Source organism: Streptomyces sp. NPDC026417 (genome assembly GCF_055567695.1).
Window position 1 is genome coordinate 1 of sequence record NZ_JBVHPY010000006.1, and the last position, 41,877, is coordinate 41,877.

Annotated in this window: 39 protein-coding genes, 1 rRNA gene, 1 pseudogene and 1 riboswitch; of the genes and pseudogenes, 28 read left to right on the top strand and 13 right to left on the bottom strand. The window is 71.3% G+C overall.

What is annotated here, in order from left to right; all coding sequences use genetic code 11:
* Positions 1-163 precede the first annotated feature (163 nt).
* From rrf to ACZ4NT_RS11370, 11 genes are all read left to right on the top strand, one after another.
* Positions 164-280 (top strand): 5S ribosomal RNA (rrf, locus tag ACZ4NT_RS11320).
* Positions 281-430: 150 nt separating this feature from the next.
* Entirely contained in the window at positions 431-1,039 is a 609-nt protein-coding gene (locus ACZ4NT_RS11325; RefSeq protein WP_121404514.1) for a CDP-alcohol phosphatidyltransferase family protein, read from the top strand.
* Between the two features lie 111 nt (positions 1,040-1,150).
* Positions 1,151-3,646: a mannose-1-phosphate guanyltransferase gene (locus ACZ4NT_RS11330; protein ID WP_121404515.1), complete on the top strand. Its 2,496-nt coding sequence runs from the start codon at positions 1,151-1,153 to the stop codon at positions 3,644-3,646.
* Between the two features lie 158 nt (positions 3,647-3,804).
* Positions 3,805-4,641 carry a DUF881 domain-containing protein gene (locus ACZ4NT_RS11335; protein ID WP_467724855.1) on the top strand — a complete coding sequence of 279 codons (837 nt, stop codon included), beginning with the start codon at positions 3,805-3,807 and terminating at the stop codon, positions 4,639-4,641.
* Positions 4,638-4,970: a small basic family protein gene (locus ACZ4NT_RS11340; RefSeq protein ID WP_003988855.1), complete on the top strand. Its 333-nt coding sequence runs from the start codon at positions 4,638-4,640 to the stop codon at positions 4,968-4,970. The genes ACZ4NT_RS11335 and ACZ4NT_RS11340 overlap by 4 nt, the downstream gene beginning before the upstream one ends.
* Positions 4,971-4,975: 5 nt before the next feature.
* On the top strand, positions 4,976-5,869 hold the full coding sequence (locus ACZ4NT_RS11345) for a DUF881 domain-containing protein (protein ID WP_467724857.1): 894 nt from the start codon (positions 4,976-4,978) through the stop codon (positions 5,867-5,869).
* A gap of 61 nt (positions 5,870-5,930) precedes the next feature.
* Positions 5,931-6,905, top strand: coding sequence for an FHA domain-containing protein (locus ACZ4NT_RS11350; protein ID WP_121404517.1), 975 nt, complete (start codon positions 5,931-5,933; stop codon positions 6,903-6,905).
* Positions 6,906-6,943: 38 nt separating this feature from the next.
* Entirely contained in the window at positions 6,944-7,699 is a 756-nt protein-coding gene (ftsR, locus tag ACZ4NT_RS11355) for a transcriptional regulator FtsR (protein WP_121404518.1), read from the top strand.
* A gap of 83 nt (positions 7,700-7,782) precedes the next feature.
* Complete coding sequence (locus tag ACZ4NT_RS11360; protein WP_006123076.1) at positions 7,783-8,256, top strand: bifunctional nuclease family protein; 474 nt, start codon at positions 7,783-7,785, stop codon at positions 8,254-8,256.
* A 217-nt stretch (positions 8,257-8,473) separates the two neighbouring features.
* Complete coding sequence (locus tag ACZ4NT_RS11365) at positions 8,474-9,103, top strand: MerR family transcriptional regulator (protein WP_121404519.1); 630 nt, start codon at positions 8,474-8,476, stop codon at positions 9,101-9,103.
* 105 nt (positions 9,104-9,208) lie between these two features.
* Positions 9,209-10,717 (top strand): DNA polymerase IV, encoded by a 1,509-nt coding sequence (locus tag ACZ4NT_RS11370; RefSeq protein ID WP_467724860.1) that lies wholly within the window; start codon positions 9,209-9,211, stop codon positions 10,715-10,717.
* On the opposite strand, the gene ACZ4NT_RS11375 is transcribed toward ACZ4NT_RS11370, so the two are convergent.
* Positions 10,642-11,010, bottom strand: a complete 369-nt coding sequence (locus ACZ4NT_RS11375) for a PRC-barrel domain-containing protein (protein ID WP_183116904.1) — start codon at positions 11,008-11,010, stop codon at positions 10,642-10,644. The genes ACZ4NT_RS11370 and ACZ4NT_RS11375 overlap by 76 nt on opposite strands.
* A 116-nt stretch (positions 11,011-11,126) precedes the next feature.
* Positions 11,127-11,221, top strand: a riboswitch (glycine riboswitch).
* Positions 11,222-11,401: 180 nt separating this feature from the next.
* Here ACZ4NT_RS11375 and gcvP point away from each other — a divergent pair.
* Positions 11,402-14,287 carry an aminomethyl-transferring glycine dehydrogenase gene (gene gcvP, locus ACZ4NT_RS11380; RefSeq protein ID WP_121404522.1) on the top strand — a complete coding sequence of 962 codons (2,886 nt, stop codon included), beginning with the start codon at positions 11,402-11,404 and terminating at the stop codon, positions 14,285-14,287.
* Positions 14,288-14,384: 97 nt separating this feature from the next.
* Here the strand turns inward: gcvP and ACZ4NT_RS11385 are convergent, their stop codons facing one another.
* Complete coding sequence (locus ACZ4NT_RS11385) at positions 14,385-14,591, bottom strand: DUF5999 family protein (protein ID WP_121404523.1); 207 nt, start codon at positions 14,589-14,591, stop codon at positions 14,385-14,387.
* A 378-nt stretch (positions 14,592-14,969) separates the two neighbouring features.
* A complete protein-coding gene (locus ACZ4NT_RS11390; protein WP_121404524.1) occupies positions 14,970-15,566 on the bottom strand; it encodes a hypothetical protein in 597 nt (198 codons plus the stop codon).
* A gap of 491 nt (positions 15,567-16,057) precedes the next feature.
* On the opposite strand from ACZ4NT_RS11390, the gene ACZ4NT_RS11395 reads away from it, so the two are divergent.
* Positions 16,058-17,575, top strand: coding sequence for a glutamate-cysteine ligase family protein (locus tag ACZ4NT_RS11395; protein ID WP_467724864.1), 1,518 nt, complete (start codon positions 16,058-16,060; stop codon positions 17,573-17,575).
* 71 nt (positions 17,576-17,646) lie between these two features.
* On the opposite strand, the gene ACZ4NT_RS11400 is transcribed toward ACZ4NT_RS11395, so the two are convergent.
* A complete protein-coding gene (locus tag ACZ4NT_RS11400; protein ID WP_467724866.1) occupies positions 17,647-19,410 on the bottom strand; it encodes a substrate-binding domain-containing protein in 1,764 nt (587 codons plus the stop codon).
* Between the two features lie 183 nt (positions 19,411-19,593).
* On the opposite strand from ACZ4NT_RS11400, the gene ACZ4NT_RS11405 reads away from it, so the two are divergent.
* A complete protein-coding gene (locus ACZ4NT_RS11405) occupies positions 19,594-20,394 on the top strand; it encodes a CPBP family intramembrane glutamic endopeptidase (RefSeq protein WP_121404527.1) in 801 nt (266 codons plus the stop codon).
* Between the two features lie 88 nt (positions 20,395-20,482).
* On the opposite strand, the gene ACZ4NT_RS11410 is transcribed toward ACZ4NT_RS11405, so the two are convergent.
* Both ACZ4NT_RS11410 and ACZ4NT_RS11415 read right to left on the bottom strand, forming a co-directional pair.
* Entirely contained in the window at positions 20,483-21,292 is an 810-nt protein-coding gene (locus ACZ4NT_RS11410) for a PhzF family phenazine biosynthesis protein (protein WP_467724869.1), read from the bottom strand.
* A 149-nt stretch (positions 21,293-21,441) separates the two neighbouring features.
* Complete coding sequence (locus tag ACZ4NT_RS11415; RefSeq protein ID WP_467724871.1) at positions 21,442-22,092, bottom strand: class I SAM-dependent methyltransferase; 651 nt, start codon at positions 22,090-22,092, stop codon at positions 21,442-21,444.
* Between the two features lie 156 nt (positions 22,093-22,248).
* Here ACZ4NT_RS11415 and ACZ4NT_RS11420 point away from each other — a divergent pair, with 156 nt between their 5' ends.
* Positions 22,249-22,887 carry a PadR family transcriptional regulator gene (locus ACZ4NT_RS11420; protein ID WP_121404530.1) on the top strand — a complete coding sequence of 213 codons (639 nt, stop codon included), beginning with the start codon at positions 22,249-22,251 and terminating at the stop codon, positions 22,885-22,887.
* 76 nt (positions 22,888-22,963) lie between these two features.
* On the opposite strand, the gene ACZ4NT_RS11425 is transcribed toward ACZ4NT_RS11420, so the two are convergent.
* The 3 genes from ACZ4NT_RS11425 to ACZ4NT_RS11435 form a co-directional block, all read right to left on the bottom strand.
* Positions 22,964-23,338 carry a hypothetical protein gene (locus ACZ4NT_RS11425; RefSeq protein WP_467724873.1) on the bottom strand — a complete coding sequence of 125 codons (375 nt, stop codon included), beginning with the start codon at positions 23,336-23,338 and terminating at the stop codon, positions 22,964-22,966.
* 948 nt (positions 23,339-24,286) lie between these two features.
* On the bottom strand, positions 24,287-24,715 hold the full coding sequence (locus ACZ4NT_RS11430) for a type II toxin-antitoxin system Rv0910 family toxin (RefSeq protein ID WP_121404531.1): 429 nt from the start codon (positions 24,713-24,715) through the stop codon (positions 24,287-24,289).
* A 98-nt stretch (positions 24,716-24,813) separates the two neighbouring features.
* Positions 24,814-25,026: a hypothetical protein gene (locus ACZ4NT_RS11435; protein WP_467724876.1), complete on the bottom strand. Its 213-nt coding sequence runs from the start codon at positions 25,024-25,026 to the stop codon at positions 24,814-24,816.
* Positions 25,027-25,223: 197 nt separating this feature from the next.
* Between ACZ4NT_RS11435 and ACZ4NT_RS11440 the strand changes: the two genes are divergently transcribed.
* The 3 genes from ACZ4NT_RS11440 (at position 25,224) to ACZ4NT_RS11450 (ending at position 28,337) form a co-directional block, all read left to right on the top strand.
* Entirely contained in the window at positions 25,224-25,787 is a 564-nt protein-coding gene (locus ACZ4NT_RS11440) for a peptidase (RefSeq protein ID WP_467724878.1), read from the top strand.
* 333 nt (positions 25,788-26,120) lie between these two features.
* Positions 26,121-27,128: an EamA family transporter gene (locus ACZ4NT_RS11445; protein ID WP_467724880.1), complete on the top strand. Its 1,008-nt coding sequence runs from the start codon at positions 26,121-26,123 to the stop codon at positions 27,126-27,128.
* A 243-nt stretch (positions 27,129-27,371) separates the two neighbouring features.
* Positions 27,372-28,337: a DMT family transporter gene (locus tag ACZ4NT_RS11450; protein WP_121404533.1), complete on the top strand. Its 966-nt coding sequence runs from the start codon at positions 27,372-27,374 to the stop codon at positions 28,335-28,337.
* 119 nt (positions 28,338-28,456) lie between these two features.
* Here the strand turns inward: ACZ4NT_RS11450 and ACZ4NT_RS11455 are convergent, their stop codons facing one another.
* Positions 28,457-29,158, bottom strand: coding sequence for a pyridoxamine 5'-phosphate oxidase family protein (locus tag ACZ4NT_RS11455; RefSeq protein WP_467724882.1), 702 nt, complete (start codon positions 29,156-29,158; stop codon positions 28,457-28,459).
* A gap of 23 nt (positions 29,159-29,181) precedes the next feature.
* Between ACZ4NT_RS11455 and ACZ4NT_RS11460 the strand changes: the two genes are divergently transcribed.
* Complete coding sequence (locus tag ACZ4NT_RS11460; protein ID WP_121404535.1) at positions 29,182-30,513, top strand: aminotransferase class I/II-fold pyridoxal phosphate-dependent enzyme; 1,332 nt, start codon at positions 29,182-29,184, stop codon at positions 30,511-30,513.
* A gap of 181 nt (positions 30,514-30,694) precedes the next feature.
* Here the strand turns inward: ACZ4NT_RS11460 and ACZ4NT_RS11465 are convergent, their stop codons facing one another.
* Entirely contained in the window at positions 30,695-31,627 is a 933-nt protein-coding gene (locus tag ACZ4NT_RS11465) for a DMT family transporter (protein ID WP_183116907.1), read from the bottom strand.
* Positions 31,628-31,701: 74 nt separating this feature from the next.
* On the opposite strand from ACZ4NT_RS11465, the gene ACZ4NT_RS11470 reads away from it, so the two are divergent.
* Positions 31,702-32,607, top strand: coding sequence for a LysR family transcriptional regulator (locus ACZ4NT_RS11470; RefSeq protein ID WP_121404537.1), 906 nt, complete (start codon positions 31,702-31,704; stop codon positions 32,605-32,607).
* A gap of 30 nt (positions 32,608-32,637) precedes the next feature.
* Here the strand turns inward: ACZ4NT_RS11470 and ACZ4NT_RS11475 are convergent, their stop codons facing one another.
* Positions 32,638-33,105, bottom strand: a complete 468-nt coding sequence (locus tag ACZ4NT_RS11475; protein ID WP_121404538.1) for a pyridoxamine 5'-phosphate oxidase family protein — start codon at positions 33,103-33,105, stop codon at positions 32,638-32,640.
* Between the two features lie 138 nt (positions 33,106-33,243).
* Here ACZ4NT_RS11475 and ACZ4NT_RS11480 point away from each other — a divergent pair, with 138 nt between their 5' ends.
* Positions 33,244-33,894 (top strand): cysteine hydrolase family protein, encoded by a 651-nt coding sequence (locus tag ACZ4NT_RS11480; protein WP_121404539.1) that lies wholly within the window; start codon positions 33,244-33,246, stop codon positions 33,892-33,894.
* Between the two features lie 174 nt (positions 33,895-34,068).
* Here the strand turns inward: ACZ4NT_RS11480 and ACZ4NT_RS11485 are convergent, their stop codons facing one another.
* The gene (locus tag ACZ4NT_RS11485) at positions 34,069-34,548 is read right to left on the bottom strand and encodes a Rieske (2Fe-2S) protein (RefSeq protein ID WP_467724886.1); all 480 of its coding nucleotides are present in this window, start codon (positions 34,546-34,548) and stop codon (positions 34,069-34,071) included.
* A gap of 173 nt (positions 34,549-34,721) precedes the next feature.
* On the opposite strand from ACZ4NT_RS11485, the gene ACZ4NT_RS11490 reads away from it, so the two are divergent.
* From ACZ4NT_RS11490 to ACZ4NT_RS11520, 7 genes and pseudogenes are all read left to right on the top strand, one after another.
* Positions 34,722-35,477, top strand: coding sequence for a HipA family kinase (locus tag ACZ4NT_RS11490; RefSeq protein WP_121404541.1), 756 nt, complete (start codon positions 34,722-34,724; stop codon positions 35,475-35,477).
* Complete coding sequence (locus tag ACZ4NT_RS11495) at positions 35,474-35,857, top strand: DUF3037 domain-containing protein (protein WP_121404542.1); 384 nt, start codon at positions 35,474-35,476, stop codon at positions 35,855-35,857. Before ACZ4NT_RS11490 ends, ACZ4NT_RS11495 begins: the two co-directional genes overlap by 4 nt.
* A gap of 206 nt (positions 35,858-36,063) precedes the next feature.
* Positions 36,064-36,825 carry a 3-oxoacyl-ACP reductase FabG gene (gene fabG, locus ACZ4NT_RS11500; RefSeq protein ID WP_121404543.1) on the top strand — a complete coding sequence of 254 codons (762 nt, stop codon included), beginning with the start codon at positions 36,064-36,066 and terminating at the stop codon, positions 36,823-36,825.
* Positions 36,826-36,842: 17 nt separating this feature from the next.
* On the top strand, positions 36,843-37,604 hold the full coding sequence (locus tag ACZ4NT_RS11505) for an SDR family oxidoreductase (RefSeq protein WP_121404544.1): 762 nt from the start codon (positions 36,843-36,845) through the stop codon (positions 37,602-37,604).
* Positions 37,605-37,793: 189 nt separating this feature from the next.
* Complete coding sequence (locus tag ACZ4NT_RS11510) at positions 37,794-39,377, top strand: ABC transporter substrate-binding protein (protein WP_183116908.1); 1,584 nt, start codon at positions 37,794-37,796, stop codon at positions 39,375-39,377.
* Positions 39,378-39,612: 235 nt separating this feature from the next.
* Positions 39,613-40,296 (top strand): uracil-DNA glycosylase, encoded by a 684-nt coding sequence (gene ung / locus ACZ4NT_RS11515; protein ID WP_121404546.1) that lies wholly within the window; start codon positions 39,613-39,615, stop codon positions 40,294-40,296.
* A 133-nt stretch (positions 40,297-40,429) separates the two neighbouring features.
* Positions 40,430-40,939 (top strand): annotated as a pseudogene (locus tag ACZ4NT_RS11520) (hypothetical protein); the annotation flags it as partial.
* Positions 40,940-41,877: the final 938 nt, after the last annotated feature.

Here is a 41,877-nt window from a genome sequence, read left to right on the forward strand (position 1 = left end):
GGTTGATAGGCCAGATCTGGAAGCACCGCAAGGTGTGGAGGTGACTGGTACTAATAGGCCGAGGGCTTGTCCTCAGTTGCTCGCGTCCACTGTGTTGGTTCTGAAACCACGAACAACCGTCGTAGCCTATTGGTCACGGCTCCGGTTGACAGTTTCATAGTGTTTCGGTGGTCATAGCGTGAGGGAAACGCCCGGTTACATTCCGAACCCGGAAGCTAAGCCTTACAGCGCCGATGGTACTGCAGGGGGGACCCTGTGGGAGAGTAGGACGCCGCCGAACAAATTTTAGAGCTCCGGCTCTCGGGCATTTGCCCGAGAGCCGGAGCTTTTTTTGTTTTCCGGCGGCGCCCGCACCCCTCCGGCTCGCAGCGTGAGGGCTGCGGGTAAGGTCAGGGGGCATCGTTGGCTCGTTCCCACAGGAGGCCCCCGGGTGGAGGTCCAGGAGACCCGCGTCCAGACAGACCGGGTGCTCACCATCCCGAACATCCTCAGCATGGCGCGCCTCGTCGGCGTACCCGTCTTCCTGTGGCTGATCCTGTGGCCCGAGTTCGGCGGCCCCAACAGCGACGTCTGGGCCCTTCTGATCCTCATGCTCAGCGGCATCAGCGACTACCTGGACGGAAAGCTCGCCAGGCGCTGGAACCAGATCAGCAGCCTAGGCCGGCTGCTCGATCCCGCGGCCGACCGTCTGTACATCCTGTCCACCCTCGTCGGTCTCACCTGGCGGGAGATCCTCCCGCTCTGGCTGACGGGTGTGCTGCTGGCGCGTGAGCTGGTCCTGCTGGTCATGGTGGGCATCCTCCGGCGTCACGGCTATCCGCCGCCGCAGGTGAACTTCCTGGGCAAGGCGGCGACCTTCAACCTGATGTACGCCTTCCCGTTGCTGCTGCTCAGCGACGCGAGCGGCTGGATCGCGTCAGTCGGAGCCATTTTCGGATGGGCGTTCGCCGGGTGGGGTACAACCCTGTACTGGTGGGCAGGAGTCCTCTACGTGGTTCAGGTCCGCCGTCTTGTCACGGCGGACACCATGGCCGATTGAGCTCGCCCATTGCGGGGCTGTAGTGGCTCGTTGGCCCGCCGGCGAAATGTGCGGGACAATTTGGACGGGTGAAGTCGGCTAGACCGTCTCTTCAAGGAGGACGCTTCCGACATGAAGGCCGTCGTGATGGCCGGAGGCGAAGGCACGCGCCTTCGCCCTATGACCTCGAGCATGCCCAAGCCGCTCCTGCCTGTGGCGAACCGCCCGATCATGGAGCACGTGCTTCGGCTGCTCAAAAGGCATGGGCTCAATGAGACCGTCGTTACCGTCCAGTTCCTGGCCTCGCTGGTCAAGAACTACTTCGGGGACGGCGAAGAGCTCGGGATGGAGCTCACCTATGCCAACGAGGAGAAGCCACTCGGTACCGCAGGGAGCGTCAAGAACGCCGAGGAAGCGCTGAAGGACGACACCTTCCTCGTCATCTCCGGCGATGCGCTGACCGACTTCGACCTCACCGACCTCATCAATTTCCACAAGGAAAAGGGTGGGCTGGTCACCGTCTGCCTCACGCGGGTGCCGAACCCCCTGGAATTCGGCATCACCATCGTGGACGAGGAGGGCAAGGTCGAGCGCTTCCTCGAGAAGCCGACCTGGGGCCAGGTCTTCTCCGACACGGTGAACACGGGCATCTACGTGATGGAGCCGGAGGTCTTCGACTACGTCGAGGCCGATGTCTCCGTCGACTGGTCCGGTGACGTCTTTCCTCAGCTCATGAAGGAAGGCAAGCCCATCTACGGCTACATCGCCGAGGGCTACTGGGAGGACGTCGGCACGCACGAGAGCTATGTGAAGGCGCAGGCCGACGTCCTGGAGCGCAAGGTCGACGTCGAGATCGACGGCTTCGAGATCTCCCCGGGTGTCTGGGTGGCCGAGGGTGCCGAGGTGCATCCCGATGCTGTGCTCCGCGGCCCGCTCTACATCGGCGACTACGCCAAGGTGGAAGCGGACGCCGAGATACGCGAACACACCGTCGTCGGCTCCAACGTCGTCGTCAAGAGCGGCGCGTTCCTGCACAAGGCCGTCGTGCACGACAACGTGTACATCGGGCAGCACAGCAATCTGCGCGGGTGCGTGGTCGGCAAGAACACCGACATCATGCGAGCGGCGCGGATCGAGGACGGCGCCGTCATCGGTGACGAGTGCCTGGTGGGTGAAGAATCGATCATCCAGGGGAACGTACGCGTCTACCCCTTCAAGACGATCGAGGCCGGCGCCTTCGTCAACACGTCCGTGATCTGGGAGTCGCGGGGGCAGGCGCATCTGTTCGGTGCGCGCGGTGTCTCCGGAATCCTGAACGTGGAGATCACCCCGGAGCTGGCGGTGCGTCTCGCGGGCGCATACGCGACGACGCTCAAGAAGGGCTCCACCGTCACGACGGCCCGTGACCACTCCCGTGGTGCCCGTGCCCTGAAGCGCGCGGTGATCTCGGCTCTGCAGGCCAGCGCCATCGACGTACGCGACCTGGAGAACGTGCCGCTGCCGGTGGCCCGGCAGCAGACCGCCCGAGGAAGCGCCGGCGGCATCATGATCCGGACGACCCCCGGTGTGCCGGACTCGGTCGACATCATGTTCTTCGACGGTGACGGCGCCGACCTGTCGCAGGCGAGCCAGCGCAAGCTGGACCGGGTGTTCGCGCGGCAGGAGTACCGGCGTGCGTTCCCGGGCGAGATCGGCGACCTGCACTTCCCGGCCAGCGTCTACGACTCGTACACCGGTTCGCTGCTGCGCAACGTCGACACCACCGGGATCGCGGAATCCGGGCTGAAGGTCGTCGTGGACGCCTCCAACGGCAGCGCCGGACTCGTGCTGCCCAGCCTGCTGGGCAAGCTCGGTGTCGACGCGCTCACCATCAACCCCGGTCTCGACGAGTCGAGGCCCACCGAGACGGTGGAGGCACGCCGGTCGGGGCTGGTGCGGCTCGGTGAGATCGTGGCGTCCGCTCGGGCCGCGTTCGGGGTGCGCTTCGACCCGGTCGGTGAGCGGCTCTCGCTCGTCGACGAGAAGGGGCGGATCGTCGAGGACGACCGGGCCCTGCTGGTGCTCCTCGACCTGGTGGCCGCGGAGCGGCGCAGCGGCCGGGTGGCGCTGCCGGTGACCACCACGCGTATCGCCGAGCAGGTGGCGGCGTACCACGGGACGCAGGTCGAATGGACGACGACGTCGCCCGACGACCTGACCCGGGTCGGACGCGACGAGTCGACGATCTTCGGCGGCGACGGCCGCGGCGGCTTCATCATCCCGGAGTTCAGCAGTGTCTTCGACGGCACGGCTGCCTTCGTACGGCTCATCGGGCTGGTGGCGCGGACGCAGCTCACGCTCAGCCAGATCGACGCGCGGATCCCGCGGGCGCACGTGCTCAAGCGCGACCTCGCCACTCCGTGGGCCGTGAAGGGCCTCGTCATGCGACGCGTCGTGGAGGCCGCCGGGGACCGCTCCGTCGACACGACCGATGGCGTACGGGTCGTGGAGGCCGACGGGCGCTGGGTGATGGTGCTGCCCGACCCCGCGGAGGCGGTGACGCATCTGTGGGCCGAGGGACCCGACGACGCGTCGGCCCAGGCCCTGCTCGACGAGTGGGCGGCGATCGTGGACAGCGCCGGGCGCTGAGCAAGCGGCGTGCCGGACAAGTGCCTCCAAGGGGGCCTGTCCGGCACGCCGGTGGGGCCATTCGGAGGTAGCAGTCGCGACGTGCGACGATGTGCGGCATGCCGCAGCAGCCCCCCGTTCGGAGCACCCCCACGCGAACCGCGCGCCCGGATGCCTCCATGTCGCTGCTCACCAACGTGATGGACCACAGCCTCGACGACGGTTATGCCGAGGCCGCCGCGCGGAAGGAGTCCGACGGCGCCGGCGGCATGCCGAAGACGCTGCGGGCCAAGCTGGGCCTCGCGGCCGGTCTGGTGCTGGCAGGGCTGGTGGTGACGGTCGGGGCGGCACAGGCGCGGGTGGCCGCCCCCACGGTCGCCAAGGAGCGCCAGGAGCTCATCGACCGCATCGAGAGCGAGACCGCCTCCGCGGACAAGCTGGAAGACACCGTCGACACCTTGCGTGACGATGTGAGTGCACAGCAGCGTGAGGCGTTGAAGAAGGACGGCGGCAGTGACCGGGCCGACCTGGTGGGCATCCTTTCGGGTGCCACGGCGGTGCACGGCCCCGGAGTGAAACTGGTCGTGAACGATGCCAAGGACGCCTCCTCGGGAGGCAACGGCGATCCGCGCGAGACCTCCGACTTCTCCGACACGGGCCGGGTGCGCGACCGCGACATGCAGCGTGTCGTCAACGGGCTGTGGCAGTCCGGCGCCGAGGCCGTCTCGATCAACGGACAGCGGCTGACGGCACTGTCCGCGATCCGCGCCGCGGGTGACGCGATACTGGTCGACAACAAGCCGCTCGTGCCGCCGTACACGGTGCTCGCGGTGGGGGACGGCAAGCGGCTGAGCACCCGGTTCCAGAACAGCGCGGACGGGCTTTATCTGAACGCGCTGCAGGAGAACTTCCACATCCGGACCGGCATCTCCGTGGAGGACGACCTCCGCCTGCCCGCCGCGCCGAGTGTGATCGTACGAACAGCAGAGCCGAGCACAGAGAAGGGCACATCGTGATCGCCGTACTGGGCCTCGTCGTGGGAGTCGTGGCTGGATTGTTGGTCCGGCCCGAGGTCCCGGCCGTCGTCGAGCCTTATCTTCCGATCGCCGTGGTCGCGGCGCTCGACGCCGTGTTCGGCGGCCTGCGCGCGATGCTCGACGGCATCTTCGACGACAAGGTCTTCGTGGTGTCCTTCCTGTCGAACGTGGTCGTGGCCGCACTGATCGTATTCCTGGGCGACAAGTTGGGCGTCGGTGCCCAGCTCTCCACCGGTGTGGTGGTCGTCCTGGGCATCCGGATCTTCTCCAACGCCGCGGCCATCCGCCGGCACGTCTTCCGGGCGTGAGACCGATGAGCGACGAGGACAAGACGCCCAAGGCCTCCGATGGCGCCGAGAGCGCCGAGACGGCCGAGAGTTCGGAGCACCGCCTGCGCAGGGAGCTGCCCGAGGAGGTGCCCGCGGCGCCCGAGCCGTCCGGACCCGGGACGGACCGGGCGGAACCGGACGCTGGGGAGCCGTCGCTGACCGGTCGTCAGCGGCTGGCCAAGGGGCTGTGGCCGCCCCGGGTGACGCGGGCCCAACTCATCGTGGCGCTGCTGCTGTTCGGTCTCGGCTTCGGGCTGGCCGTGCAGGTCGCTTCCAACAGCGACAGCGGCAGCGCCCTGCGGGGCGCGCGCCAGGAGGATCTCGTACGCATCCTCGATGAACTCGACGACCGTACTCAGCGTCTTGAGGACGAGAAGCAGGGTCTGGAGGATCAGCGGACCGAACTGCGCAACAGCTCCAACCAGGCCGAGGAGGCCCGCAAGCAGACGGTCGAGAAGGAGAAGCAACTCGGCATTCTGGCGGGCACGGTGGCGGCCCAGGGGCCCGGCATCACGGTGACCATCGACGACACGAAGGGGACGGTCCAGGCGGACATGTTGCTCGATGCGATCCAGGAACTGCGCGCGGCCGGGGCGGAGGCGATCCAGGTCAACGGAGTACGGGTGGTCGCCGACACCTATCTGACGGATTCCGGAGGCGGAGTGAGCGTCGACGGGAACAAGATCACCCAGCCCTATCGTTTCAAGGTCATCGGCAAGCCGCAGGACCTGGAGCCGGCGCTCAACATCCCCGGAGGCGTGGTGCAGACGCTGGAGAAGGAGCAGGCCACCGTCACGGTGGACCGCTCGACGAAGATCGTTGTGGATGCCTTGCGAGCGGCGAAGCGGCCTGACTACGCTCGGTCGTCCTCGCGGTGAGCGGCGGGCGCATGGGGGCCGCCGGGCCAGGGCAGGAGGTTGCGGGGGGTCGGCGCACCGAATGGGTGGTGCGTGGTGGAAACTGTCAGGTGGATACGGACGTTGTGAGGATGTCCGGGTCGACCGGTGTGTTCAATCAGGGTTCGTCCTGCCCCACGGGCGGGTCTGTTTCGGTCAAGGGGAATCGCCCGTGAAGTTGTTTGCGAAGTTGTTCGGCAAGAGCGCACGAGAGGGCAGCGACAACGCGACTGCCCGGCACCGTGCACCGCGCCCCGGGGACGGGGAGGGACAGGGCGGCGAGCGCCCGCTGTTCCGGGATCAGGTCGCTGGTCCGGGCGGTGACATTCCCGGTGGTCAGGGCGCGCCGTCTGTTGACCCTGCCGCGTCCGGGCGCATAGGTTTCGGAGATCCGTCGACCTCGGGTGCGGGTGGAGGCTTCGCCTCGGATCCGTACGCGTCCCAAGCCCCTGGGGGGCAGCCGCGGCAGGAGGATCCGTCCATGTCGGCCCTGGTGTGTACGAGGTGCGGCAACCGCAACGCGGAGAACAGCCGGTTCTGTTCCAACTGCGGTGCGCCGCTGCGGGGCGGTGCCGTTCCCGAGCGGCCGTCCGAGACGACCTCCACGATCTCCATCTCCGGCCTCGAGGCCTACGACTCCGAGGTGACGGGCCAGACGCCGTCGCCGGCGCTCTCCCCGGAGGCGCAGGCGGCCGTCGACGCCCTGCCGATCGGTTCGGCGCTCCTCGTGGTGCGCCGCGGTCCGAACTCGGGCAGCCGCTTCCTGCTGGACGGTGAGCTGACCACGGCGGGGCGCCATCCGCAGAGCGACATCTTCCTCGACGACGTGACCGTGTCGCGTCGCCATGTGGAGTTCCGTCGCGCCGCGGACGGGTCGTTCACGGTGGCCGACGTCGGCAGCCTGAACGGTACGTACGTCAATCGGGAGCGGATCGACCAGGTCGCCCTGTCGAACGGCGACGAGGTGCAGATCGGCAAGTACCGGCTGGTGTTCTACGCGAGCCAGCGGGGCGTCTGACGACCCGAACTCCGTCCGGGGGGACCCAGGGAAGGTCCATGCTTCAAACACCGAGCGGCGGTACCGGCAGCGGTACCGCCGCCGCGGACAGCGGGCTGATGAGCATCGGCTCGGTGCTGAACATGCTGCGCGAAGAGTTCCCCGAAGTGACCATCTCCAAGATCAGATTCCTGGAGGCGGAGGGGCTCATCGAGCCACAGCGGACCCCCTCGGGGTACCGCAAGTTCAGCGCGCACGACGTCGAGCGGCTCGGCCACGTCCTGCGGATGCAGCGGGACCACTATCTGCCGCTGAAGGTCATCCGGGAGCACCTGGACGCCCTGGAGCGCGGCGAAGAGGTGCGGCTGCCCACGCTGGGGCGCCAGCGGGACGTCGGCGACGGTGAGCGCCTCGGAGACCTCCTGACGGACCCGGAGGCGCCCACAGCGGCCCGTATCGGCCGTGACGAGCTGCTGGCCGCCGCCGAGATCGACGAGCGGGAGCTCAAGGAGTGGGAGTCGTACGGGCTCGTCACTCCACTGCCGGACGGCGGGTACGACGCCGAGGTGGTCACGGTCGCCGCGCTCGTGGTCGAGCTGGGGCGGTTCGGGATCGAGCCGCGCCACCTCCGGGCGATGAAGGCCGCCGCCGACCGTGAGGCCGGCCTCGTCGACCAGGTGGTGGCGCCGCAGCGGCGCCACCGCAACCCGCAGACCAGGGCCCATGCCGAGGCCCGTACGAAGGAACTGGCGGGCCTCACGGTCAAGCTCCACGCGGCTCTGGTGCAGACCGCGCTGGGTGTTCGACTGCCCTGAGCGGGGTGTTCGCCGGTGGCGGATCGTCCACCCGTTCTGTGCCCGACTACCCAAACGTCCCGAGCACGGCCTAGGGTTGCTGTGTGAACGAGCTCGATGTCGTAGGTGTCCGGGTCGAAATGCCCTCCAACCAACCGATCGTGCTCCTGCGCGAAGTGGGAGGCGACCGCTACCTCCCCATCTGGATCGGCCCGGGGGAGGCGACGGCGATCGCCTTCGCCCAGCAGGGCATGGCCCCCGCAAGACCGCTGACCCACGACCTGTTCAAGGACGTGCTGGAGGCCGTCGGCCAGGAGCTCACCGAAGTGCGCATCACGGACCTGCGTGAGGGCGTCTTCTACGCCGAGCTGGTGTTCGCCAGCGGGGTGGAGGTGAGCGCGCGGCCGTCCGACGCCATAGCGCTCGCGCTGCGCACCGGGACGCCGATCTACGGCAGCGACGGGGTGCTCGACGACGCGGGGATCGCGATCCCGGACGAGCAGGAGGACGAGGTGGAGAAGTTCCGCGAGTTCCTCGACCAGATCTCTCCCGAGGACTTCGGGACCAACAGTCAGTGACGTCCCCGGACGCCCGGGAATCCGACCGGCACATGCCGGGGGCCAGTGAGCGTGGTGACGGCCCGTGCGGAGAGCATTCGGCTAGCCTTTCCCCGCGGTGGGGCACGGGAAACCACTCCTAGGGTGATTATCACTCGGCGTGCCGAGTGTGGCGATCGTTGACGCACCCCTGGCGACTGCCTACCGTCGAGAAGGCAGTTCAAGGACGGAGGTCGGCGTGAGAAGCAGCGGCGACGGTACGGCTGGGGGTGCCCCCGGACGTCTGGGGGAGAGCGGCCCGTACCCGCTTCACGGCAACGCGGCCGGCCCCGCTCCACAGCGGCCGACAGCGGTGCCGGACGGAGGGGCGGTGTCCGAGGAGATCGGTTACCGCGGTCCCACGGCGTGTGCGGCGGCGGGTATCACCTATCGCCAGCTGGACTACTGGGCCCGTACCGGCCTGGTCGAGCCGAGTGTGAGACCGGCCCACGGATCGGGGACGCAGCGCCTCTACAGCTTCCGGGACGTCGTGGTCCTGAAGATCGTCAAGCGGTTCCTCGACACGGGGGTCTCGCTGCAGAACATCCGCACCGCGGTCCAGCACCTGCGTGAGCGCGGGTTCCGTGATCTGGAGCGGATGACGCTCATGAGCGACGGCGCGACGGTCTACGAGTGCTCCTCGCCGGACGAGGTCCACGCGCTGCTCCAGGGCGGTCAGGGCGTCTTCGGGATCGCCGTGGGGGTCGTCTGGCGGGACGTGGAGGGCGCGCTCTCCCAGTTGCACGGCGAGCGGGTCGACACCGGCGAGACGCTCGTCGGGCAGAACCCCACCGACGAACTGGCCCGGCGGCGCAACCGCGCGGTCTGACGTCACGCGGTCCGTCGGCGCCCGGTGGCGCCGACGCGACGACGGCCGGGGGAGGAGCCCCCGCGCGACGGGGCATTGTCAGTGGCGTAGGGCAGCATCGGACATGTGAGAACCACGCCCACGATCCTGCATCTCGACATGGATGCCTTCTTCGCCTCGGCCGAGCAGGCGGCCAAGCCGAGCCTGCGCGGCAAGGCCGTGGTCGTGGGCGGGCTGGGCGTGCGCGGTGTGGTCGCCACCGCCTCGTACGAGGCCCGTGTCTTCGGGGTGCATTCCGCGATGCCCATGGCGCAGGCGCGCCGGCTCGCGCCGAACGCCGCGTACCTCGTACCGCGCTTCGGGCTGTACCGGGAGGTCAGCGAGCAGGTGATGGGCCTGCTGCGGGCGCTGTCGCCGCTCGTGGAGCCGCTGAGCCTGGACGAGGCGTTCGTCGATCTGGAGGCCGGGGGGACGGCCTGGGACGAGACGTCGGCGCGGCTGGTCGGCGGGAAGCTGCGCGCGGACATCCGGGCCGTCACGGGGCTGACCGGGTCGGTGGGGCTCGCGGCCTCCAAGATGCTCGCCAAGATCGCTTCCGAGCAGGCCAAGCCCGACGGACTGGTGCTGATCGAGCCGGGCACCGAGCGCGCGCTGCTGGGGCCGCTGTCGGTGCGGACGCTGCCGGGCGTGGGGCCCGCGACCGGGGACCACCTGCGGCGGGCCGGGATCACCACTGTCGAGGAGCTCGCCGAGGCCGGCGAGGACGAGCTGGTGCGGCTGCTGGGGAAGGCCCACGGGCACGCGCTCCACGCGATGGCCCTCGCCCACGACGACCGGCCCGTGGTGGCCGAGCGGGAGACGAAGTCGGTGTCGGTCGAGGACACCTACGAGGTGGACATCCACGACCGGGTGCGGGTCGCCACGGAGGTGCAGCGGCTGGCCGACCGATGTGTGCAGCGGTTGCGGGGCGCCGGGCGGTCGGGGCGGACCGTGGTGCTCAAAGTGCGGCGGTACGACTTCTCCACGCTGACCCGGTCCGAGACGCTGCGCGGGCCCACGGACGATCCGTCGGTGGTGCGCGAGGCCGCTGCCCGGCTGCTGGACTCGGTGGACACGACGGGCGGGGTGCGGCTGCTGGGCGTCGGCGTGACGGGGCTGGCCGACTACACGCAGGAGGACCTGTTCGCGCAGGCCCAGGCCGCCGCGGGCGAGCTGCTGGCGCAGGAGCAGGCCGAGGAGGAGGGCGCGCAGGAGGCCGTCGCGGAGGCGGCACCGCCGGCCGAGCGGCGCTGGCCCGCGGGGCACGACGTGCGGCACGCCGAGTACGGGCACGGCTGGGTGCAGGGAAGCGGTCTGGGGCGCGTCACGGTGCGCTTCGAGACGCCGTACTCGGAGCCCGGCCGGGTCCGTACGTTCCGGACCGACGATCCCGCGCTGGAGCCCGCCGAACCGCTTCCCCTGGTCGCGGCGGCGCTGGACGCTGCCGGCGCCGCAGGGGAGGACCCAGGGCCGGCGGCGCCCGTGACGGATGCGGAGGGGGATCCCGGAGGGCGGGCCGGTCAGGCCTCCTCGGAGCCCGCGAGCCGGCCGAAGTCGTGGTCGGGCGGGGCCGGGGACGCCAGATCGAGGCCGTAGTGGTGGTAGAGCTGGAGTTCCTGTTCCGGAGAGAGGTGGCGGCCCACGCCGAAGTCGGGCGCGTCCTTGATGAGGGCGCGGTCGAAGGGGACCCGGAGAGCCCCTTCCACGACCTCGCTGGGCTCCAGCGGCACGAAGGCGTCCCGGCTGAACAGGCCCGTGCGTATGGCCGCCCACTCGGGCGCTCCGGTGGCGTCGTCGAGGTACACCTCGTCGACCGTGCCGATCTTGGTGCCCTTGCGGTCGAACGCCTTGCGGCCGATCAGGTTGCGCGGATCGATGTCGGTCTGCACGGGCCCTCCTCTTGGTCGCAAAACTCATCCGTAAGCACTACAAAAGAGCACATTCAGGAAGGTGGCCACTCGAAAGCCCGTGCGTCGTCCTCGCTGGTAGGCTGGCAAGCGGCTGCTGACCCCGTGCGGGAGAGTCCTCCGGCGAGACCGGAGGCGCCGAAGGAGCAAATCCTCCCCGGAATCTCTCAGGCACACGTACCGCACGGACGAGGTCACTCTGGAAAGCAGGGCGGGTGTCGTCGGGCTCCCGCTCTCACCGACGGTGAAAGCCGGGTCGTCCGTCGGGACGGGCCGGTGAAGCTCTCAGGTTGAGATGACAGAGGGGGAGGCCGTCGGGGTACCCGCGTCGTGGTACCCCCCGAAGGTCGCGTCAGACCAGGAGGCCTCCGCAATGACCGCCCATCGCATTCCGCTCTCCGAGCTCGAACAGGGCATCCCCTTCGAGCAGCGCCACATCGGGCCCGACCACGAGGCCCAGGCCAAGATGCTCGCGCAGGTCGGATACGGCTCGCTCGACGAGCTCACGGCCGCCGCGGTCCCGGACGTCATCAAGAACGCCGACGCCCTCGACCTGCCGGGTGCGCGCACCGAGGCCGAGGTCCTGGCGGAGCTCCGCTCCCTCGCGGACCGCAACCAGGTGCTCGACTCGATGATCGGCCTCGGCTACTACGGCACCTTCACGCCGCCGGTGATCCTGCGCAACGTCATGGAGAACCCGGCCTGGTACACCGCGTACACGCCCTACCAGCCGGAGATCTCGCAGGGCCGCCTGGAGGCGCTGCTCAACTTCCAGACCGTGGTCGCCGAGCTGACCGGGCTGCCGACCTCAGGCGCCTCGCTGCTCGACGAGGGCACCGCCGCCGCCGAGGCGATGGCGCTGTCCCGGCGGATGGGCAAGAACAAGAAGGGCCTCTTCCTCGTCGACGCGGACGCCCTGCCGCAGACCATCGCCGTCATCGAGACCCGCGCCGAGCCCACCGGTGTCGAGGTCGTCGTCGCCGACCTCGCCGAGGGCATCCCGGCCGAGGTCGCCGGGCGCGAGATCAACGGCGTGCTGATCCAGTACCCGGGCGCCTCCGGTGCCGTACGCGACATCAAGCCGGTGATCGAGCAGGCGCACGAGCTCGGTGCGGTGGTCACCGTCGCCGCCGACCTGCTCGCGCTCACCCTGCTCACCGCACCCGGCGACCTCGGTGCCGACATCGCGGTCGGCACGACCCAGCGCTTCGGTGTGCCGATGGGCTTCGGCGGGCCGCACGCCGGTTACATGGCGGTGCGCGAGAAGTTCGCGCGCAGCCTGCCCGGGCGGCTCGTGGGCGTGTCCGTCGACGCGGACGGGCACAAGGCCTACCGCCTGGCCCTGCAGACCCGTGAGCAGCACATCCGCCGCGAGAAGGCCACCAGCAACATCTGTACCGCTCAGGTGCTGCTCGCCGTGATGGCCGGCATGTACGCGGTGTACCACGGACCCGAGGGCCTGCGGACGATCGCCCGGCGCACGCACCGTTACGCCACGATCCTCGCCGCGGGCCTCCGCGCCGGCGGTGTCGAGGTCGTCCACGGCGCCTACTTCGACACGCTGACCGCACGGGTGCCGGGCCGCGCCTCCGCGGTCGTGGCCGCCGCCCGCGAGGGCGGGGTCAACCTGCACCTCGTGGACGCCGACCACGTGTCGATCGCCTGCGACGAGACCACCGGCCGCAAGCAGCTCGCCGCCGTCTGGTCCGCGTTCGGGGTCGAGGCCGACATCGAGGAGCTGGACGCCTCGGCCGCGGACACGCTGCCCGAGCAGCTGCTGCGCACCGACGACTACCTCGCGCACCCGGTCTTCAACCAGTACCGCTCCGAGACCGCCATGCTGCGCTACCTGCGCAGGCTGTCCGACCGGGACTACGCGCTCGATCGCGGCATGATCCCGCTCGGCTCCTGCACGATGAAGCTCAACGCGACGACCGAGATGGAGCCGGTCACCTGGCCCGAGTTCGGTCAGCTGCACCCGTTCGCGCCCGCCGAGCAGGCGGGGGGGTATCTGACCCTCATCCGTGAACTGGAGGAGCGGCTCGCCGAGGTCACCGGCTATGACAACGTCTCGCTGCAGCCCAATGCCGGTTCGCAGGGCGAGCTGGCGGGTCTGCTCGCCGTACGCGGCTACCACCGCGCCAACGGTGACGAGCAGCGCACCATCTGCCTCATCCCGTCCTCCGCGCACGGCACCAACGCCGCCAGTGCCGTGATGGCCGGCATGAAGGTCGTCGTTGTGAAGACCGCCGGGGACGGCGAGATCGACGTCGAGGACCTGCGGGCCAAGATCGAGCAGTACCGCGACGAACTCGCCGTCCTGATGATCACGTACCCCTCCACGCACGGTGTCTTCGAGGAGCACGTCGCCGACATCTGCGCCCAGGTGCACGAGGCGGGCGGCCAGGTGTACGTCGACGGGGCCAACCTCAACGCGCTGGTGGGTCTGGCCAAGCCGGGCCACTTCGGCGGCGACGTCTCGCACCTGAACCTGCACAAGACGTTCTGCATCCCGCACGGCGGCGGTGGCCCGGGCGTGGGACCGGTCGGTGTCCGCGCGCACCTCGCCCCGTACCTGCCGAACCACCCGCTGCAGCCCGCGGCCGGTCCGGAGACCGGCGTCGGCCCGATCTCGGCCGCTCCCTGGGGCTCCGCCGGCATCCTGCCGATCTCGTGGGCGTACGTCCGGCTCATGGGCGGCGAAGGCCTCAAGCGGGCGACGCAGGTGGCGGTGCTGTCCGCCAACTACATCGCCAAGCGCCTGGAGCCGCACTACCCGGTGCTGTACACCGGTCCGGGCGGACTCGTCGCGCACGAGTGCATCATCGACCTGCGCGGGCTGACCAAGGCGACCGGTGTCAGCGTCGACGACATCGCCAAGCGGCTGATCGACTACGGCTTCCACGCGCCGACGATGTCGTTCCCGGTGGCGGGGACGCTGATGATCGAGCCGACCGAGTCCGAGGACCTGGTGGAGCTCGACCGGTTCTGCGAGGCGATGATCGCCATCCGCGCCGAGATCGAGAAGGTCGGCACGGGCGAGTGGCCGGCCGAGGACAACCCGCTGCGCGGCGCTCCGCACACCGCGGCGGCGCTGGGCGGCGACTGGGAGCACGCCTACAGCCGCGCCGAGGCCGTCTTCCCGGCCGGTGTCTCGGCCGCGGACAAGTACTGGCCGCCGGTCCGCCGGATCGACCAGGCGTACGGCGACCGCAACCTCGTCTGCTCCTGCCCGCCGCTGGACGCTTACGAGGAGTAGTCACCGCGGGACATACGTCGGGGCCGGTTCGGAGAGTGATTCTCCGGGCCGGCCCCTCTTGTGCGCGGGTGGCCGTCGCGGCCACCCGGTGTGCGGCTCAGGCGGCCGTCATCACCTGCGCGGTGCCCAGTGGGCGGTGCGGGGCGATGATCTGACCGTCGGGCAGGAGCTCACCGGTGTCCTCGAACAGGACGACGCCGTTGCACAGCAGGCTCCATCCCTGCTCCGGGTGGTGCGCCACATGAAGGGCGGCTTCCCGGTCGGCGGAGTCGGCTGTGGGACACGGTGGCTGGTGCTGGCACATGGATGGGTTCTTTCGCTGTGTCGTGACGTGTGAGCTGGCTGTCGTATCTGTCCTGCGGCTCGGAACGCTGTTCATGGCCGCCCCCCGTTGATAAGTCGGTCTGGAACCAGTGTTGCCCTACGGGCGTCAATCCGCAGGGATTTGGCAGCAGCACTTCTCACAGGTTGATGACGCATCACCCGTGCGGGCGGTTCATCCCAACTGCACTGTCCCTTCGGGTGGTTCGCGGTGGTCGGATGGGGCTAGTCCGGACGGGCGCGAGGGGAACAAGGCTCGGACGAGCGCGGAGGAGCCCGAAGGAGCGGCGTGCCCCGCAGTCGTCGACCGACTGCGGGGCACGGTGCCTGCGACGGGGGTGGGCGGCCCCGGTGGGCGCGCCTACGCGGGAGAGCCGAGCAGCGGGGCCGCGGGAGTCGCGGGTGTCAGCCGGTGGGTGAGGACGGGCAGCAGTTCGGCGACCCGGTGCGGACGGTGGGCGGCGATACCGGGCGGGGCGGGCGCCAGCGGCACCAGCAGATCGGTGGCCAGCGGTTGTCCGGTGGCACCGTCCGCGGCGCAGTCGCCGTGCAGCCAGAGCGTGAGCATGTACAGCTCGGGCACGGACAGGAGCCGCGGCTGGTAGGGCTGTTGCATGTTCTCCGCCTGCCGCAGGGCGCGCTCGGTGGCGGTGACGTAGGGGCCCTCGAAGAAGTGGGAGAAGGCCCAGCCGTCGGGAGTCAGCATCGTCTCGGCGGCGGCCACGGCGCGCTCGCCGCTGCGGATCAGGAACCGCCACCCGGCGAGGCGGGTGGCGGAGGCGCCGGCGGGCGTGATCCGGTCGAGCACGTGGACGGGCAGCGGGGTCTCGGGGGTCACGGGTCCCTGCGCGGCGCGCAGCGACGGAGTTCGCGCCTCGCGGACAGCGGTGGGGGAACCGAGTGCCGTGAGGACGGAGCGCAGGGCGGGCGCGGGAGCCGGGGGGACATGCAGCGGCATGGTGGGTCGCCTCTCATTCGACAGGCAGGGTGGCGCGAGGGCGGGGGCGGACGACACTGTCAGCTCTCGGGGTCAGAGGGGCGGATGCAACGACGGCGAGCGCCTACTCTCTGCCTCGTTTGCGGAGTTTATACGACACGTGTTCACACAATGTTTCGTCTAGCTGTTCCGCGTATGAAGAACAAGAGCCTATTCGGTCGGCGAAACGTGTGATTCATCCGTGTTCCGCAGGGGTCGCGCGGAGCTGACCTCGAAATACCCCGCCGGAGCGGTCGGCCGATTCTCGTCGGCGTTTTTCACGAGCGCGTGCCGGAGTGAAACTGCACGCTGCACCATGCCTGGTGAATGTGCCCGGGGGTACTCGCGTTCAGCGTAGCGGGCCAGGGGCCCGCCCGGGGACGTTATGGATCGCGTTGCCGGGGCATCATCCACCGTGACCGTGTACCAGAGCGGCCGGAGCATCGGCCTACCCATCCGAGGAGGGAACTTCGATGGGAGAGAAGGTCGTGGCGGGGTCGTTCGACCTGTCCGATCGGCAGCGCTACCGCAGGAAGCTGCAGCAGTGCCTGACGGGACTCGAGCGGCTGCTGGCGGAGCAGCGCTTCGAGCGTCCGCGGAATCTGATGGGGCTGGAGATCGAGCTGAATCTCGCGGGGCCCGACGGCATGCCGCGGATGATGAATGCGGAAGTACTCGACCGGATAGCCAGCAAGGATTTCCAAACAGAACTTGCCATGTTCAATCTTGAAGTGAACATTGCTCCCCATCGACTGGCCGGGAGGGTTTTCGACCAGCTCTCAGAGGAACTGAACACGTCCCTCGCGTATGCGCACCGCAAGGCGAACGAGGTCGACGCCGGAATCGTGATGATCGGCATTCTGCCGACCCTCGGCCGCGACGACCTGGTCTCCTCGAACCTGTCGGACGTCGACCGCTACACCTTGCTGAACGACCAGATCGTGGCCGCCCGCGGCGAGGACTTCGCGCTCGACATCGACGGGGTGGAGCGACTCGTCTGCACCTCGCGCTCCATCGCGCCTGAGGCGGCGTGCACCTCCGTCCAGCTGCATCTGCAGGTCACCCCGGCCCGCTTCGCGGACGTCTGGAACGCGGCGCAGGCGGTCGCCGCCGCACAGGTCGCGATCGGGGCCAACTCGCCGTTCCTGTTCGGGCACGAACTATGGCGGGAGTCCCGGCCCCCGCTGTTCCTGCAGTCCACGGACACCCGGCCGCCGGAGTTGCAGGCCCAAGGGGTCCGGCCGCGCACGTGGTTCGGCGAGCGGTGGATCTCGTCCGCCTTCGACCTCTTCGAGGAGAACCTGCGTTACTTCCCGGCGCTGCTGCCGATCTGCGACGAGGAGGATCCGCTCAAGGTGCTCGACGGCGGCGGGATCCCCAAGCTCTCCGAGCTGGTCCTGCACAACGGCACCGTCTACCGCTGGAACCGCCCGGTGTACGACATCGCCGACGGGGTGCCGCATCTGCGCGTCGAGAACCGCGTGCTGCCCGCCGGCCCCACCGTCACCGACGTCATCGCCAACACGGCGTTCTACTACGGGCTGGTCCGCGCGCTCGCCGACGAGGCGAAGCCCGTCTGGACACGGCTGCCCTTCGAGGCCGCGGCGGACAACTTCGACGCCGCGTGCCGGGAGGGCATCGACGCCCGGCTGACCTGGCCGGGGCGGGGACGCCACGGCGGGACGGTCGAGGTGGACGCCGTCGACCTGATCCGGGACGAGCTGCTCCCGCTGGCGGCGGCGGGTCTGGACGCGTGGGGAGTCGAGCCGGCCGACCGGGACTTCTACCTGGGCGTGATCGAGGAGCGGTGCCGGCTCCGGGTGAACGGCGCGAGCTGGCAGGCGGCCACCTTCCACCAGGCCCTGGAGAAGGGGCTCGGCCGGGATGCCGCGCTGGCCGCGACCACCAAGCGGTACTCCGAGCTGATGCGGGTCGGCGAGCCGGTGCACACGTGGCCGGTGGGGCTGCCGGAACCGGCGCCGCTGGGGTGAAATCCGTGTGATGCGCCGACGCCTGCGAGGGCGGTTCCCTGAAGGGCGTCGGCGTACCAGGCGGGCGGGTGTCAGTCCTGGCTGCCCGCCGCCACGATCGCCGTCAGGACGACCGAGTGGATCTGGGACGGCTCGCTGACCTTGTGGCCGGAGCCGCCGGTCGCCGCGGCGATCTGCTCGGCCTCCTCCCGGTCGGCCTCCGGGCCCACGGCGATCGCGATCAGCGGGACCGGACGGTCGGGATCGGCCAGCTCCTCCAGCGCGGCGACGAGCCCGGAGCGCGAGATGCTGCCCGGGTCCTGGTTCACCCCGTCGGTCAGCACGACCAGCGCGTTGAACTTTCCCCGCACGTACGACTCGGTGGCGGCCCGGTACGCGGCCAGCGTCGTGTCGTACAGGCCCGTCGCGCCACCGGGCACCGGCTTCAGGCCCTTGAACGCCGCCGACAGCCTGTCGCGCTGTGTGCCGCCGCCCGCCCGGTCGCCGAGTCGCCGGGTCGGCACCAGAACGCGGTAGTCGCGGTCGCCCCGGAGCTTCGTGGAGAACTCCCAGAGCCCGACCTCGTCCTCGGAGGTGAAGGTGGCCAGGGCCTGCAGCAGCGACTCCCGGGTGACGTCCATGCGGGTCCGCTCGGTGCCGGGAACCGTCCGCGCCATGGACGCGGAGGCGTCGACGACCGTCGTGACGCGGGCGCTCTGGACGGTGATCGTCCACATGGCCAGGGCTTCCTGGAGAGCCCTGGCCGACGCCGGTTCGGGTGCCGACTCCGCGTACGGCTGCGGGGACCGGCCGCCCGCCTTGGTGATCAACGTGTCGGGTGCGGTGTCCGCCTCCGGACGGAAGCCGTGCTTCTGCAGGATCCCGCGTCCGTCGGACTCGCCCAGGTACGTCATGAACCGAAGGGCCGCGCGGCTCTCGTCGGTGGTCAGCCGTGCCTCGTCGACCAGCGTGAAGGGGTAGTCGAGCCGCGGCGATCCGTCCTTCGGATAGAACAGGTCGAGCGCGGGGCCGTTGTCCGTCGCGGAGTTGTGGGCGAACGTCGCCTGCTCGGAGAGGATCAGGGCCTCGTTGCGTTCCGGTTCGCCCCGCCCATCGTCCGAGGAGTCGTGGCGCAGTGTGTCCAGGGCCTGTCTGTCACCGCGTGCCGTGCGCTGCGACAGCCCCTTCGCCAGCGCCGCGACCCGGTTGTCGCCGCTCTTCGAGCCGGCCGCCGCGGAGGTGAGCCGGGTGAGTGCCAGCAGACCGGTCGCGCTGCGCGCGGGGTCGGCCGAGCCGAGCTTCAGTCCGTCGTCCGCCAGGGCCGCGCCCGCCAGCTCGGTCCAGGTGTACGTCTTGTCGGGCCATCCCAGTGATCGGGCGGCCGCCGGGACCACGGCCACGCCCACCGGCGAGGAGGCGACGGTACCCGCCTGGGTGACCCGGGTCGCCCCGCTGTCCCCGGTGACGCGCTGCACCCAGAGGTCCGAGTCCGGCACCCACACCTGGACGTCGGACCTCCGGCCCGACAGGAGCGCGTCCGTGACCCGGTACGCCTCACGGGCCGTCACGCCGATGTCCAGGCAGTGGCCGTCGGAGGTGATGTCGCGGGCGCGGGCGCGGTCCGCCGCGGCCTCGAGGGCGGGGGCGATGTCGGGCGAGGCGGCCACCTCGAGCCGGACCGCGTCGTCCCGGCAGGAGGAACCGAACGAGAACAGGCCGCTGTGCGCCGCGGCCGCGGTGCCCGCCGCGACGGTGAGCACCAGGACGGTGGCGACGGCCACGTTGCGGCGGCGGGCGCGAAGGCGGGGGTCGGCGCCACCCGCTCCGTACCCGTCGGGCAAGCTGTGACGTCCCATGGCGTGATGCCCTCCCTGATGAGCCCCGGGCCGTGAACAGCCGTAGGACTGGACACGGGGGAGGTACGCCTCGACGGTGCCCGTCCCCCCGACGGCCTGTCGCGCACGATCTTCGCAACTTCTTTCGAGACCCTAGCGGGGCGAAGATGGGGACGAGGCGGGATTACTCAACTGGAGGCGGGAGTGCAGGTGGAGGCGGGGTCGGTGGCCGGTTCTTTTCCCGAGGAACGGCTTTCACGACGGATTTTCCGGGACGAGACCCTGCTGGTCCTCGGGCTCTCGCTCGGTGCGAGCGGGGTCTCCGCGCTGATCAGCTTCGTCGGATCGGTCACGAAGCCGGGCGGCCTCAAGGATCAGGCGGCCACCCTGAACGCCTCGGCCGCGCCGGGACGTCCGTGGCTGGATCTGGCGTGGCAGCTCTTCGGCATCGCCTCGGCGCTGGTGCCGGTCGCGCTGGTGGCCCACCTGTTGATGCGCGAGGGGGAGGGGATGCGCACGCTCGGCTTCGACCGTACGCGGCCCTGGCCGGACCTCGGGCGGGGGACGGCGATCGCGGCGGTGATCGGCAGTACGGGCATCGCGTTCTACCTGGCGGCCCGTGGGTTCGGCTTCAATCTCACGGTGGTTCCCGAGGCGCTGCCCGACGTGTGGTGGAAGTACCCCGTACTGGTGCTCTCCGCCCTGCAGAACGCGGTGCTCGAAGAGGTGATCGTCGTCGGCTATCTGCTGCGGCGACTCGGGCAGTTGGGGTGGACGCCGGGGACGGCGCTGGTGGCGAGCGCGGTGCTGCGCGGCTCGTACCACCTGTACCAGGGCATCGGCGGGTTCCTCGGGAACATGGCGATGGGGCTGGTCTTCGCGTACCTCTACCGGCGCTGGGGCCGGGTCGGACCGCTGGTGGTGGCCCACTCGCTGCTCGACATCGGGGCGTTCGTGGGGTACGCGCTGCTGGCGGGCAAGGTGGGGTGGCTGCCGACGGCGTGAGCGGATCGCACGGATTCGGCGAGGGGCGTACGAGGATGCGTACGCCCCTTTCCCGTGCTCGCGCACCCCTTTTCCGTGCGCGTGGCTCTCAGGCGAGGAGTTCACCGTCGATGACGGTGACCGCGCGCCCGGTGAGCAGGGTGCGGTCGCCGCGCAGCCGGGTACGGACGCGGCCCGAGCGCGGGGAGGCCTGGAGGCCGGTCAACTCGGGGCTGCCGAGGCGCTCTGACCAGAACGGGGCGAGGGCCGTGTGGGCGCTGCCGGTGACCGGGTCCTCGTCGATGCCCACGTTCGGGAAGAAGCAGCGGGAGACGAAGTCGTAGCCCTGGGCCGGGTCTTCGGCGCGGGCGGTGGCGATGATGCCGCGTTCGGAGTACCGCGCGAGGGCCTTGTGGTCCGGGGTGAGGCCGAGGACGGTCTTCTCGTCGGCCAGCTCGACCAGCAGGTCGCCGCTGTGGGGGCCGGTGTCGAAGGTGCTGAGGGGTTCGGCGCCGAGGGCCTCGGCGACCCCGTCGGGGATCTCTGTCGCGGTGAGGGGAGCCGTCGGGAAGTCCAGGGTGAGGGAACCGTCCTCCTGGGGTGTCGCGGTGAGCACGCCGCTGCGGGTCGCGAACCGCACCGGTCCGCGGTGGGCGTCCGTCGTGTGCAGCACGTGGGCGGCGGCCAGCGTGGCGTGCCCGCACAGCGCGACCTCGGTGGTCGGTGTGAACCAGCGCAGGGCCCAGTCGGCCTCGCCGCCCTCGGGGAGGCGGTGGGTGAACGCGGTCTCGGCGTGGTTGACCTCGCGGGCGATGTCCTGGAGGCGGGCGTCGTCCGGGAAGGCGTCGAAGAGCAGGACGCCGGCCGGGTTGCCGGCGAAGGGGCGGTCGGTGAAGGCGTCGACGATTCGAATGCGCATGACGGTGACGCTAGCCGCGACCGGCTGCCGGGGACCAAGTCCAATCCGGGACTACCGGCCCGCTTTTGCGGGGACGCGCCCCGGCGAGCGTTGCGCAGGACGCGGGGGTGCTGGGCGGGGGCCCTGGGCCGCGCCGAAGGCCTCTGCCCTCAGGGCCGGTGGGCCAGGAACGTGGCGACCCTTCGTTTCGAACTTCCGTCCGGCTCCTGCACCACGCGCGCCGTGAGGGTGAGCCCGGACCGCTCCAGCAGGCCCGCGATCCGGTCCGCGGGCAGGAGGTGGGACTCGTACGACACCGGGTGGCCGCCGTAGGCCCGCGTCGGCTGGAGGCGCTCGCCGTCTCCGACATGCCCCGCGAGCATCAGCCGGCCGCCTGGCGCGAGGGTGCGGCGGAACTCGGCGAACACGGTCGGCAGTACGGCGGGGGGCGTGTGGTGCGTGGAGTAGTAGGCCAGGATGCCGCCCAGGCCGCCGTCCCGGAGCGGGAGCGCGGTCATCGATCCCACCGTGAAGTGGAGGTCGGGGCGGGCTCGCCGGGCGAGCCGGGTCATCTTCGGTGACAGGTCGATGCCGAACGCGGGCAGGCCCAGGTCCGCCAGGTACGCGGTCACCTTGCCGGGGCCGCACCCCAGATCGGCGACCGGCCCGAGGTTCGCGGCCCGCGCACGTTCCGCGAACGCGGCGAGCAGTGCGCGCGACAGGGGGTCCAGCTCCGCCGGGCTTCTGACGAGCGCCGCGTAATCGGTGGCCACGGTGTCGTACGACTCCCGGACCGCCGCGAGGTAGGAGGGCTCGGTCACGCGGCCGACCTTAGGGGAGGGCACCGACAGTCGGACCGAGGAGGAGCCGGGCCGGGCCCACGGGGGGAGCCAGGTGGGGGGCGGCTTGTCACGCGAACTATTCCGATATATCGTTGACGCATCGCGACCGGTCAACGATGGAATGGAGTGATGGCGATGCGTTCCCATGGACAGGAATTCGGCTACGAACACGGACATGGACACCACGGCGGACCCGGCCATCACGGTCGGGGCGGCTTCGAGGGGCGGCGCGGGGCTTTCGGCCCCTTCGGTCCCGGCGGTCCCGGCTTCGGCGGACCGGGCTTCGGTCCGGGTCCCTGGGGTGGGCGGGGCGGCCGGGGCGGTCCGCGGGGCAGGGCGCGGCGCGGCGATGTGCGCGCGTCCATCCTGGCCCTGCTCAAGGACCGGCCCATGCACGGCTACGAGATGATTCAGGAGATCGCCGAGCGCAGCGGCGGGGCGTGGAAGCCCAGCCCGGGTTCGGTCTACCCCACCCTCCAGCTGCTGGAGGACGAGGGCCTGATCATCAGCGAGACCGAGGGTGGCAAGAAGCTGTTCTCGCTCACCGAGGCGGGCCGCACCGCGGCCGGCGAAGGTCCCGACGCGCCCTGGGAGGAAGCCGGGCGCGGAGTCGACTGGGAGGCGCTGAGCGAGATCCGGCAGGCCGGGTTCGGCCTCATGGAGGCGTTCGGCCAGGTCTGGAAGACCGGCAGCAAGGACCAGCGCGACAAGGCGCTGGCGGTCATCAACGAAGCCCGCAAGAAGCTGTACCTGATCCTCGCCGACGAGGACTGACGGCCCGCGGTGGTACATCGCCGACAGGGGCACGCCGGACGGGATTTGCCCGGCGTGCCCCTGTCGGCATGCCTTGCTAGTCGGCCCTGGTGACGCGCCAGGCCACCATGCCGGTGGCTCCGGACACGCTCTCGGTATCGATGACGAGCTTGGCCGGCGGGTCCGTGATGCGGTGGCGAACAGGGACTCCGTCGCAGTCCACGGTCTGGTGGACCGAACTCCTGGTGGCGACGGAAAGAGCGATCCTTCCCTTTCCGGCGCAGACGACCGCGAGTGTGAAGGAGCGTCCCGGCGGCATCTCCGACTGGGTATGGATTCCGTCGCTGACGCGTTCCAGACCGGACTCGACGAACAAGGGGTCGCTGTCGTCGATCGATTCCGTACCCAGCGCCTTCTCTGCCTGCTTGCCGAGCCTCTGCTCGTCATCAGCTCTGGAGGCGGGCGGAGTCACTTCCCCAGCTGCACGCGATGCGGGGGCGTTCGGTCCTGATGAATCGCTGGTGCAACCGGTGGCCAGAGCAAGGGCCAGCAGGGAAGCGCAAATGGCCGGACCGCGGCCCGTGCTCCTGTGTCGGAGCTTCATGAACTCGTTGTCCAGTAGCGCCAACCGGTCCCCTCAGTCGGCAGGTTGGCGGTGCCTGACCCCAGCTTCACTTTGCCGCAACGATCCGAACTGGTCGCGTACTTGGTCCAGCCCACCTTGTAGCCCCAGGAACCGTACAGCGTCTGGGTCCAACGGTGCCCTCGTCGCTCACATCGGGCAGGGCGTCGAGCGCGTTCTCTGCGGCTACCTCGTCGGTCGACATTGGGGAGCCTTCTATGGCGCTGTCGGCTGTCTCCTGGGTGGCGACTTGCTCGGCAGAGACAGTTGCGGGGTGCCGCGTCTTCGCTTCCGGTTTCTGCCGCGTTCGCGGTGCTGGCAATGGTTGAAGCTGGAGCCGCAGCCGCAGTCGCAATGACTATGCGTTGCATAGGCGCTTGTCGCATGTGTTCCCCCTACTTTTTCGCCTGGTCAGGCGGGTCAGGAGGAATCTACGGTGCTTCTGACGCCCTGAAGGATCACTTGTGGATCTTCTGAGCAAGATTCGAGAACAGTGCGACGAAAGCATCTCACTCCGGTCTAGTCCGCGCGTCGGAAGCCTGCGGCTGTCGCGCCTTCGGATGCAGCCCGTCGTCACACACCGAGCGTACGACTCAACGGACGGCGTCATTGGACATCGTCGTCCAGTCCCGCGGCAGGTGAAGGAATTCCTTGCTTCGACCATTCTCGGCTGTGTGTCTGCTGCGTCAGCTCCACCCGTGTCGTTCACGCCGGAAACCCAGCCCGCCTCGCGGCTGACTTGAGGTGCCGGCACCCACCCCACACGGCCGCGGCAGCCTTGGAGGGGCGCTGCGCGGCTCAGGTGACGAGTCCCGCCAGTTTGCGCAGGGACTCGTCGAGCGCCGCCGTCGCCGAATCCTTGAGCTTGCCCGCCATGAGCGAGACGGCCGCGCCGGTGAACTCGCCGTCGATACGGACCGTCGTCGCGTCGCCGTCGGGGATCAGCGTGTAGCGGGTGGCCACGGTGACCGCCATCGGGCCCTTGCCGCGAATGGCGAGAGTGCGGGCCGGTTCCAGGTCCTCGATCGTCCAGTCGACCTCGGCCGGGAAGCCCATGAGCTTCATGTTCTCCGCGAACGTGCCGCCGACCGCGAGGACTTCGGGGCCGCCCTTCGGGAAGCTCGTGTGGGTGGCGTTCCACTCCCCGTACGACGAGAAGTCCGTGAGCTGCGCCCAGACCTTCTCGGCGGGTGCCTCGATCCGTGCCTCCGCGCTGACTTCGGCCATGCGACCACCCCTTCGTGTCGGGCGCTGCGCCGGACGCAGCGAAGACGGTGTCGCGGAACGTAGCCGGAGGGGCCGGAACATTCAATACTGATGAACCGTCAGGAATCGCGTGGGCGAGGAACCTGCCCCACCCGCCGAATCACCGCGGAGTCGAACCGGTCGCACGCGCGCGGCAGGCCGCTTTCGTCGTGGCAGTGCCATGCCTCCCAGAACAGGTCGGCGAGCAGCGCGTCCCCGGGCGCGTACACCCGGTACACGTACTGCCTGCCGTCGATCGCCGGCAGGGCCACCAGCCAAGCCCCGCTCTCCATGTCCGTATCGGACGTACGCGGGAGCGGCCCGGTTGCCCGCGGGGCGCAGGGCAAGGCGGCGCGCGCCGGAGGGGGAGGAACGGCGCGATGTCATCCGTAGGGAGGAGACGCCGGGTGGGGATGCCCACCCTGTGTCGGACGGCAAGATGCTTCCCGCCGGGGATGCCCTCCGCCCGGCGGGCTGATGAGGTGAAGGAGTGTCACACGGTCCTCTCCAGCATCCGGCCCCCGAACAGGAGCCGAGCCGCACCCGCTCCGACGCCGGGCTCGGTGCCGAGCTCGCCCCGGTGGTCGCCGGTGCCCGCAGGAGGGCGCTGCGGGACGGTGACCGGCAGATCGACACGGCCCATCTGCTGCACACGCTCCTGGAGTCCGACCCCGAGGTGCGCGCCGCCTTCGAGAGCGGGCCGCAACTGGCGCGACTGTTCGGCTATCTCGTCCAGCGCAGCATCGGATACGGGCTGCGCTGGCAGAGTGCCGTCGAGGACTCGGGTGCCGCACCGGTGACCACACCCGGCGCGGCGGGCTGGTCGCCGGTGGCGGCCGGGGCGATGGACGGTGCCTGCGCGCGCGCCGGGCTCCGCGGTGAGTCCCGGGCGCGCGGGCTCGATCTGCTCGCGGCGCTGGTCGCCGACCCGGACTCGCGTGCCGTCGAGGTGCTCAGGCGCGCGGGCGTCGACCCCGAGGCGCTGCTGCTGCGCATCGACACCGGCGCGGGGCGCGAGGAGTGCGTCGGCGGCGTGGGCGAGGCCGGGCGCTGAGACGTGTGGCTCTCTCGCCGGAATGCCGAGGGCCGGCGCCGTCGCGTGGCCCTCTCGCCGGCACGCTGAGCACCGGCACCGGGGCTGATGGATGGTTTCTTCGCCGGAACGCCGAGGACCGGCGCCGTCGCGTGGCCCTCTCCCCGGCAGGCTGAGCACCGCCGGCGCTGAACCGGAGGCCCTTTCGCTGCCACGGCGAGGGTCGGCGCTGACGGGGATGTCCTTCGCCGGCGCACCGAGGGCCGGCCGCACCGCCGTACGACACCCCGGGCCGGTCCAGAAGTTGAGACAGGTGTCATCGGGGGTGACGCTCATGACGGCGCCTGTCATCATGTGCCGGTGCGTACGTCTCGGAGCAGTGAGCATCACCCGGGCAGGGGTGTCGGACTGGGCCTCGCCCTCGTGTCGGCGGTCGCCTTCGGCGGATCGGGTGTCGCGGCCAAGCCGCTGATCGAAGCGGGGCTCGACCCGCTCCACGTGGTGTGGCTGCGGGTCGCCGGCGCCGCCCTGGTGATGCTGCCGCTGGCGGTACGCCACCGCGCCCTGGTCCGGCGGCGTCCCGCCCTGCTCGCGGGCTACGGGCTGCTCGCCGTCGCCGGCGTCCAGGCCTGCTACTTCGCCGCGATCTCCCGGATCCCCGTGGGCGTCGCGCTGCTCGTCGAGTACCTCGCGCCGGCCCTCGTGCTCGGCTGGGTGCGCTTCGTCCAGCGGCGGCCGGTGACGCGGGCGGCGGCCCTGGGCGTCGTGCTCGCGGTCGGCGGCCTCGCGTGCGTCGTCGAAGTGTGGTCGGGACTCCGCTTCGACCTGTTCGGCCTGCTGCTCGCGCTGGGCGCCGCCTGCTGCCAGGTCGGCTACTTCGTCCTGTCGGACCAGGGGAGCGACGCCGGCGCCGAGGCCCCCGACCCGCTCGGCGTCATCGCCTACGGGCTGCTCGTCGGTGCCCTCGTCCTGACCGCAGTGGCCCGTCCCTGGACCATGGACTGGTCGGTGCTCGGAGGGAGCGCCGCGATGGACGGCACCTCCGTCGCCGCCGCGCTGCTGCTCGGCTGGATCGTGCTGATCGCCACCGTCGTCGCCTACGTCACCGGCGTCGTGTCCGTGCGCAAGCTGTCGCCGCAGGTGGCGGGTGTCGTGGCGTGTCTGGAGGCGGTCGTCGCGACGGTGCTCGCGTGGGTCCTGCTCGGCGAGCACCTGTCGCTGCCGCAGATCGTCGGCGGTGCGGTGGTGCTGGTCGGCGCGTTCATCGCCCAGTCGTCGGCGCCCGCGAAGCCGCCGGAGGGTCCGGTCGCCGGCGGCGGCGGCGCCGAAAGGGAGTTGTCCGCCCGCGGCACGGCCGCCTAGGGTGCTGCTCATGCACTCGGACGCACTCGTTCTCCCGCCCCCGGCCGCCTGAGGCGGGCCCCCGGATCCATCCCCGGCGCACCGCCGGGCGGAAAGGTGCTGCCCGCAGACGAAGTCCGAGGACCACTCCATGAGCCCGCGCCGTGCCTCCGGCACGGCCGCCGCCGTACCCCCTGAGCCGGGTGCCGCGCCTGTGGCGACGTGGTCCTTTTCCGAGCTTCTGCACCTCTGCGGAGAGAACACGTGTCGCACACCGCTTCAGGCCTGCCCGTCGGGCGGGGCCTGCTCTATCTGATCGTCGCCGGCGCCGCCTGGGGCACCGCGGGCGCGGCCGCCTCGCTGGTCTACGGGGCCAGTGACATGGGACCGGTCGCCCTGTCCTTCTGGCGCTGCGCGGGCGGACTCGTCCTGCTGCTCGGTCTGCGCCTGCTGCGGCCGCGTCCGGCGCCCGCGGTCCGCGAACCGCTGCGCCGTACAGCGTTGCGGACCGGTGTCACGGGCCTCGGGCTCGCCGTCTTCCAGACGGCCTACTTCGCCGCCGTCGGCGTCACCGGACTGGCCGTGGCGACCGTCGTCACGCTCGGGGCCGGTCCCGTGCTCATCGCGCTCGGCGCCCGGCTGACCATGGGCGAACGGCTCGGACGCGGCGGTGCCGCCGCCGTCGCCGGGGCGCTCGCCGGTCTCGCGGTCCTCGTGCTCGGCAGCGGCGGTGGGGCCGTACGGCCCTGGGGCGTCGTGCTCGCGGTCGTGTCGGCGGCCGGATACTCCCTGATGACGCTGCTCACGCGCTGGTGGGGCCGCCACGGCGGGGTCGATGCCTCCGGTACGACGGTGTGGGCGTTCGGCGTGACGACCGTCTGCCTGCTGCCCTTCGCGCTGGCCGAGGGGCTGCTCCCGCACACCGGACGGCCCGGGCACGTCCTGGTGCTGCTGGTGTACATCGCCGCGGTTCCCACGGCCCTTGCCTATGCGCTGTACTTCGCGGGCGCCGCGGCGGTCCGGTCGGCGACGGTCTCGGTGATCATGCTCCTCGAACCGGTGAGCGCCGCCGTGCTCGCGGTCGCCCTGCTGGGCGAGCACCTGACGGCGGCGACCCTCCTCGGCACGCTGGTGATGCTGGGCTCCGTCGCGGGCCTCGCGGTGGCCGAGGCGCGGGGCGCGGGAGCGGCCGGGCGTGCGCTCACGGCACCGGAGCGGGCCCTCGTCTGAGGCCGAGTGGGCGGGCGGGCGTGCCGTCGGCGTCGTCCGCCGCCGAGTCGGCGGGCGGGCCGGGAGACGGCGTCCCGTCGCCCGCCCGCCGACTCCCCGGTGTCACCGGCGGCCGTGCGTCACAGCGTCGTCAGGTAGTCGGGCAGGCCGACACCGGGATCCAGGTCGGCGGCCGGGACCGGGGTGCCGTACCCCTTGGCGAGGGGGACCACTCCGGTCCAGTGGGGGAGCGTCAGGTCCTCCGGCTCGTCGTTCGGGCCGCCGGTGCGCAGCTTCGCGGAGACCTCGTTCAGGTCGATGCGGATGACGGCGGTCGCGGCCAGCTCCTTGGCGTTGGCCGGCCGGGAGTCGTGGGAGCGGCCGGGCACGACGTGGTCCACCAGGGCGTCCAGGGCCTCCCTCTTCTCGTCCGGGTCCGTGACCTGGTGGGCGACGCCGTGCACCACGACCGAGCGGTAGTTGATCGAGTGGTGGAAGGCGGACCGGGCCAGGACCAGGCCGTCGACGTGGGTGACGGTCACGCAGACGGGCAGCCCGGGGTCCGCCTGCCCCGTCATCCGCAGCGGACGCGAGCCCGTCGAGCCGTGCAGGTAGAGCCGCTCGCCGACGCGGCCGTAGAGCGTGGGGAGTACGACGGGGGCGCCGTCGCGGACGAAGCCCAGATGGCAGACGTACCCCTCGTCGAGTATCGAGTGCACCATCTCGTGGTCGTAGGCCGCGCGCTCCCGGGAGCGGGTCGGGACGGTGCGGTCGGTCGGGGTGTAGGCAGCGGGCTGCGTCGTCCCGGTCTGGGTGCTCGTCTCCGGCATTGCGCTCTCCATTGTACTAGTGCATAATCTGGTTTGTGCTAGGAGAGTATCGGATCGAGGGAAGCCGCGCAGCCGAGATTGCCGCGAGCGTGGAGCGTGCCGTGGGTGCCGGTGAGCTGGAGCCAGGGCAACTGCTTCCGCCGATGCGGGAGTTGGCGACCGAACTCGGCGTCAATCCCAACACCGTGGCGGCCGCCTACCGAACGCTGCGCGAGCGCGGTGTCATCGAGACCGCGGGCCGCCGCGGCAGTCGCGTGCGCTCCAAGCCGGCCACCACCGGGCGGGAGCACATCGGCGTCCGCGTGCCGCCCGGCGTGCGCAACGTGGCCGACGGCAACCCCGACCCGGCGCTGCTGCCGGCCCTCGCCGGGGCGTTCGCGGCCGCCGCGGCCCGGGCCGACCGCGCGCCGGTGATGTACGGCGAGGACGCGGTGGATCCGGAGCTGGCGCGGCTCGCCCGGGCCGGCCTCGACGCGGACGCGGTACCGGACGGGCCCGTCGTCGTGACCTCGGGATCGCTGGACGCCATCGAGCGGGTGCTGGCGGCTCATCTCAAGCCGGGTGACGCCGTCGCCGTCGAGGATCCGGGCTGGGGCAGTCTCCTCGACCTCGTGCCCGCCCTCGGCCTGCGCACGGTCCCGGTCGGCGTCGACGACGAGGGTCCTCTCCCGGAGGACGTGCGCCGGGCGCTGGAGTCCGGTGCGCGCGCCCTGATCGTCACCGACCGGGCGCAGAACCCGACCGGCGCCTCGGTGACCGCCGCACGCGCGCGTGCCCTGCGCGCCGTGCTCCGCGCGCACCCGCGCACGCTGCTCGTCGAGGATGACCACGGGCACCGGATCGTCGACCTGCCGCTGCATCCGCTGGCCGGGGTCACGGACCACTGGGCCCTCGTCCGCTCCGTCGCCAAGGCCTACGGTCCCGACCTCCGGCTCGCGGTCCTGACCGGGGACGAGGTCACCGTCGACCGCGTGCACGGGCGGCAGCGCCTGGGGCCCGGCTGGGTGAGCCTGCTGCTGCAGCGGGCCGTGGCCCACCTGTGGTCCGCCGGGGCGGTGGACGCCCAGGCGGTGGCGGCGTCGTACGGGCGGCGCCGGGAGGCGCTGATCGCGGCCCTTGCCGAGCGCGGGGTCGAGGCCCGCGGGCGCAGCGGAATGAACGTGTGGATCCCCGTCCCGGACGAGACGGGAGTGGTGGCGCGGCTGCTGCACGCGGGCTGGGCCGTGGCGCCCGGCGCCCGCTTCCGGATGAGCGCACCGCCCGGCATCCGGATCACCGTCTCCACGTTCACCGCGGAGGACATCGGGCCGGTGGCCGACGCCGTCGCCTCCGCGCTCGGTCCCACCCCGGTGCGCCGCTACGTCTGAGGGCCGCTCGGGTCACGGCCCTGGAGTCGTCCCGGGGGCGCGGCGTGACGCGTGACGTCCGGGGGTGCCGCGGTGCGTGGGGCGTCCGGGGTGTGGCGGCTTGCGTGGCGTCCGGGGGTGCCGCGGCGCGTGCGGCGTCCGGGAGCCGCAGTGCCGTGCGGCGTCCGGGATGTGGCACGGGTCAGCGGCGCGGCTTGACCTGGGTCAGGGCCGCTCCCGCGAGGACGATCACCGCGCCGACCGGTGTCGACCAGGTCAGCGACTCGCCCAGGATGGCGACACCGGCGCCGGTGGCGATGACCGGGATGAAGTAGGTGACCATCTGCGCCGTCGTCGGCCCGACCTCGGCGACCAGGCCGTACTGGATGAGTACGGCCAGCCCCGTGCCGAGCGCGCCCAGGGCGGCGATCGCGAGCAGCGGCACCAGCGGGAAACGGGCCGGGAAGGTGGTGAACAGCGGGGTGACGAAGGCCAGTTGCACCGTCGCCAGGAACAGCTGCGCGCCGGTCATCGCCAGGTGCGAGTTGCCCGACCCGGCCAGGGTGCGCCGGAGGTAGATCCAGCCGACGGGATAGCTGAGCGAGGCCGCCAGCGCCATCGCGGTGCCCCTGGCGTCCAGACCGCTGAACCCCTGCCAGGCGCCCAGCACCGTCAGTACGCCGACGAAACCCAGCCCGAGCCCCGCGACCCGGACCCGGGTCGGCCGGTCCTCGGAGAGGGCGACCATGGACAGGGCCATGCCCCACAGCGGTGAGGTCGCGTTGCAGATGCCCGCCAGCGTGGACGGGATCGTCAGCTCCGCGTAGGCGAACAGCGAGAAGGGCAGCGCGTTCAGCAGGAAGGCGGCGACCGTGAGGTGGCCCCAGGTGCGCGCTCCGCGCGGCAGCCGCTCCCGCTTCACCGCCATCGCCGCCGCGAGCACCACGGTCCCGAACACCAGCCGCCCGAGCGTGACCTGGAAGGGCGCGTACCCCTCGGTGCCGACCTTGATCAGAAGGAAGCTGAAGCCCCAGACCAGGGACAGGACGCCGAAGCGCAGCCGCCAGTCGAGGGCCGGACGGCGGGCGGGGGCGGAGGCGGGGGCGACGGGCCTGGAGGTGGTGACGCTGCTCATGAACCCCACGATGAGGCAGGCAATCTCGTAGCACAAGCGAGATTTTGCAAGCAATATCTCGTAGCATTGCTTACATGTTGAACCTGGAGCGCCTGCGCACCCTCGATGCCCTCGCCCGGCACGGTTCGGTCAGTGCCGCCGCCGAGGGACTGCACGTCACGACCTCGGCGGTCTCGCAGCAGATGGCCAAGCTGGAGCGCGAGGCCGGACAGCAACTGCTCGCCAAGAACGGGCGGGGCGTGCGCCTCACCGACGCCGGGCGGCTGCTCGCCGACCACGCCGCGCGCATCCTGTCGCAGGTGGCGCTCGCCCAGTCCGACCTGGAGGCGCAGCGGGGGCAGGTGGCGGGCGAGCTGCGCCTGGCCGCCTTTCCCACCGCGGCCCGGGGGCTGTTCCCGGCGGCGCTGGCCGCGCTGCGCGCCGCTCACCCCGGGCTGCGGCTGCGCTCGTCCGAGCTGGAGCCGGAGGCGGGGGTCGCCGGAGTGGTGCGGGGCGACCTCGACCTCGCGGTGGTGCTCGACTGGTACAACAAGCCGATGCCGCTGCCCACGGGACTGGTCAAGGCGTCCATCCTCGACGATCCGGCCGACGTTGCGGTCCCGGCCGGGCACCGGTTCGCCGACCGTGCCGAAGTGGACCTCTGCGAGTTCGCCGAGGACGAGTGGATCACCTGGGGTCAGGGCGAGTTCTGCCACGAGTGGCTGATGTTCACCCTGCGGTCCAAGGGCGTCGAGCCGCGCATCGGCCATCGGGCCGCGGAGACGCACACCCAGCTCGGTCTGGTCGCCGCGGGTCTCGGCGTCTGCGTCGCGCCCCTGCTCGGCCGTCATCCCGTCCCGGAGGGGATCGTCATGGTCCCGGTGAAGCAGCGGGTACGCCGGCACGTGTACGTCGTGTGGCGGGCCGACGCCGACCGCCGCCCGTCGATCCGGGCGGCGGTCGAGGCGCTGCAGGAAGCGGGCCGGGCGCTCGCCGCCTGAGCGGGCGGCGGCGCCGGTGGGGCTCCTCGGCTACAGCGACGCCAGCTTCCGGAAGTCCCAGGAGGCGACCGCGTCGGGGGTCAGCCGCATCCAGGCGTGCCGGCCGTCGTGCGGCAGCTCGTCGATGCCGAAGTTCTTCTGCGCGAACAGCCGCTCCACGGCGACCAGTTCGGGGCACGGCTCGCCCGTGCGCGGCACCTCGCCGACGAACTCGACGGTGCCGGACAGTTCGGCGCCGCGCAGTTCGCCGTACTCCTCGCCGGTGTCCACGACGACGGCGACGCGCGGGTCCCGGCGCAGATCCGCCCAACGCCTGCTGCGGGTAATCGAGTACAGCCAGAGCGACGTGCCGTCCCAGACGAACCACAGGGTGCTCACGTGCGGGGCGCCGTCGGCGGACACCGTGGCGACGCGGCAGGTGCGCTGACCGCTCAGGAACTCGTCCAGTTCGTCCGGTGTCATCATGATCTTCCGGCCCCGGCGCTGAGTGACGGCCATACGGTCCCCTCTTCTCGGACGTGCACGTCGGACCCCGGTGGCTGACGCTCCGTCAGGAAAGCAGCATGGGGCGTCTAGCGCCCGCACGCAATGGTCGTTAGTCTCGCCCGCTCCGGCCGTCCGTGACCAGGGGGAGCCATGCCGTCGTACGAACAGCTCCGCGAACTCCTCGATCCCGCCTCCACCGTGCTGCTCACCGTCGAATGCCAGCAGGGCGTCGTCGGCCCGGACAGTGCCCTGCCCGAACTCGCCAAGGAGGCCCGCGCGTCCGGGGCGATCACGAACGTCGCCCGACTGGTCGCCGCCGCCCACGAGGCCGGGGTGCAGGTGATCCACGCGATCGCCGAACGCCGGCCCGACGGCCGGGGGGCCAACCGCAACGCGCGCCTGTTCCGGGCGGCCGGACGGCTGCCCGTGCAGCAGCTCACGGGCAGCACGGCGGTGCGGGTCGCGCCGCCCGTCGAGGTGGCCGAGGAGGACATCGTCGTACGGCGACTGCACGGCCTGTCGCCGCTCTCGGGCACCGACGTCGACCCGCTGCTGCGCAACCTGGGCTGCCGCACCCTCGTCGTCACCGGCGTCTCCGCCAACGTGGCCGTGCCCAACGCGGTGTTCGACGCCGTCAACCGCGGATACACGGCCGTGGTGCCCGCGGACGCCATCGCGGGCGTGCCCTCGGACTACACCCCCGCGATGATCCGCCACACGCTCGCCCTGGTCGCCACCCTCACCACCACGGACGAGGTCCTGGCCTGCCTGGGGGGCCCTCGCCGCGCACCCCGGGCCTGAAGTCCCGCCGAAGGCGACGGTGTTGAGGCCGCGCAGCGCCTCGGCTGGAGGGCGCGCTCAAGCGGCTTGGGCGCAACGGTGTTGCAAGCGCACCGTGCGTCCCTGGCGTGAAGGTGACCCCCACGGAGCGGGGTCGAAGCGCGCGGCCGGCCCCCCGACCGGCCGCGCGCAGTCTCAGGCGAGTTTGATCGCGTCCCCGTCCACCGAGATCTCGGCGGCGGCCAGCGGCTTGGTCGCCGGCCCCTTCCTGACGCTGCCGTCGGCGGCCGAGAACCGGCTGCCGTGACACGGGCAGCTGATCACGCCGTCCGAGATGTCCTTCACGGCGCAGCCGGCGTGGGTGCACTTGGACGAGAAGGCCTTGAAGGTGCCCGCCGTCGGCTGGGTCACCACCACTCCCTGGTCCGCGAAGACCTTGCCGCCGCCCTCCGGGATGTCGGCGGTCTTGGCCAGGACCGTGCCGCCCGCGGCGTCACCGCCGCCCGAGGCGGTGCCGTTCTGGCTCCCGGGCTTCACCTCGGAGGAGCCGGCCGACTTGTCCTCAGACCCGCACGCGGTCAGCGCGACGGCGATCCCGGCCGCCCCGACCGCCGCCACCACGGTCCGACGGGCCGGTCCCGTGACGGGCGCGGGCTCAAGCGATTCGCTGGTCATGCTGACGTTCCCTTCAACGAACACGGCTTCGATCCACCCAGGGGTACGGCCCGCCCGGGCGCCCTGTTCAGAACGGCGTGCGGACCGCTGCACATCCGGCCGGCCCCGGATCTCCCGGCCGGGCACCGGGCGGACCGGCCCGGCGTCCGTGAACTCACCAGTAGCCTGGGGCGATGCTCAAGGAAGTGATCGCGACCCGCTACATCACGCCCCTGCGTGAGGGCGGCTCGCTGCCGGGACTCGTCGAGGCCGACGATCTCGGGACGTACGTCATGAAGTTCACCGGGGCCGGGCAGGGCCGCAAGACACTCGTCGCGGAGGTCGTCTGCGGTGAACTCGCCCGCCGTCTCGGGCTGCGCGTGCCCGGCCTCGTGACGATCGACCTGGACCCGGTGCTGGGGCTCGGCGAGCCCGACCAGGAGGTGCAGGAGCTCCTCAAGTCCAGCGGCGGCCCCAACCTCGGCATGGACTTCCTCTCCCGCGCCCTCGGCTTCGACCCCCTCGCCTTCGAGGTGAGCCCGGAGGAGGCCGGCCGGATCGTCTGGTTCGACGCGCTCGTCAACAACGTCGACCGCTCCTGGCGCAACCCCAACCTCCTGGTCCGCCAGGGCGACCTGTGGCTCATCGACCACGGCGCCACCATGATCTGGCACCACAACTGGCCCGGCGCACGGGCCTCGGCGGCCAAGCCGTACGACGCCTCCGACCACGCCCTCGCCCCGTTCGGCCCCGACGTCGCGTCCGCCGCGGCGGAACTGGCGCCCCTCGTCACCGAGGAACTGCTCACCGAGGTGACCGCCGAGATCCCCGAGGCGTGGCTGGCCGGCGAGCCGGGCTTCGACTCGGCGGACGCGCTGCGCCGTGCCTACGCGGAGCCGCTCCTGGCCCGGGCCGCCGACATCCACGAGCGCATCAAGGGAGAGAAGTGAGCGAGCGGGACGTCTTCGAGTACGCGCTGCTGCGCGTGGTGCCGCGCGTGGAGCGCGGGGAGTGCTTCAACGCGGGCGTGCTGGTGTACTGCCGGGCCCGGTCCTTCGTCGTCGCGCGCACCCATCTGGACGAGGGAAAGCTGCGGGCCCTCGACCCGGAGGCGGACGCGGCCGGTGTCCGGGCCGCGCTGCGGGCCGTGGAAGGCGTCTGCTCGGGTGGGAAGGCGGCAGGCCAGGCCGCGCACGACGACGCCGGGCGGCGCTTCCGGTGGCTCATCGCGCCCCGTTCCACGGTCGTCCAGCCGGGACCCGTGCACACCGGACTCACCGCGGATCCGGGGGCCGAGGCGGAGCGGTTGCTCGACCTGCTGGTGAGGTAATGGATCACATGCACGCGGTGTGCCGTTGACACCGAGTGCCAGGGCTTCTAGCGTCACGTCTGCCGAGGGTACTAAGCGGTCGCTCACCGGACGGGCGTACCGTGTGAGCCGCAGGCTTCTCAGGACTCCCGAGGCTTCCGCAAGGGCGCCGAGGGTGCCGAGACAGGCATGACGACAGGCTTTTCCAAGGGCGAGGAGAACCAGCAATGTCCACCACTGAGCAGCGCGTCGCCGTGGTCACCGGGGCCGCGCGCGGCATCGGCGCCGCGACCGCCGTACGACTGGCGGCCGAGGGCCGTGCCGTCGCCGTGATCGACCTCGACGAAGCCGCGTGCAAGGACACCGTGGAGAAGATCACCGCCGCCGGTGGCAAGGCCATCGCGGTCGGCTGCGACGTCTCCGACGAGGCCCAGGTCGAGGCCGCGATCGCGCGTATCGCCGCGGAGCTCGGCGCGCCGACGATCCTGGTGAACAACGCGGGCGTGCTCCGCGACAACCTGCTGTTCAAGATGGAGGTGTCCGACTGGGACACCGTCATGAACGTGCACCTGCGCGGCGCCTTCCTGATGTCCAAGGCCTGCCAGAAGCACATGGTGGACGCCAAGTTCGGCCGGATCGTGAACCTGTCGTCGTCCTCGGCGCTCGGCAACCGCGGCCAGGTGAACTACTCCGCCGCCAAGGCCGGTCTGCAGGGCTTCACCAAGACCCTGGCCAAGGAGCTCGGCAAGTTCGGCGTCACCGCCAACGCCGTCGCCCCCGGGTTCATCGTCACCGAGATGACCGCGCAGACCGCGGCGCGCGTGGGCATGGACTTCGAGGACTTCCAGGCCGCGGCCGCCACCCAGATCCCGGTGCAGCGCGTCGGCCGCCCCGACGACATCGCCAACGCGATCGCCTTCTTCACGGGCGAAGAGGCCGGCTTCGTCTCCGGCCAGGTCATGTACGTCGCCGGCGGACCCCTCAACTGAAGCCGGGAGGCACGGACATGACCACACTCCCCGAACTCTCCGGCAAGGTCGCCCTCATCACCGGTGGCAGCCGCGGCATCGGCTACGGCGTCGCCGAGGCCCTGATCGCCCGCGGTGACCGCGTCTGCATCACCGGCCGCAACGAGGACGCCCTGAAGGAAGCCGTCGAGGCACTCGGCTCCGAGCGTGCCATCGGCGTCGCGGGCAAGGCCCACGACGAGGCCCACCAGGCCGTCGCCGTGGAGCGCACCATGGAGGCCTTCGGCCGCGTCGACTTCCTGGTCAACAACGCAGGTACGAACCCGGTGTTCGGGCCGATCGCCGAGCTGGACCTCAATGTGGCGCGCAAGGTCTTCGAGACCAACGTCGTCTCGGCCCTCGGCTTCGCCCAGCAGACCTGGAAGGCCTGGCAGAGCGAGAACGGCGGCGCGATCGTCAACATCGCCTCCGTCGCCGGCCTCGCCCCGTCGCCCTTCATCGGCGCGTACGGCATCAGCAAGGCCGCGATGATCAACCTGACCGTGCAGCTCGCCCACGAGTTCGCACCCAAGGTCCGGGTCAACGCGATCGCGCCCGCCGTCGTCAAGACCAAGTTCGCCCAGGCGCTGTACGAGGGCCGGGAGGAGGAGGCGGCCGCCGCTTACCCGCTCGGCCGGCTCGGCGTCCCCTCCGACATCGGTGGCGCCACGGCCTTCCTCACCTCGTCGCAGTCGGACTGGGTGACCGGTCAGACGCTCGTGGTCGACGGCGGCATCTTCCTCAACGCCGGCGTCGCCTGACGACCGTGTCGACGCGGGCGCGCATATGGACAGAAACAGCGCCCGCGTCGACATTCGAGGCGCTGACAGGGGGATGACAACGTAGTCACATCCCTCCTGATCAAGTGCCCCGCGGATACCCGGTTCCCCCGGCGGGGCACTGCGGTATCGTCTGCCGACCCTTGGTACGGCAGATCGAGGAGCGTGCGCGTGTTCAACCGGAACAGATGTCTGCGTCAGCTGGCGGCCATCACATCCATATCCATGGTGACCGGGTGCGGTGTCCTGTCCGCGGACTCCTCCGACGACAAGGGGCCGATCGTCGTCGGCACCACCAGCGCCCCCAGCACGCTGGACCCTGCCGCCTCCTGGGACGGTTCCTGGGAGCTGTTCCGCAACATCTACCAGACCCTGCTCAGTTACCCGTCCGGCGCGACCGCGCCCGAGCCCGACGCCGCCGAGAGCTGCCGGTTCACCGACGACTCCAACCGGGCCTACCGGTGCGTGCTGCGCAAGGGTATGAAGTTCTCCGACGGTGACCGACTCGACGCGCGCGCGGTCAAGTACTCGATCGACCGGATCAGGAAGATCAACGTATCCGGCGGCCCCGCGGGCCTGCTGGGCAGCCTGGAACGCGTCCAGGCGCTCGGTGACCGCGAGGTCGTCTTCCACCTCAACAAGCCGGACGCCACCTTCCCGTTCGTCCTGGCCACCCCCGCCATGGCGATCGTCGACCCCGACGACTACCCGGCCGGCGCGCTGCGCAAGGACGGCAAGGTCTCCGGATCCGGGCCGTACAGCCTGAAGTCCTACGACGAGGGCAAGCGGGCCGAGCTGGTCAAGAACGACCACTACGACGGGTTCGCCGACCGGAAGAACGACGCGGTCACCATCCGCTACTTCCAGGACTCGGCCCAGATGGTCGACGCGCTGCGGGAGAAGAAGATCGACGTCACCTTCCGCGGTCTGGCCGCCAAGGACATCGTCGCGCTCCAGGGCCAGCGGGCCAAGGAGGAGGGTCTCCAGCTCGTCGAGGGCGCGGGCACCGAGATCAGCTACCTCGTCTTCAACCCGAAGGACCCGTGGGCGAAGAAGCCCGCGGTCCGCAAGGCGATCGCCCAGATCGTCGACCGGCCCGCGATCGCCCACAAGGTCTACAAGGACACCGTCGACCCGCTGTACTCGATGGTCCCCCGGGGACTGATCGGGCACACGACGGCCTTCTTCGACGACTTCGGGGACCCCAGCACGTCCAAGGCCCGGAAGATCCTCGCGGACGCGGGCATCACCGAGCGCGTCCCGCTCACCCTCTGGTACACCACGGACCGCTACGGCTCCGAGACGGCCCCCGAGTTCGAGGAGCTGAAGAACCAGCTCAACGCCTCCGGCCTCTTCGAGGTGACCGTCAAGGGCCGCCCCTGGAAGACGTACGAGGCCGGCTACCGCAAGGGCGAGTACCCCGTGTTCGGACGCGGCTGGTTCCCCGACTTCCCCGACGCCGAGAACTTCATCGCGCCGTTCGTGGGCGAGCAGAACGCGCTCGGCACGCCGTACAAGTCGCCCGAGATCACCGGGGTGCTGCTGCCGGAGTCGCGCCGGCAGAGCGACCGCGGGGCCGTGGTCAAGCAGTTCGAGGCGGCGCAGCAGATCCTCGTCGACGACGCGCGCCTGCTGCCGCTGTGGCAGGGCAAGCAGTACGTGGCCGCGAGCGAGGAGATCTCGGGCGGCGAGCGGGCGCTCGACCCCTCGACGATCATGACGATGTGGGAGCTGCACCGGAAGACCAGCTGGTGACACCGGCGCCGCGTGACCACCGGGACGCGGGGTGCCCCGGCCGGGTGGGCTGAGGGCGCGAGCCGGGCGCGTCGGAACGCGCCGCCGGGAGCCGGACCAAGGTCGGGATGCGCGTCCGCCGGCTCGGGAGCCGGGATCGCGCCGGGGTGTGCCGGGACGGGGATCGGGGCCGACTGTCAGTGGTCGCCTGTAGGTTCTGAGGCCTGGAAGTGACCGCACATCGGAGGAAGTTGACGTGACCGACATTGCCATGCTGCCCGAGTCCTGGCGCGACGTCCTGGGCGAGCAGCTGCAGCAGCCCTACTTCAAGGAGCTCACGGAGTTCGTTGAGGAGGAGCGCGCCAAGGGTCCCGTCTACCCCCCGCGCGAGGAGGTCTTCGCCGCGCTCGACGCGACTCCGTACGAGCGGGTGAAGGTGCTCGTCCTGGGCCAGGACCCCTACCACGGCGAGGGCCAGGGCCACGGTCTGTGCTTCTCGGTCCGCCCCGGCGTGCGGACCCCGCCCTCGCTGCGGAACATCTACAAGGAGATGAAGGAGGAGCTCGGCACCCCGATCCCGGACAACGGCTATCTGATGCCGTGGGCCGAGCAGGGCGTGCTGCTGCTCAACGCGGTGCTGACCGTGCGGGCCGGAGAGGCCAACTCCCACAAGGGCAAGGGCTGGGAGAAGTTCACGGACGCGGTGATCCGCGCGGTGGCCGACCGTCCCGACCCGGCCGTCTTCGTGCTCTGGGGGAACTACGCGCAGAAGAAGCTCCCGCTGATCGACGAGGAGCGGCACATCGTGGTGAAGGGCGCTCATCCCTCCCCGCTGTCCGCGAAGAAGTTCTTCGGCTCGCGCCCGTTCACGCAGATCAACGAGGCGGTCGCCGCGCAGGGCCACGCCCCGATCGACTGGCGGATCCCGGACCTCGGCTGACGGGGGAGCGGTGCCGCGCCCGGGTGTCCGGGCGTCACCGGCGCGGCGCAGCGCTGTACGGAGCCGCCTGACCGTGATTGTCGGTGCCTGCGGCTAGCGTCGTGGTCGACGGGCGACGAGCTGGGAGGACGCGGTGGCGGAGCAGCAGGAGCAGGCGGCGCCGGACGCCATGATGACGCGCATCGGACAGGCCGTCATGCTGCATCACGGCGGTGACCGCGAGGAGGCCCGGGGCCGTTTCCTGGACCTGTGGGCGGAGATCGGCCAGGACGGCGACCCCCTGCACCGCTGCACCCTGGCGCACTACATGGCCGACACCCAGGACGACCCCTCGGACGAGCTGGCCTGGGACCTGCGGGCCCTGTCGGCTGCGGAGGAGCTCACCGACGGACGGGTCGCCGCGCACCACGAGTCGCTCGCGGTGCGCGCGTTCTATCCCTCGCTGCATCTGAACCTGGCCGCCGACTATGTGAAGCTCGGCCGCTCCGGGGCGGCCCGCAGCCATCTGCGCCGGGCCCGCGGCGCGCTCGGCGCGCTCGGCGCGCTCGGCGACGACCCCTACGGGGAAGGGGTGCGGGCGGCGATCGGCCGACTCGAAGGGAAGCTGGGCGAGGCGGAGGGCCCCGAGGGGAGCCCCGGTCCCTCGTCGGCCCCCGGGCCGTCCCGGGGGGCCGGGTCCTCGTACGGGGTGGGTCCTGCGTACGGGGCCGGGCCGTCGCGGGGCCCCGGTCGCGGCCCGGAGTCCGGTCACGGCATCGACCCCGGGCAGCCCGGTCGCGGCCCCGGATCCGGCGGCGCTCCGGGGGCGGCTCCCTCCGGTGGCCCCGCGGGGGAGACGCCGAGACCGCCGAGGCAGCAGCGTCCTTAGTGCTGTGCCCCGGGAGGGCAGTCCGCGGTGAAGGCATCCCGGAAGGCGCTCGCCGGGTGAAGGCGCCCCGCCCCGGGAGGCGACCCCGAGGGCACCCCGACCCGGGGAAAGCGCTCCGCAGTGCGGGTACCCCGGAATGCGCTCGGCGTTGGAGGCACCCCGGAAGTAGCTCGCCGGGTGAAGGCGCCCCGCCCCGGGAGGCGACCCCGCGGTGACGGCACCCCGCCCTCCGGCCCCGGCGTGGCGACCGCTTCCGTGTGGCCGGGGGCCCGTCGCGGCGACGGACGGCCGGGGCCGGCTGCCGCCCGTGCTCCCGCGGTCGTCAACGCCCGTAGAAACCCTTGCAGATGACGGCCTCGGGGCTGTCCGACGCCCAGCCCCCGTACGTCCTCCCGAGCGCGCACACGTCCGCGTTCCTCCGTGGTGTCCGGGGCGCGGGCGGGACGGCGGCCCGGTCCTCGGGCCGGTGCCGTTGCGGCGGCGGGTTCGCGTGCCGAGGATGCGGCGGCACCGGTGGCGGCGCCGCGGGGACCGTCGGGGCGGCCGACCGGTGCGGCGCGGGCGTGCTCGGTGCGGTGGGACGGGGGCCGACGCGTTCCAGCGCCTCCCGGGCGGGGGCCTGGACGACACGCGGCTCGGGGGGGGGGGGGGGGGGGGGGGGGGGAGGGGGGGGGGAGGGGGGGGGGGGGGGGGGGGGGGGGGAGGGGGGGGGT

Excerpts from the sequence above, each read along its gene's own strand:
- ACZ4NT_RS11330 (WP_121404515.1), top strand. The coding sequence starts at position 1,151 with ATGAAGGCCGTCGTGATGGCCGGAGGCGAAGGCACGCGCCTTCGCCCT.
- ACZ4NT_RS11335 (WP_467724855.1), top strand. The coding sequence starts at position 3,805 with ATGTCGCTGCTCACCAACGTGATGGACCACAGCCTCGACGACGGTTAT.
- ACZ4NT_RS11345 (WP_467724857.1), top strand. The coding sequence starts at position 4,976 with ATGAGCGACGAGGACAAGACGCCCAAGGCCTCCGATGGCGCCGAGAGC.
- ACZ4NT_RS11350 (WP_121404517.1), top strand. The coding sequence starts at position 5,931 with ATGGGTGGTGCGTGGTGGAAACTGTCAGGTGGATACGGACGTTGTGAG.
- ftsR (WP_121404518.1), top strand. The coding sequence starts at position 6,944 with ATGCTTCAAACACCGAGCGGCGGTACCGGCAGCGGTACCGCCGCCGCG.
- gcvP (WP_121404522.1), top strand. The coding sequence starts at position 11,402 with ATGACCGCCCATCGCATTCCGCTCTCCGAGCTCGAACAGGGCATCCCC.
- ACZ4NT_RS11385 (WP_121404523.1), bottom strand. The coding sequence starts at position 14,591 with ATGTGCCAGCACCAGCCACCGTGTCCCACAGCCGACTCCGCCGACCGG.
- ACZ4NT_RS11390 (WP_121404524.1), bottom strand. The coding sequence starts at position 15,566 with ATGCCGCTGCATGTCCCCCCGGCTCCCGCGCCCGCCCTGCGCTCCGTC.
- ACZ4NT_RS11395 (WP_467724864.1), top strand. The coding sequence starts at position 16,058 with ATGGGAGAGAAGGTCGTGGCGGGGTCGTTCGACCTGTCCGATCGGCAG.
- ACZ4NT_RS11400 (WP_467724866.1), bottom strand. The coding sequence starts at position 19,410 with ATGGGACGTCACAGCTTGCCCGACGGGTACGGAGCGGGTGGCGCCGAC.
- ACZ4NT_RS11410 (WP_467724869.1), bottom strand. The coding sequence starts at position 21,292 with ATGCGCATTCGAATCGTCGACGCCTTCACCGACCGCCCCTTCGCCGGC.
- ACZ4NT_RS11420 (WP_121404530.1), top strand. The coding sequence starts at position 22,249 with ATGCGTTCCCATGGACAGGAATTCGGCTACGAACACGGACATGGACAC.
- ACZ4NT_RS11430 (WP_121404531.1), bottom strand. The coding sequence starts at position 24,715 with ATGGCCGAAGTCAGCGCGGAGGCACGGATCGAGGCACCCGCCGAGAAG.
- ACZ4NT_RS11435 (WP_467724876.1), bottom strand. The coding sequence starts at position 25,026 with ATGGAGAGCGGGGCTTGGCTGGTGGCCCTGCCGGCGATCGACGGCAGG.
- ACZ4NT_RS11455 (WP_467724882.1), bottom strand. The coding sequence starts at position 29,158 with ATGGAGAGCGCAATGCCGGAGACGAGCACCCAGACCGGGACGACGCAG.
- ACZ4NT_RS11465 (WP_183116907.1), bottom strand. The coding sequence starts at position 31,627 with ATGAGCAGCGTCACCACCTCCAGGCCCGTCGCCCCCGCCTCCGCCCCC.
- ACZ4NT_RS11470 (WP_121404537.1), top strand. The coding sequence starts at position 31,702 with ATGTTGAACCTGGAGCGCCTGCGCACCCTCGATGCCCTCGCCCGGCAC.
- ACZ4NT_RS11475 (WP_121404538.1), bottom strand. The coding sequence starts at position 33,105 with ATGGCCGTCACTCAGCGCCGGGGCCGGAAGATCATGATGACACCGGAC.
- ACZ4NT_RS11480 (WP_121404539.1), top strand. The coding sequence starts at position 33,244 with ATGCCGTCGTACGAACAGCTCCGCGAACTCCTCGATCCCGCCTCCACC.
- ACZ4NT_RS11485 (WP_467724886.1), bottom strand. The coding sequence starts at position 34,548 with ATGACCAGCGAATCGCTTGAGCCCGCGCCCGTCACGGGACCGGCCCGT.
- ACZ4NT_RS11490 (WP_121404541.1), top strand. The coding sequence starts at position 34,722 with ATGCTCAAGGAAGTGATCGCGACCCGCTACATCACGCCCCTGCGTGAG.
- fabG (WP_121404543.1), top strand. The coding sequence starts at position 36,064 with ATGTCCACCACTGAGCAGCGCGTCGCCGTGGTCACCGGGGCCGCGCGC.
- ACZ4NT_RS11505 (WP_121404544.1), top strand. The coding sequence starts at position 36,843 with ATGACCACACTCCCCGAACTCTCCGGCAAGGTCGCCCTCATCACCGGT.